Here is a 56,240-nt window from a genome sequence, read left to right as displayed (position 1 = left end):
CGACCAGCCGGGCGCCGCGATGGGCGATCGCCTACAAGTACCCGCCCGAAGAGGTGCACACGAAGCTCCTCGACATCGTCGTCGGCGTCGGACGCACGGGTCGTGCCACGCCCTACGCGGTGATGGAGCCGGTGAAGGTCGCCGGCTCGACGGTCCGCCAGGCGACCCTGCACAACCAGCAGGTCGTGCGCGCCAAGGGGGTGCTCATCGGCGACACGGTCGTGCTCCGCAAGGCGGGCGACGTGATCCCCGAGATCCTCGGCGCGGTCGAGCAGCTGCGCGACGGCAGCGAGGTCGAGTGGCACATGCCCGAGCGCTGCCCCGAGTGCGGTACGCCCCTGCGGGCGATGAAAGAGGGCGACATCGACCTGCGCTGCCCGAACGCGAAGTCGTGTCCGGCGCAGGTGCGCGGCCGCGTCGAGCACATCGGCTCGCGCGGCGGGCTCGACATCGAGGCGCTCGGCGAGGTCACCGCCGCGGCGCTGACCCAGCCGTCGTTCCCCGCCGTCCCGCCGCTCGCCACCGAGGCGCGACTCTTCGAACTCACGCTCGACGAACTCGTGCCGATCGAGGTCGTCGTGCGCGACGCCGAGACGGGCGAGCCCAAGTTCGACGAGGTGAGCGGCGAGCCGGTCAAGCGGGCGCCGTTCCAGAAGGTGCGAATCACCTACCCGCCGGGCACAGAGACGCTCACCCCGGCAGAACGCCGTGCGGCCGGGGTCAAGAAGGACTTCCGCGAGGTGGGGCCGTCCGAGGCGGCGACGAAGCTGCTCGCCGAACTCGAGAAGGCGAAGAAGACGCAGCCGCTCTGGCGATTCCTCGTGTCGTTGAACATCCGCCATGTCGGGCCGGTCGCGGCGCGCGCGCTCGCCGACTGGTTCGGCTCGCTGAAGGAGATTCGCAAGGCAACGCGCGAGCAACTCGCTGAAGTCGACGGCGTCGGCGGCACGATTGCCGATTCGCTCATCGACTGGTTCGACGAAGGCTGGCACCAAGAGATCGTGCAACGTTGGGCAGACGCTGGCGTGACCTGGGAGACCCCGGGGCATCCCGGGCCGGGTGCCGCGGCCGCCGCCGGCGGAGTGCTCGCGGGCCTCACCGTGGTCGCGACGGGCAGCCTCGACGGCTTCACCCGCGACGGCGCGCAGGAGGCGATCATCGCCGCCGGCGGCAAGGCCGCCTCGAGCGTCTCGAAGAAGACCGACTTCGTGGCGGCGGGCCCGGGGGCCGGTTCGAAGCTCGCGAAGGCCGAAGAGCTCGGCATCCGGGTGCTCGACGCGGCGCAGTTCGCCGTGCTGGTGAGCGAGGGGCCCGCAGCACTCGACTGAACGCAGGCGGCCGGGGGCGGCGCCGGAGAGCGGGGGAGATGACGACGGAACCGGGCGAGCCCGACGCACGCGATCATGCGGGGGCGGGCACCGAAGCCGCCGCGACGCGCCGCGACTTCCTGAAGCTCGGCGGTGCGGCCGCCGCCGGGGCGGTGGTCGGCGGTGCGGCCGGTGCCGCGATCACCGCCGCGGTCGCCGGCGCCGCGGGCCCGCCGCCGAGCGCGAGCCCCGTGGCATCCGGCGGCCCGATCGCGCACTGGGTCGTGCTGATGGGCGAGAACCGCTCGTTCGACAACCTGCTCGGTCGCCTGTACACGGCCGACTCCGGGCCGGAGGGGGCGAGCTTCGACGGGCTCGCGTCGGGCGACTTCGCCAACGACGACCACGACGGCACCCGCATCGCCGCCCACGTCTACGACGGGCCGACCGACGCGATCATGGGGCGTCCCGATCCCGATCCGGGCGAAGAGTACCCGCACGTGAACACGCAGCTCTTCGACGTGATCGATCCGGCGTCGAACGAGGGCAGCGGGGTCGGCGAGATGACGGCGCCGTTCAACGCCCCGAGCGACGCCTCGTCGCCCACGATGAGCGGATTCGTGCGCGACTACCGCTCGCACCTGCAGGCGCTCCGCCGGGGCGCCGAGCCGAGCGATCACGAGGTGCGGCAGATCATGGGCGGCTTCGCCCCCGAGATGCTGCCCGTGCTGTCGACCCTTGCACGCGAGTTCGCGGTGTTCGACCACTGGCACTGCGCGGTGCCGTCGCAGACGTTCTGCAACCGCTCGTTCTTCCACGCGTCGACCTCGCACGGCTTCGTGACGAACGTCGAGAGCGGCGGCTACCGCAAGTGGCTCGACGCCCCCGCCGCACCCACGATCTTCAACCGGCTCGACGAGGCCGGGCTCACCTGGCGGGTCTACTTCGACGAGCTGCAGCTGATCTCCTTCACGGGGTTCCTGCACGCGCCGGCGCTCGAGAAGTACTGGCGCACCGAGCACTTCGCGACGATGGCCGACTTCGAGCGCGATGCGGCCGACGGCACCCTGCCCGTCTACGCGTTCATCGAGCCCCGCATGGTCTACGACCACAACGACTTCCACCCGCCCGTCGGGCGCCTGCGCGAGGGCGAGGCCGACGGCGAGCTCATCGTCGACAGCGCGGTGTCCGACGTGCGCGCGGGCGACGCCCTCGTGCACCGCGTCTACGAGGCCGTCAAGAACGCCGCCTCGACGACCGGGTCCAACGCGCTCAACACCCTGCTCCTCATCACCTTCGACGAGCACGGCGGCACCTACGACCACGTCGCGCCGCCCCAGGCGACCCCGCCCGACAGGGAGGGCGCCGGCGAGATGGGGTTCGCCTTCGACCGGCTCGGCGTGCGCGTACCGGCGATCGCCGTCTCGGCGTACACCCGGGCCGGAACGGTCGTGAACGACGAGTACCACCATGCGGCGCTCATCGCGACGCTCGCCCACGCGCACGGCCTTCGCGAGCTCACCGATCGCGATCACGGTGCCCGGCGCCTCGACGCGGCGCTGAACCTCGACGCCCCACGGCATCCCTCGACCTGGCCGTCGCCGACCCCGCAGTACGTGCCGCCGAATCCCGAGGCGACCGACCACCCCGGAACGCGGCATCCCGACCGCCCGCTCAGTCCACCGGCCCGTGGACTCCTGGGCCTGCTGCTGGCGAAGTTCGCCCCCGACGAACCGGTGCCCGAGACCTACGCCGACGCGCTCGATGCGCTCGAGCGGCACGGGCACGGCCTCTTCGGCGCACCCCGATAGAATCGTTGGATTCCCACCACGAGACGACGGAGCAGCATGTCCGAAATCAGTGCGGAGCAGGTCGCGCATCTCGCGAACCTCGCACGTATCGCGCTCACCGACGAAGAGATCGGGCACTTGACGACCGAACTCGCCCAGATCATGCACGCGGTCGAGAAGGTGAGCGAGGTGGCCACGCCCGACGTGCCGCCGACGAGCCACCCGATCCCGATGCAGAACGTGTACCGCGACGACGTCGTCGGCAACACGCTGACCGCGGAGGAGGCGCTCGCGGGCGCCCCCGAGTCCGACGGCTCGCGCTTCGTGGTCACCGCGATCCTGGGAGAAGAGCAGTGAGCGACGAACTGATCCGCCTGTCCGCCGCCGAGCTCGGCGAGAAGCTCGCCTCGGGCGATGTCTCCTCGGTCGAGGCCACGCGCGCGCACCTCGACCGCATCGCCGCCGTCGACGGCGCGGTGCACGCCTTCCTGCACATCGAGGGCGAGCGCGCCGTCGAGACCGCGGCCGAGATCGACCGTCGCCGCGCCTCGGGCGAGGCGCTCGGCCCGCTCGCGGGCGTGCCGATCGCCATCAAGGACGTGCTCGTCACGAAGGGCATGCCCTCGACCTCGGGCTCGCGCATCCTCGAGGGGTGGATCCCGCCCTACGACGCGACCCCGGTCACGAAGGTCCGCGAGGCGGGGCTCGTCCCGCTCGGCAAGACCAACATGGACGAGTTCGCGATGGGCTCCTCGACCGAGCACTCGGCCTACGGCCCGACCCACAACCCGTGGGACCTCGACCGCATCCCCGGTGGCTCCGGCGGCGGCTCGGCCGCCTCGGTCGCCGCCTTCGAGGCGCCGCTCGCCCTCGGCAGCGACACCGGCGGCTCCATCCGGCAGCCCGCGCACGTCACCGGCACCGTCGGCGTGAAGCCGACCTACGGCGCGGTCAGCCGCTACGGCTCGATCGCGCTGGCGTCGAGCCTCGACCAGATCGGCCCGGTCACCCGCACCGTGCTCGACGCGGCGCTGCTGCACGACGTCATCGCCGGGCACGACCCGCTCGACTCGACCTCGCTGCCGATGGCCTGGCCGTCGATGGCCGACGCCGTCAAGCGGGCGGATGTCTCCGGCCTCCGCATCGGCGTCATCAAGGAGCTCGACGGCGAGGGCTTCCAGCCCGGCGTCCGCCAGCGCTTCCACGAGGCGCTCGAGCTCCTCGAGCGCAACGGCGCCGAGATCGTCGAGGTCAGCGCCCCGCACTTCGAGTACTCGATCGCCGCCTACTACCTGATCCTCCCGGCCGAGGCCTCGTCGAACCTCGCGAAGTTCGACTCGGTGCGGTTCGGCCTGCGGGTCACGCCCGACGGCGCCGGCACGGTCGAGCAGGTCATGGCCGCGACGCGCGAGGCGGGCTTCGGCCCCGAGGTGAAGCGCCGCATCATCCTCGGCACCTACGCCCTCTCGGCCGGCTACTACGACGCGTACTACGGCAGCGCGCAGAAGGTGCGCACGCTCGTGCAGCGCGACTTCGACGCCGCGTTCGCGAAGGTCGACGTGCTCGCCTCGCCGACGGCGCCGACCACGGCGTTCAAGTTCGGCGAGAAGCTGGCCGACCCGGTCTCGATGTACCTCAACGACATCGCGACCATCCCGGCGAACCTCGCGGGCGTGCCCGGCATCTCGGTGCCGACCGGTCTCGCGCCCGAGGACGGCCTGCCCGTGGGCATCCAGTTCCTCGCGCCGGCCCGCGAGGACGCCCGCCTGTACAACGTCGGCGGCGCGCTCGAGCAGCTGCTCGTCGCCGAGTGGGGCGGCCCGCTGCTGGGCAAGGCTCCCGACCTGACCGCACACGAGCTCTTCGCGACCGAGGAAGGCGCACTCTGATGGCCCGCGCTGAACTGATGGACTTCGACAAGGCCCTCGAGCTCTTCGAGCCGGTGATCGGCCTCGAGGTGCACGTCGAGCTGAACACGACGACGAAGATGTTCTCGTCGGCGCCGAACCCGGCGAACTCCGCGTTCCACGGCGCGGAGCCGAACACGCTCGTCTCGCCGGTGTGCCTGGGCCTGCCGGGTTCGCTGCCGGTCGTGAACGGCGACGCCGTGCGCAAGTCGATCTCGCTGGGCCTCGCCCTCGGCTGCTCGATCGCCGAGTCGAGTCGCTTCGCCCGCAAGAACTACTTCTACCCCGACCTCGCGAAGAACTACCAGATCTCGCAGTACGACGAGCCGATCGCCTTCGACGGCGAGCTCGAGGTCGAGCTCGAGGGCGGCAAGACGTTCATGATCCCGATCGAGCGCGCACACATGGAGGAGGACGCGGGGAAGCTGACGCACGTCGGCGGCTCGACGGGTCGCATCCAGGGCGCCGAGTACTCGCTCGTCGACTACAACCGCGCGGGTGTGCCGCTCGTCGAGATCGTCACGCGTCCGATCTTCGGCGCCGAGGGGGATGCCCCGGCGCTCGCGAAGGCGTACGTCGCGACGATCCGCGACATCGCCCTCGCGCTCGGCATCTCCGAGGCGCGCATGGAGCGCGGCAACCTCCGCTGCGACGCGAACGTCTCGCTGCGTCCGCGCGGCCAGGAGAAGCTCGGCACCCGCACCGAGACGAAGAACGTGAACTCGTTCCGCTCGATCGAGCGCGCGGTCCGCTACGAGATCCAGCGGCAGGCGGCGATCCTCGCCAAGGGCGGCACGATCACGCAGGAGACGCGGCACTGGCATGAGGACACGGGTGCGACGAGCGCCGGTCGTCCGAAGTCCGACGCCGACGACTACCGCTACTTCCCCGAGCCCGACCTCGTGCCCGTGGTGCCCTCGGCCGAGCTCATCGATGAACTGCGCGCAGCGCTGCCCGAGCCGCCCGCCGCGCGCCGGCGTCGCCTGAAGGGCGAGTGGGGCTTCACCGACCTCGAGTTCCAGGACGTCGCGAACAGCGGACTCCTCAACGAGGTCGCCGAGACGGTCGCGGCGGGCGCCTCGCCCGCCGCCGCGCGCAAGTGGTGGACCGGTGAGCTCACGCGCCTCGCGAACGCCTCGGAGCGCGACGCGGTCGAGCTCGCCACCCCGGCGCAGGTCGCCGAGCTCGCGGCGCTCGTCGAGGCGGGCACGCTCACCGACCGCCTGGCCCGCCAGGTGCTCGAAGGCGTCGTCGCCAGCGAGGGGTCGCCGCAGGAGATCGTCGACGCCCGCGGTCTCGCCGTCGTCTCCGACGACGGGGCGCTCATCGCCGCGATCGACCAGGCGCTCGCGTCGCAGCCCGACGTGCTCGCGAAGATCCGCGACGGCAAGGTGCAGGCCGCCGGTGCCGTCATCGGCGCCGTCATGAAGGCGATGCAGGGCAAGGCCGACGCCGCCCGCGTGCGCGAGCTCGTGCTCGAGCGTGCGGCCGCCGCCGAGTAACGCGCCGAGTTCGTCGAGCTGAGAGCCGGGCCGGACGTCCACGTCCGCCCGGCTCTCAGCCGTTTCCGGGGGAATGTCGAGAGAATCGAACTCCCCTTCACGATCAGCGAGGACACCATGGGATTCTTCGATCGACTCTTCGGCGCACCCGAGCAGCCCGCGCCGCGGCAGGCACCGCCCGCGCGACGGCTCAGCGACGACGAACTCGCGCTCGAGCGCTACCGCTACCTGCTCCGCACAGCGCCGCCCGAGTCGATCGAGCAGGTGCACGCCGAGGCCTTCGCGAAACTCACCCCCGAGCAGCGGGCGGCCGTGTACCGCTCGCTCGCCGATGAAGCGCCCGCGGGGGAGCGGCTCGTGTCGGACGAGCCGTCGGCCCTCGCACGGGCGGCGACGCGCGCCGAGCTCCGCGCACCCGGCAGCATGGAGCGCGCGTTCCGCGGGGCGGATGCCTCCGGCGGCGGCCGAGCCGGCCAGGCCGGACCCTCGTTCGGTCAGATGTTCGGCAGCTCCCTGCTCGGCTCGATCGCGGGCGTGGTCGTCGGATCGGCCATCGCGCAGGCCCTGCTGCCCGACGCCTCGGCGTTCGAAGCCGGTGGCGCCGAGCAGGGTGCCGACGGCGCTGCCGACGCGGGCGCGGGCGACGCGTCAGCCGAGGCGGGCTCGGACTCCGGCGGCGACTTCGGCGGGTTCGGGGACTTCGGCGGCGGCGACTTCGGCGGCGGCGGCGACTTCGGGTTCTAGCCCCGCGGCCGGTCGGCATCGTACGGCCGCGGCCGCGGCCGGTGTCGGTGGGCTCGGTTAGGGTCGGATCATGAGCAAGCAGGACGGCTCGTCGCGCCAGGTGACGACGGGTCCCGTCGACGATTCGGCGACCCCGATCCTGCACGTCGACATGGACGCCTTCTTCGTCTCGGTCGAACTGCTCAAGCGACCCGAGCTGCGCGGCAGGCCGGTGCTCGTCGGCGGCACCGCGGGCCGGGGCGTCGTGTCGGCGGCGAGCTACGAGGCGCGCCGGTACGGCGTGAACTCGGCGATGCCGATGTCGATCGCGCTGCAGCGCTGTCCGAACGCGGTCGTGCTCCGCGGCGACTACGCGAGCTACTCGCGGTACTCGAAAGAGGTCATGGGCATCTTCGAGTCGATCACCCCGCTCGTCGAACCGCTCTCGATCGACGAGGCGTTCCTCGACGTCTCGGGCGCGCGGCGCCTGCACGGCAGCCCCGCCGAGATCGCGTGGACGATCCGCCAGCGCGTGCAGCGCGAGACCGGTCTCACCTGCTCGATCGGGGTGGCCGCGTCGAAGTACGTCGCCAAGGTCGCCTCGAGCCGTGCCAAGCCCGACGGCATGCTCGTGGTTCCGGCCTCCGACACGGTGGCCTTCCTGCATCCGCTGCCGGTCTCCGCGCTGTGGGGCGTCGGGCGGGTGACCGAGGAGTCGCTCCTGCGACTCGGGCTGCGTACGGTCGGAGATGTCGCGGCAATGCCCGCCGACGCGCTCGAGCGGGCGGTCGGTCCGTCGCTCGCGGCACGTCTGACCCGGCTCGCCAACGGCATCGACCCGCGCGACGTCGAGACGACGCGATCCGAGAAGAGCATCGGCCATGAGGTGACCTTCGGGCACGATCTCACCGACCCCGAGCAGATCCGGCGCGAGCTGCTCCGGCTGTCCGACGACGTCGCCGTGCGGTTGCGGCGCGCCGGCCTCGTCGGCCGCACGGTCGTCCTGAAGCTCCGCTACGGCGACTTCCGCACGGTCACGCGTTCCCGCACGCTGGGCGAACCCACTGACGTCGCGCGTCGCATCTACGACGAGGCGCAGGCCGCCCTGCCAGAACTGCTCGGCGACGGTGCACGCATCCGGCTGATCGGCGTGCGTGCCGAGCACCTGCGCCCCTCGGGCGGCGGTGCCATGCTGTGGGATCCCGACGAGGAGTGGCGCGAGGCCGAGCGCGCGGTCGACGAGGTCACCGCGCGATTCGGCCGCGGAGCCGTGCGGCCGGCCGCGCTCGTACGGCCGGGCGGCGCCGACGGGGGCGCCGCCCGGGTGCCGTCGATGCGCCGGAAGCCGGTCGACGCCGAAGGGCGGGCCCGCCTCGACGCCGAACGCGCCGAGGCAGCGGAGGCGGCCGAAGGGCGCACAGGGGTGGATCGAACCCAGTTCGGCGGGTAGCGTGGCGGCATGGCTGATCTCGTACTCGAACTGGCAGAGACCGTCGCCGGCGTCGGCGTGAAGACCTCGTACGGCGAGCCCGTCGACCTCGACGGCACCAAGGTCGTGCCCGTGGCCCTCGGCTACTACGGCTTCGGCGCGGGCAGCGGCAGTGACGAGAGCGGCGACCAGGCCGGCGGCGGCGGGGGCGGCGGCCTGTCCATTCCCCTCGGCGCATACGTCGGCCGCGCCGGTGGCGAGGTGCGCTTCGAGCCGAACCTGATCGGACTGATCCTCGTCGTCACGCCGCTCGTCTGGGTGACCGGCAAGGCGCTGCGCTGGGTCATCCGCGCGCTCAAGCGCTGAGGCCCTCCGACCGTCGTCACGGACTGCCGCGTCGGGCGCGGGTCGACTCGTCCGGCGTATACTCGTCTGCGAACACGGGAGTCCGGTGAGCCGGGCTGAGAGGAAGGTTCTCAACCTTCGACCGTCGAACCTGATCTGGGTCATGCCAGCGCAGGGAGGGCAGATCATCTCAATATCCCGTGCCTCTTTCCACGAATCGAAAGGGCACGACAGTGCACACCACCGCACCCATCACTCCGTCCGCACGTGAGGCCGCGCCGAAGCGCGACTTCCGCTGGCGCGTCGTCGACATCGTCGTGGCGGCCGTCATCGCCGTCGCGACGGGCCTCCTGTTCCTGTTCTGGAACAACATCGGCTACGCCTGGTTCGTCGCCGCCGACGCGGTGACGCCGGGTCTCGGCGGCATCGCCGTCGGCATCTGGCTCATCGGCGGCGTGCTCGGCGGCCTCATCATCCGCAAGCCCGGTGCCGCGCTCTTCGTCGAACTCGTCGCCGCGATGGTCTCGGCGCTCGTCGGCAACCAGTGGGGCATCGAGACGATCTACTCGGGCCTCGCCCAGGGCCTCGGAGCCGAACTCGTCTTCGCGCTGTTCCTCTACCGCCGGTTCGGTCTGACGCAGGCGATGCTCGCGGGTGCCGCGGCCGGCGCAGCCGCGTGGACGCTCGAGCTCTTCACCTCCGGCAACCTGCAGAAGTCGGCCGAGTTCCTCGCGCTCTACTTCGGCACCGTCGTCGTGTCGGGCGCGGTGCTCGCCGGCCTCGTCGGCTGGCTGCTCGTGCGCGCCCTCGCGGCGACCGGGGCGCTCAGTCGCTTCGCCGCGGGCCAGGACGTCACGCAGCGGGTGTGAGCGTGCCTGCATCGTCGATGTCGTCCCCGGCCGCCGTCGAGGCGCGCGGCTGGGGATGGCGTCACGCCTCCCGGCTCCGCCCCGCCGTGGTGCAGCTCGACCTGCGCATCCACGCGGGGGAGCGGGTGCTCCTCCTCGGGCCTTCCGGGGCCGGCAAGTCGACGCTGCTCCACGCCCTCGCCGGCGTGCACGGCGGCGACGATGAGGGCGAGCAGTACGGCGAACTCACCGTCGACGGCGTCGCGCCGTCGGCGGCGCGGGGCCGCGCCGGACTCGTCCTCCAGGATCCCGACTCGCAGGTGATCCTCGCACGGGTCGGCGACGACGTCGCCTTCGGCTGCGAGAACCTCGGCGTGCCGCGCGACGAGATCTGGCCCCGCGTCCGCGCGGCGCTCGCCGACGTCGGCCTCGACCTGCCCCTCGACCACCCGAGCTCGGCGCTCTCGGGCGGGCAGAAGCAGCGGCTCGCCCTCGCGGGGGCGATCGCGATGCGTCCGGGGCTCCTGCTGCTCGACGAGCCCACCGCGAACCTCGACCCCGACGGCGTGCGCGAAGTGCGTGACGCGGTCGGGCGCGTGCTCGACCGCACCCGGGCGACGCTCGTCGTCGTCGAGCACCGCGTCGACGTCTGGCTCGACCTCGTCGATCGGGTCGTCGTGCTCGGACGCGACGGGCGCCCGCTCGCCGACGGCGCGCCGCGCGAGGTCCTCGTCACGCAGCGCCAGGTCCTCCTCGATGCGGGCGTCTGGGTGCCGGGCGTCCCGCTGCCCGGCGCAGCCGCAGCCGCGGTCTCGGCCCGCGGTGGGTCGATCGGCGAGCACGGGCCCGATGGTGCCGGGGCCGGGGGCCCCGCGGGCCGCATCGCGCTCGAACCGGCGCTCGGCGCACGCGGACTCGCCATCGGACGGCGATCGAACGCCGTCGTGCAGCGCGGGCTCGACCTCGGCATCGCAGCGGGAGCCAGCACGGTGGTCACGGGTCCGAACGGCGTCGGCAAGTCGACGCTCGCACTCACCCTCGGTGGTCTCCTGCGTCCGCTCGAGGGGCGCGTCGAGGTATCCCGCATGCTCGCCGCCGGCCTCAAGCGCGAACCGATCGCCTGGCGCTCGCGTGAGCTCCTCACCCGCATCGGCACGGTCTTCCAGGAGCCCGAGCACCAGTTCGTCGCGTCGACGGTGGCAGGAGAGCTCGCGGTCGGGCTCCGTGCGCTCCGGCTCGACGAGGCTGCGATCACCGCCCGCGTCGACGAGCTCCTCGCGCGGCTCCGCCTCGATCATCTCGCCCGCGCGAACCCCTTCACGCTGTCGGGCGGTGAGAAGCGCCGTCTCTCGGTCGCGGCAGTGCTCGCGGCCCGGCCGTCGGTGCTCATCCTCGACGAGCCGACCTTCGGACAGGACCGCCTGACCTGGATCGAGCTCACCGCGCTCCTCCGTGGCCTCGTGGACGACGGGCTCGCGCTCGTCTCGGTCACGCACGACGCCGCGTTCATCGCCGAGCTCGGCGACGAGCGCTTCGATCTCGCGGCGTCGACGACGAGGGAGTTCGCATGAGCGCCGCCGCACTCCCCGTGGAGCAGGATGCTCCGCGCCTCCGCTTCGTCGACCGGGTGAACCCCGTGAGCCGCCTCGCCGCGGCGATGCTGCTCACCACCCCGCTGCTCCTCACCGTCGACTGGGTCAGCGCGGCGACCGCGCTCCTGATCCAGCTCGTGCTCTTCGCCCTGGCCGGGGTCACCCTGCCGACGCTGCTGCGCCGAGCCTGGCCGGTCCTCATCGCAGCTCCGATCGCTGGGGTGAGCATGCTGCTCTACGGGCAGCCGTCGGGCGAGGAGTACTGGAGCTTCTGGCTCGCCCGCATCACCGACGGCTCGATCGAGCTCGCGATCGCGGTCACCGTGCGCGTGCTCGCGATCGGCCTGCCCGCCGTGCTGCTCTTCATGCACGTCGACCCGACCGAGCTCGCCGACGGACTGGCACAGGTCTGGCACCTGCCGAGCCGATTCGTGCTCGGGGCGCTCGCCGGCGCCCGGCTCGTCGGGCTGTTCATCGAGGACTGGCAGGCGATGTCGCTCAGCCGCCGAGCCCGCGGGATCGGCGACCACGGGGCGCTGCGGCGATTCGCGACGATGGCGTTCGCGCTGCTCGTGCTCGCCATCCGCCGCGGGTCGAAGCTCGCCACGGCGATGGAGGCGCGCGGGTTCGGCAGCGGGGCCCCGCGAACGTGGGCGCGCGACTCCACGGTGGGATGGCCCGATCTCGTGCTCATCGTGCTCGCGGTGACGATCGCCGCCGTCTCGATCGCCGCGGCGGTCTGGGCCGGCACCTTCCACGCGGTGTGGTCGTGACCGACGAGTCCCACCGCCGTGCCGCGGCGCTGCACCTCGTGCGAGCCGCCGTGCGGGGCTCGGTCCTCGCTCGGCCGGGCGCCGGCGGCGGCGCGGGCGTGGTCGTCGCGATCGACGGGCCGAGCGGATCGGGCAAGAGCACCTTCGCCGACCAGCTCGCCGCCGGCTGGCCGGGTCGGCGCGCCAGGCTCGTCCGGCTCGACGAGGTCTACCCGGGTTGGCACGGGCTCGCCGCCGCCTCGGGGACGCTCGATCGCACGCTGCTCGCACGGCACGCCCGCGGGGCGCCGGGCGGCTGGCGTCGCTGGGACTGGGAGGCGGGGCACCGTGCCGACGCGGTCGTGCTGTCGCCCGTGTCCCCGCTCGTCCTCGAGGGATGCGGGGCGTTCGAGGCGGTCGCCCGGCGCCCCGACGTCGTGCGCGTCTGGTTGCGCGCCGCCGACGACACCCGCAGGCCGCGCGCGCTCGCCCGCGATGCGGGACGATTCGATGCGTACTGGGATCTCTGGGAGACCGAGTGGCGGCGCTACGTGCACCGGGTGCGGCCGCTGCGATCGGCCGATCTCGTCATCACCCTGCCGGCGATCGGCTGACGCGATTCGCGCGGGGCTTCGGGTGCAGAAGGGCGGCTGAGGGCTACGGTGGACACATGAGTGCAGATTCGGTCGGCGCCCAGTACGTCGCAGAGTTCATCGACGGACCGCTCGAGGGCGAGTTCGACCACCGCGCCCTGGTCGCCGGCAAGGCCGAGCGGCGCATCGGCATGGTCGCGGCCGTCGACGGCCTCGAGTCGCTGTTCTGGTACGACGCCGTCGACGATCGCCAGGTCAACGGGGAGCTGCGGGTCAGGTTCCGCTTCGACGCCGACGACTCCGACCCGGTCGAGTCCGACGACGAGAACGACTGAGGCGCTCGCTCAGCTCGACCGGCCGGCGAGGAACGCCGCGATGAGCGGTGCCGGATTGACGAGGCGCCACAGCGGCCCCGGGTCGTCGATGTCGGCCGACAGCTCGAGTTCGCTGCGGATGTCGCCGTTCGCGGTCGGCACCGTCACGGTGCCCACGGCGCGCCCGGCGGGGGCGGTCGTGAACGGCTCCACGACGACGGATGCCTCGCCGGGATCGCTGCCCCACGCGGCATCCGTTCGACCGGTGCGCGCGATCAGCGCGGCCGAGTCGCCCCAGGCCGTGGTGACGGTGCCGTACTCGCCCGCTTCGGCGATGACCGTGACGGGCTGCGAGGCCGCGATCACCGAGGCCACGGCGTCGGAGACCGCCGGGTCGAGCGTCTCGTAGTCGGGCATGGTCGTTATCGCCCCGGTGACGCGGGTGGGCTCGCCGCCGTCGGCAGCCGGCAGCACGGTGCTGAAGATGAAGCAGACGCCCGCCTGATCCGTGTAGCTGCGCGAGAGGGCGCGCACGCCCGACTCGCGGAGGTGGTCGATGACGTCGGGCACGTTGCGCGCCGTCGAATCGGATGCCTCGGGGGCGGTCACGATCGCCGTGAGCGCGGGGTCGGCGTAGAGGAGCGCGCCGAGGCGCGCGAGCTCTTCTGCGGTGCCTGCGTTGTCGCCCGAGAGACCGGTGGCGTCGGCCACCCTGGTCGCCTCGAATCCGTTGGCCTCGAGCCACGCGTTCGCCTCGGTGACGTAGGCCTCGGTGCTGCCGAACGCCCAGCGCACGAGGGTGTCGGCGTGGTTGTTGCTCGACGCGAGCAGCGTCGCACGCACGACGTCGCGCTCGGACCACGAGTCACCCGGCGAGACCTGCAGCGTGCGGTTGCCGTTCTTCACGTGGTCGAGGTAGTTCGTGTAGTCGGCGGGGCCGATCGTGATCGAGGGGCCGGGCCCGGTCGCGGGGAGCGGCAGCGAGTCGAGGGTCGCGAGCACCGCGATGAGCTTCGCCGCGCCGCCGATCGGCACGGTTCCGGTGTCGCCGCCGACGGCGAGCGTCTCGGCCGCCCCATCGGCGCCGACGATCGCGAGCGCGCTCGCCCCGGTGTCGGGGAGCGCGATGGGTGCGGCGGGCTCACCGGAGGCCGCTGCGGCGGCGTCGACGCGGACGGTGGCTTCGGGCAGCGGGCCGAGCAGCATGGCCGGGCCGTAGACGCCGACGGCGAGGATCGCGACGGCGCCGAGGGCGATACCGACGATCCGCCCGGGGGAGAGACTCATGGAATCAGCGTAACGGTGCGGGAATCACGCCCAGCCCAGCTCGTGCAGCCGGTCGTCGTCGATCCCGTAGAAATGGGCGATCTCGTGCACGAGGGTCACATGGATCTCGTCGCGCAGTTCGTCTTCGTTCTCGCAGATCGCGAGCAGCGATTCGCGGTAGAGGATGATGCGGTCGGGCATCTCGCCGAAGCCGTAGCGGTCGCGCTCGGTGAGTGCGAAGCCGTCGTAGAGCCCGAGCAGGTCGAGCGATCCGTCTTCGGGGCGATCCTCGACCACGAACACCACGTTCTCGAGCCCGTCGACCATGTCGTCGGGCAGCTGGTCGAGTTCATCGACGACGAGCGCTTCGAAGGCTTCGGCATCGAGTTCCACGAATCTCCTCCGTCGATGGGTGCGTCGTTGCGATCGGTCGTGCGTCGGTCCGGTGAAAGCGCGAAGCGCGGGCCCGCAGGGGACCCGCGCTTCGCGGACTTGGGGTGAGTAACGGGGCTTGAACCCGCGACCTCCTGGACCACAACCAGGCGCTCTACCAACTGAGCTATACCCACCATGTGTCGGACCGCCGTGGCGATCAGGCAACTAGAAGAGCGTACTACACCTTCTGCCTCTGCTCGAACTCGGCGACCACCTCGGCGGCGAGAGCCTGGAGTTCGTGGCTCGCGGGCCCGGGGTCGGCGACGAACACGGCGCGCCGGTAGTAGTGCAGTTCGCGGATCGACTCGAGGATGTCGGCGAGGGCGCGGTGGCCGCCGTTCTTGGCCGGCGCGTTGAAGTAGGCGCGCGGGAACCACCGCTTGGCCAGCTCTTTGATCGACGAGACGTCGACGTTGCGGTAGTGCAGGTGCGCGTCGAGCCGCGGCATGAACTTCGTGAGGAACGCCCGGTCGGTGCCGATCGAATTGCCGGCGAGCGGTGCCTTCTGCTCGTCGGGAACATGCTGCAGCACGTACTCGAGCACCTGATACTCGGCGTCGGCGAGGCTGACTCCGTTCGGGATCTCTTCGATGAGGCCGGATTCGGTGTGCATGCGACGGACGAACTCGCCCATCGACTCGAGCGCGCTCGCATCGGGCTTGATGACGATGCTGATTCCCGCATCGACGGGGTTGAGGTCGTAGTCGGTGATGACGACCGCGATCTCGACCAGCTCATCGACCTCGAGGTCGAGCCCGGTCATCTCGCAGTCGATCCAGACCAGTCGGTCGCTCGAAGAAGCCATGCGGCGAGTCTACCGGGGCGTGCCGACACGCCCGCTGCGCCAGTGGTGCCCCCGGCAGGAATTGAACCTGCGACCAAGAGATTAGAAGGCTCCTGCTCTATCCGCTGAGCTACGGGGGCGGTCCCGGCAAGCATACCGGGCGGAGGAGGTCATCCCTCGGTCGGCACCTGCACGTCGTCGGTGCGCGTGCGCCGTCGTGAGCCGCCGCGCTTGCGGAGCGCGAGGGCGATGAGGGGGAACAGCAGCACCGAGATCATGCCCGCACCGACGAGCGCGGCGGCCGTGCCGCTCTCGAGGTCGCCGGCGTCGACGCCGATCGCCGTCACGGCGACGATGATCGGCAGCCCGGTCGCGCCGAACAGCGCGGTCGCGGCGAGGTCGCGTGGGCCCGACCCCGGCGTGGCGGCGAGGAGCGAGGGGAGGCCGCGGATCACGAGCAGGAGCACGACGAAGACCGGCAGCATCGCGAGCGTCGGGCCGTCGGCGAAGAGCGCCTCGAGATCGAAGGTGACGCCCGTGTTGATGAAGAAGATCGGCACGAGGAAGCCGTATCCGACGCCCTCGAGCTTGGACTCGATGGCCTCCGCGTCGTGCTTCGGGGCCCCGACGAGGAGTAGGCGGTAGAGCACGCCCGCGGTGAAGGCACCGAGCAGCATGTCGAGGTCGAGCACGATGCTCAGGGCGACGAGCGCGAGGAGCACGAAGATCACGAGGCGCACGGCGAACTGCCCGCTCGTGTGCAGCGTCGCCGTGATCACCTGGTGCATCCGCTTGCCGACGCCCTTGGCGGCCAGCCAGATGGCGATCCCCGCGACCACCGCGAAGCCGAGCAGCACGATCGCCGCGACGAGCGGCGATCGCCCGCTGAGGAACAGCGAGATCGCGAGCAGCGGGCCGAACTCGCCGACGGCGCCGAGCGCGAGCACGGAGATGCCGAACGGGGTCGTGAGGTCGCCGGAGTCGCGCAGCACCGGCATGATCGTGCCGAGCGCCGTCGAGGTGAGGGCGATGCCGATGAATGCCGCCGCGGGAAGGTCGGGTGCGAAGAGGGCGGCGATGCCGACGCCCGCGGCGAGCGAGATGATCCAGCCGATCGCGGCCCGGTTCAACGGCCGGCCGCGGATGGCCCGGAAATCGATCTCGTTGCCCGCGAGGAAGAAGAGCATGGCCAGGCCGAACTCGGCGATGAGGCCCATGAAGTCGTCGGGGACGACCCAGCCGAGCACCGCCGGCCCGAGCAACAGGCCCAGCACGATCTCGAACACCACGAGCGGGATCGCGACCCACCGGCCGAGCCCGCGAACGAGCAATGGCGCGACGACCGCGATCGCCGGCACGAGCACCATCGTGCCGATCGAGACTTCCACGTGACCTCCTGAGCGGGGCGGATCCCTGTCGTGATGCTAGTGGAACGGCTGTTCGCGCACTCGACGGCGCGGACGCCCGTGCGTGACGCGCAGCCCGTGTTTCCTCCGTGAAACACGACGGCGGTATCGTCGGGGCATGCGAGACCTGCAGGCGCGAATCATCGCCGAGCTCAACGTCAGTCCGACCGTCGATCCCGCCGCAGAGGTGCGCGCGCGCATCGACTTCCTGAAGGACTACCTGCGGGCCACACGTGCGAAGGGGCTCGTGCTCGGCATCAGCGGCGGTCAGGACTCCTCGCTCGCCGGGCGTCTCTGCCGAGTTGCGGTCGACGAGCTCGTCGCCGACGGCGTCGACGCGCGGTTCGTGGCGGTCCGACTGCCGTACGGGGTGCAGCGCGACGAGGACGACGCCCAGCTCGCCCTGCAGTTCATCGACCCGCAGGAGACGGTCGTGTTCAACATCAAGGGCGGTGTCGACGGCGTGGCGACCGACTTCGAGGACGCGCTCGGTGCACCGATGAGCGACTTCGGCAAAGGCAACGTGAAGGCCAGGATGCGGATGGTCGCCCAGTACGCCATCGCCGGCGAGGGCGGCCTGCTCGTCGTGGGCACCGACCACGCGGCCGAGGCGATCACCGGCTTCTTCACGAAGTTCGGCGACGGCGGCGCCGACGTCCTGCCGCTCAGCGGGCTCACCAAGCGGCAGGGGCGGGCCCTGCTCGAGTCGCTGGGCGCCCCCGAGCGCCTGTACCTCAAGGTGCCGACCGCCGACCTCCTCGACGGGCAGCCCGGCCAGTCGGACGAGGCGAACCTCGGCCTGCGCTACGCCGACATCGACGCCTACCTCGAGGGCGAGGAGATCGACCCGGGCGTCGCCGAGAAGCTCGAGGCGCGGTTCCTGCAGACGCGGCACAAGCGCACCGTGCCGGTGTCGAAGTTCGACGAGTGGTGGCGCTGAGCCGCGATCAACGCCAGAGCCGCTGATCGACGAATGTCGTCAGCGCCCGGTGCTATCAGCGCTGCGCGTCCGAGACGGGCAGCGTCGCCGTCGGGCCGGTGCCGTCGGTCGCGACCGTCGGCGTCGGCGCGGTCGACGCCTCGGCCGTGTCGGTGATCGTCACGGCATCGCGGTAGCGGTCGTGGTGCTGCTGGGCGACCCACGCCTCCTGCTCGTCGATGGCCGACTGCTCGGGCGTCTCGTCGCGCTGGGTGCGCCACCGCACGAGGTCGTTCTGGAACTGGCGCTTGGTGCGCGACGGGTGACGCTGCCATTCGAGCAGGCGGTCGCGGAACTCGACCACGGCGGGGTCGAGCTGATAGCCGAAGGTCGCCGATGCGCGCTTGAGCTCGTGGAGCTGGTGCGAGGCCCAGTTGGCGGCGATGTCGGAGCCGCGGATCGGGAGGAGTCGGACGAGGATGTCGGCCTGGCCGACGGTGCGGTCGGCGAGCACCTGCTCCTGCGGCGTGAGCGAGTTCCACACGGATGCCTCGGTCGCCGCGTCGACGAGCGCGGCGATCGCGGCCGTCTTGGCCTCGCGATCGCGCTGCGCGACGACGCGTTTCACCGCGGCGCTCGAGATCCAGGCCGCGAGCAGCCCGGCCGCGAGGATGGAGACGAACAGCACGATGGCGGCGAACACCGCCGTCTGCGATTCGCTCGACGTGAGCCAGGAGATGAGGTCGTTCCACCACTGCATGGCCGCAGGCTACCCCCGAGCAGGACGTGCACGGCAGAGCCCCGGCGGCGCGCCCCGAATCGGGGCGCACCGAGGTCTCAGCGGAAGAGCTCGGCGGCCTCGCGCGCCGACCAGAACTCGCCGAGCTCGGTCGAGCGCAGCGTGCCGGAGGCGAGTCGCCGCACCGCGAACCGGCCGTCGTCGCTGCGATGCTCGACATGGCCGAGCACCGAGCCGTCGGGCCGGGCGACCCGCCAGAGGCCGGGCGCGGCCGGCAGGAACGCGAGCCCGGGCACCTCGACGGGGAACGGTTCTCGAATGCGCGGCTGCGGCGCGATGGTCGTCATGATGCTCCTCTCGACGTCGCAGCCGGCCCTGCGGGGTGTCTTCAGAGGCTAGGAGCACCCACCGACATCCTCAGCCGAGCGCGGTGCCGTGCGCCGCGAAGGGCTCGATTCGCTCGATCTCGTCGTCCGTGAGGGGGGCGGCGTCGAGGGCGGCGACGTTCTGCTCGAGCTGCGCGACGCTCGACGCGCCGATGAGCGCGCTCGCGACGAGCGGCTGTCGCAGCACCCACGAGAGCGCGAGCTGCGCGAGCGACTGCCCGCGCTCGCGGGCGATCGCGTCGAGTGCCCGTGCACGCTCGAGGTACTCGGCGCTGATCCGCTCGGCGGGCAGGAACCGGCTCGTCGCCGCGCGCGAACCCGCGGGCACCTCGCCCGAGAGGTAGCGGTCGGTCAGCAGGCCCTGGGCGAGCGGCGAGAACACGATGCTCGCGGCACCGACCTCCTCGAGCGCGGGGAACAGGCCGTCTTCGATGTGGCGGTCGAACATCGAGTACCGCGGCTGGTGGATGAGGAGCGGCACCCCCTCCGCGGCGAGCGCGGCGGCGGCGGCGCGCGTCTCGTCGGGCCCGTAGTTCGAGATGCCGACGTACAGCGCCTTCCCCTGCCTGACGGCGGTCGCGAGGGCGCCCATCGTCTCCTCGATCGGCGTCTCGGGGTCGGGCCGGTGCGAGTAGAAGACGTCGACGTAGTCGAGTCCGAGCCGGCCGAGGCTCTGGTCGAGCGAGGCGAGCAGGTTCTTGCGCGACCCCCATTCGCCGTACGGACCCGGCCACATCTCGTACCCCGCCTTCGACGAGACGATCAGCTCGTCGCGGTAGGGCGCGAGGTCGCCGGCGAGCAGCCGGCCGAAGTTCTCCTCGGCCGAGCCGGGCGGCGGGCCGTAGTTGTTCGCGAGGTCGAAGTGGGTGATGCCGAGGTCGAAGGCGCGTCGCACGATCGCCCGCTGCGTCTCGAACGGGCGGTCGTGGCCGAAGTTGTGCCAGAGCCCGAGCGAGAGCGCGGGCAGTTTCAGGCCGCTCCGGCCCACTCGGTTGTAGCGCATGCGGTCGTAGCGGTCGGGGGCGGCGTTGTACGGCATCCCGCCACTCTAGATCTGCGCGCGCCGGTGTGACGCCCGCGTCGTCACCTCTCCTCGACAGCACGGGCGGCGGCGCCCCGGTGCACAGATCGACGGCGGCGCCCGGATGCCTCGGAGCCCGCGCCGACCATTGGGGCACGTGGTTCCGGGGCGGTGTCCGGCACGAGGCCGTCCCGGAGCCACGAGTCGCCGATCCGCGGCGGCGCCAGACCGAGGAGTACACATGAGCGACACCATCACGGTGACCGGCGTCGTCGGCACCGATCCCCACCAGCACGTCACGGGCGACGGGCTCGTCATCACGTCCTTCCGCGTCGCGTCGACCCGGCGGTTCTTCGACCGGGCCAAGGGCGAGTGGGCCGACGGCGAGACCAACTGGTACGGGGTCTCGGCCTTCCGGCAGCTCGCCCGCAACGCGAGCCTGTCGATCCGCAAGGGCGAGCGCGTCATCGTCCAGGGCCGGCTCCGTCAGCGCGCCTGGGAGACGGCCACGAAGTCGGGTACCTCCGTCGAGATCGAAGCCGATGCGATCGGCCACGACCTCGCCTGGTGCGTGAGCACCTACGCCCGCGTTCAGGCGCCCAAGCCCGGCTCGGGCGAGGGCGACGGGCAGGTCGACGCCGGCTCGGCGCCGAGCGATCCGTCGGCGACCGAGGCCGGCGTGTTCGACGGAGCGGGCGACGGCGGCACCGCCGACTGGTCGCTGCTCGAGGCCTCGCCGACCGACGAGGGCGACGACGAGGCATCCGACCTCGACGCCTTCGCCGCCGCCGAGCGCGACTGAACCGTGCGGCGGTGACGGCCGTCCGCTGCCGCGCGGTTCCGACCGCATAGACTCGGCTCGGGCGGTCGACACCGCGGTGAGAGGGGAAGCATGTCACGGCGGAACGGGACCACGACGGCGCTCGCGCTCGCCGCAGCGGCGCTCACCCTCTCGCTCGCCGGGTGCAGTCTGTTCGGCGGGGGAGACCCGTCGCCCTCCGCCTCGAGCGGGCCGTCGGCCACCGGCACGGCGACCCCGACACCGAGCGCTCCGCCCACCCTCCGCCCCGAGCTGTCCGCCTCTGAGAACCTGGCCTTCTTCGACTCCGTGAACGCGGCCGTCGTCGCGGCGAACGCCGAGGCGGGCGGGCGCGACTTCATCGACGCACTCGTCGCCGCGGGCTTCGACAAGGCGGCGATGGAGGTCACCGCCGATCGCACGACCGTCGACCTCGACGCCGACTCGGTGCAGTTCGCGGTGCTCTTCCAGGACGAGTGCCTCGTCGGGCAGTACGGGCCGAAGTCCGGCGGGTACCACGGCGCGGTGCGCCCGGCGCTCGGCACCGGCGACTGTCTCGTCGGCGAGACTCGCCCCATAGACTGGTAGGCGACACGGCGGGCCGCGTTCGGCCGCTACCGCATGGGGTTTGAGGGAAGATCTTGGCTGATTACATTTACTCGATGGTTCGCGCGCGCAAGGCGGTGGGCGACAAGGTCATCCTCGACGACGTGACCATGGCGTTCCTCCCCGGGGCGAAGATCGGCGTCGTCGGCCCGAACGGTGCCGGCAAGTCGACGATCCTGAAGATCATGGCCGGCCTCGACCAGCCGTCGAACGGCGAGGCGAAGCTCACGCCCGGCTACTCGGTCGGCATCCTCATGCAGGAGCCCGAGCTCGACGAGTCGAAGACCGTGCTCGAGAACGTGCAGGAGGGCGTGGGCCCGATCAAGGCGAAGCTCGACCGCTTCAACGAGATCTCGCTGCTCATGGCCGAACCCGACGCCGACTTCGACGCACTGCTCGCCGAGATGGGCACGCTGCAGGAGGACATCGACGCGGCCGACGCGTGGGACCTCGACTCCCAGCTCGAGCAGGCGATGGACGCGCTGCGCTGCCCCCCGGGCGACGAGCAGGTCTCGGTGCTCTCGGGCGGTGAGAAGCGACGCGTCGCCCTCTGCAAGCTGCTGCTGCAGAAGCCCGACCTGCTGCTTCTCGACGAGCCCACCAACCACCTCGACGCCGAGAGCGTGCTCTGGCTCGAGCAGCACCTCGCCAAGTACCCCGGCGCCGTGCTCGCCGTCACCCACGACCGGTACTTCCTCGACCACGTCGCCGAGTGGATCTGCGAGGTCGACCGCGGCCGGCTCTACCCCTACGAGGGCAACTACTCGACCTACCTCGAGAAGAAGCAGGAGCGCCTCACCGTCCAGGGCAAGAAGGACGCGAAGCTCGCCAAGCGCCTGAAGGAGGAGCTCGAGTGGGTCCGCTCGAACGCCAAGGGCCGTCAGGCGAAGTCGAAGGCGCGCCTCGCCCGCTATGAGGAGATGGCGTCGGAGGCCGAGCGCACGCGGAAGCTCGACTTCGAGGAGATCCAGATCCCGGCCGGTCCTCGCCTCGGTGACATCGTGCTCGAGGTCAAGAACCTCAAGAAGGGCTTCGGCGACCGGGTCCTCATCGACGGACTCAGCTTCTCGCTGCCCCGCAACGGCATCGTCGGCATCATCGGCCCGAACGGCGTCGGCAAGACCACGCTCTTCAAGACCATCGTCGGCCTCGAGCCGAGCGACGGCGGCTCGGTGAAGATCGGCGAGACCGTGCAGATCTCGTACGTCGACCAGACCCGTGGCGGCATCGACCCGAACAAGTCGCTCTGGGAGGTCGTGTCCGACGGCCTCGACTACATCCAGGTGGGCAAGGTCGAGGTGCCGAGCCGTGCGTACGTCTCGACCTTCGGCTTCAAGGGCCCCGACCAGCAGAAGCGCGCCGGCATCCTCTCGGGCGGTGAGCGCAACCGACTGAACCTCGCGCTCACGCTCAAGCAGGGCGGCAACCTGCTGCTGCTCGACGAGCCGACCAACGACCTCGACGTCGAGACCCTGTCGAGCCTCGAGAACGCGCTCCTCGAGTTCCCGGGCTGCGCCGTGGTCATCACCCACGACCGGTGGTTCCTCGACCGCATCGCCACGCACATCCTCGCCTACGAGGGCACCGAGGAGAACCCGGCGAACTGGCACTGGTTCGAGGGCAACTTCGAAGCCTACGAGGCGAACAAGGTCGAGCGCCTCGGCGCCGACGCCGCGAAGCCGCACCGCTCGACCTACCGCAAGCTGACGCGGGACTGAGATGCGCCTGCACGTGCCCACCCCGTTGCGGTGGAGCGACCTCGACGCCTACGGGCACGTGAACAACGCCCGGATGCTGAGCCTCCTCGAGGAGGCTCGCATCCAGGCGTTCTGGGTCGACGAGCACGGCACCGCCGAGCATGCGGTGGGCGCCTCGACGGCGGTCATCGACGCGACCCCCGGGTCGACGACGATCACGCTGATCGCACGGCAGGAGATCGAGTACCTCTCGCCGATCCCGTACCAGCGGCTGCCGCTCGACATCGAGCTCTGGATCGGCCACATGGGCGGTGCGAGCCTCGACGTCTGCTACGAGGTGTTCTCACCGGTCGGGGTCGAGCCGCGCGTGCGCTACACGCGTGCGGTCACGACCATCGTGCTCGTCGATGCCGCGAGCGATCGACCCCGGCGCATGACCGACGAGGAGCGCGAGGCCTGGACTCCGTACCTCGAGGACACGATCAGCTTCCGTCGACGCTGAACGGACGACTCCGGATCCCGCCCTGCCGTCGCTGAGCGGGACGGTCTCGGCGCGATCTCGGGAGCGTCACCTCAGCGTTCGAGCGGATCCTCGCTGAACGACCCCTCCCAGACGGCGCGGCTGCCGGCTTCGCCGATGCGCACCAGCGTCACGGTCGCACCGATCGCGACGGCGAGCGACGCGAGGACGAGCACGACGGCGACCCCGATGCGCACGCCTCGCGACAGCATGGGGCTCGCGCGCCGCGAGTCCGCGCGCTCCACGAGCGCCCAGACGGCGACGAGCGCGGCCACCGCGAGCAGCGCGATCAACCACGGGGTGAGCTCCTCGCCCATGCCCGTGTGCTGCTGGATGAGTGGCGCCTCGGGAACCCGGGCCTCGAGCCACTTGCCGGCCTCGACGGTGATGAGGCCGAGCGGCACGAGCAGCGCCGCGCCGAGGAGGGCGGGCAGCCACAGCACCCGCCGCGCAGCGGGCCAGGCGGCGAGCACGACGAGGAGGAGCCCCACGAGCGGCGTGAGCACGATCACGGCGTGCACGAGCAGCACGTGGAGGGGGAGCCCGGCGAAGCTGTACTCCATCTCGGTCGCCCCGGGTCTCAGGAGGCGGTGACGATCCGGTCGCCCGAGACGGCGACGGCGATGGGCGTCAGCGGATCGATCGCGGGGCCCTGCACCACCTCGCCGGTGGCGGCCTCGTAGATCGAGCCGTGGCACGGGCAGTGGAACTCCTCGCCCGCCGCGGCGACGACGCACTGCTGGTGCGTGCAGATCGCACTGAACGCGACCACCTGCCCGGCCGTCGGCTGGGCGATGAGCGCGGGCTCGCCGTCGATCGTCGCGTCGATGCTGCCGCCGACCGGCACGTCGGCGAGGGCGCCGACATCGTCGCCCAGGGCCGGCGCATCGGGCTCGGGGCCGGTCGTCGCCGTCGGCTCGTCTTCGAGCGTCGGCTCGACGGTCGGGCTCGGGCTGCCGCCCGGGTCATCCGCCGCGCAGCCGGCCAAGGCGAGGGCGCTGCCGACCGCGCCGACCGAACCGATGGTGAGCACTGCACGTCGCGTCAGATCGCTGGGTTCCGTCATCGCCGAACTCCTTCGTCCGCTCCGGACGCCGTGGTGCGCCCACTGCCCCCATTGTGGAGCACGGACACGCCCGGCGCCGGAATTGCACAGCAACCGTTCAGTCGCGCGGCGCGGGCACCCGCACCATGCCCTCCTGGGCGACGCTCGCGACGAGCACCCCGTCGCGCGTGTACACGCGGCCGAGGGAGAGCCCGCGGCCGCCGCTCGCCGACGGCGACTCCTGCACGTAGAGCAGCCACTCGTCGACGCGGGCGTCGCGGTGCCACCACATGGCGTGGTCGAGGCTCGCGACCTTCAACCCGGGCGTTGCCCAGGCGATGCCGTGCGCACGCAGCACCGGCTCGAGGATCGAGTAGTCGCTCGCGTAGGCGAGCGCAGCCCGGTGCTGCTTCGGGTCGTCGGGCAGGCGGCCGAATGCCTTCATCCACACGGCCTGATGGGGCGAGCGGTCGCCGTCGACGCTGAGGTAGATCGGCGACGGCACGTGGCGCACGTCGAAGGCGCGCTCGTTCGACCAGTACCGGGCGACGTCGTGGTCGAACTTGCCGAGCACCTCGGCGGTCGACGGCAGCGACTCGGGGTCGGGCAGGCCCTCGGGCATCTCGAGCTGGTGCTCGATGCCGTCGTCGTCGGTCTGGAACGACGCGATGAGGGAGAGGATGGGCTCGCCGTGCTGGTAGGCCTGCGTGCGGCGCGTCGAGAACGAGCGTCCGTCGTGGATGCGGTCGACCGAGAACGTGATGGGGTGCGCGACATCGCCGGGGCGCAGGAAGTACCCGTGCATCGAGTGGATGTTGCGGTCTTCGGGCACGGTGTGCAGGGCGGCGACGATCGACTGGGCGAGCACCTGGCCCCCGAAGACGCGGCCGAGCGGCATCCACTGCGACGGACCCGTGAAGATGTCCTCGGTCGTGCGCGCACCGGTGTCGGTGAGATTCAGGGTGCTCAGCAGGCCGTCGATGGGTCCGTTCATCGTTCCTCCGTGTCGGTGGGCGGCCGCCGCCGGCGCCGTGGAACGCGGGCCAGCCGGAACAGCCCCGCTCACTTGGTAGTTTAGACAGGAGATGGTTCAACGACTCACGCTCGCCGACAGCCTGTCGCTCGGCGATCTGCACACGTACCTGCAACGGGCCGCCCGCGTCGAAGACGGGTCGGTGCGTCTGATCGCCGGCTCCGGAATCCTCGCCGTCTACACCGCGATCCTCTATCCACGGGGCATCCTCGACGAGAGCCCGACCGTGCTCGGTCTGCGCACCTTCGCGCTCGCCGACACGGAGGAGTTCGATTCGGTCGTGCCGATGCGCTCGCTCGTCGAGCGGATCGTGCGCGCCCGCGGCGAGCTCGGCGAGGGCGACGAGTCGCGGCCGATCTCGATGTCGCGACCGCCCGAGGTGAACACGGTCACCTGGGCGGGCATCTCGCCGCCACGAGGCGGCTGGCGCCCGCTCGGCGAGGCGGATGCCTCGGTGCTCGAGGCCGCGGCGCGCGCAGGCATCGACGAGGTCGCCGCGGCGATCCCCGCCGGCACAGGCGAGCAGCTGGTGCAGCGCGTCCGCTCCGAGGTGTGGGGCCGCGGCGTCGAAGGAGTCGAGTTCCTGCCGACCGGGGCGGCGTTCGCCGCCTTCAGCCTCGGGTTCCTCGGCGACGACCCCGTGCAACTCTTCGAGACCGGTCCGTGGACCAGGCTCTCCTCGCGCCGCGGCCACGTGCTCGTCCGGCGCAAGCCCTGGACGCTCAAGGCGTAAGTTGTCGGCCGAGGAGCCGTCTCGAGACCCGAACTCATCGGGTCCCGAGACGCTCCGTCGTCGCTACTCGCCGGCTGCGGCCGCGATCGCCCGTCCGGCCGCACGGCCGGTGAAGAGGCATCCACCGAGGAAGGTGCCCTCGAGCGCCCGGTAGCCGTGCACGCCGCCGCCGCCGAAGCCCGACGCCTCGCCGGCCGCGTAGAGGCCGGGAACCGGCGTGCCGTCGGCGCCGAGCGCCCGCGAGTCGAGGTCGGTCTGGATGCCGCCGAGGCTCTTGCGGGTGAGGATGTGCAGCTTCACGGCGATGAGCGGCCCGGCGTCGGCGTCGAGGAACCGGTGCGGGGTCGCCACCCGGATGAGCTTGTCGCCGCGGTACTTGCGGGCTCCTCGCAGCGCGGTGACCTGCAGGTCCTTCGTGAACTCGTTCTCGATCTCGCGGTCGTGCGCGTGCACCTCGCGCTCGATGTTCGCGGTGTCGAGAGGGGCCTCGGGGGAGAGGGCGTGCATCCGCTCGAGCAGCTCGTCGAGGGTGTCGGCGACGATGAAGTCGACCCCGTGCTCCTTGAAGGCCTCGACCGGCGCGGGGGCGCCCGGCCGGACGCGCTGGGCGAGCAGCTTCAGATCCTTGCCGGTGAGGTCGGGGTTCTGCTCGCTGCCCGAGAGGGCGAACTCCTTCTCGATGATCTTCTGGGTGAGCACGAACCACGAGTGCCCGTGACCGGTCGCCATGAGGTGCTCGAGCGTGCCGAGGGTGTCGAAGCCGGGGAACAGGGGCGGCGGCAGCCGGCGACCCTCGGCGTCGAACCAGAGCGACGAGGGCCCCGGCAGGATGCGGATGCCGTGCAGCGGCCACACCGGGTCCCAGTTGGTGATGCCCTCGGTGTAGTGCCACATGCGGTCGCCGTTGACGAGACGCGCTCCGGATGCCTCGGCGATGCCGAGCATGCGGCCGTCGACGTGCGCGGGCACACCAGAGAGCATCTCGGCGGGCGGTTCGCCGAGCCGAGCCGGCCACGAAGCGCGCACGAGCTCGTGGTTGCCGCCGATGCCCCCGGACGAGACGAGCACGGCGGGGGCGCGCAGCTCGAAGTCGCCGACGACGTCGCGGTTCGATGCCTCGCCGCGCGCCGCGTCGTCGGGAGCGAGCACAGCGCCGCGCACGCCGACGACCGCGCCGCCCTCGACGATGAGCTCGTCGACCCGGTGGCGGTGGCGGAATTCGACGAGCCCCGCGGCCTCACCGGCCTTCACCCGGGCGATGAACGGCGCGAGCACGCCGGGCCCGGTGCCCCACGTGATGTGGAATCGCGGCACCGAGTTGCCGTGGCTGATCGCCTGCCCGGCGCCGCGCTCGGCCCAGCCGACGACCGGGAAGAAGCGGACGCCCTTCTCGTGCAGCCATGCACGCTTCTCGCCCGCGGCGAACTCGAGGTACGCCTCGGCCCACCGCCGGCCCCACTCGTCCTCCTCGCGATCGAACGCCGCGGTGCCCTCCCAGTCCTGCCGGGCGAGCTCGAGCGAGTCCTTCACGCCCATGCGCCGCTGCTCGGGCGAGTCGATGAGGAACAGGCCGCCGAACGACCAATGGGCCTGGCCGCCGAGGCTCGCCGCGGGCTCCTGGTCGACGACGACGACGCGGCGGCCGGCTTCGACGAGTTCGGATGCCGCGACGAGGCCGGCGAGGCCTGCACCGACGATGATCGCATCGGGGGTGGATGCTGCTGCTGCCACAGGGACTCCTTCGTCGCTTCGGGTGGTGGCGGTGGGTCGTCAGTCGTCGAAGGTGTTCACCATCGCGAAAGCGGCTCGCTGGAGATAATCCCACAATGTCTCCTCGGCCAGCGGCGGGAGCTGGAGGGAGTCGACCGCGGCGCGCATGTGCGCGAGCCAGCGGTCGCGGGCATCGGGGTTCACCTTGAACGGCTGGTGGCGCAGCCTGAGGCGCGGGTGGCCGCGCTCCTCGCTGTACGTGCCGGGGCCGCCCCAGTACTGCTCGAGGAAGAGCTGGAGGCGCAGCGCCGCGGGCCCGAGGTCCTCCTCGGGGTACATCGGCTTCAGCACCGGGTCGTCGGCGACGCCCCGGTAGAACTCGGCGACGAGCTTCTCGAAGGTCGGCCGGCCGCCGACCTGCTCGTAGAACGACTGGATCTCGGTCATGCCGGGCCTCCATCGCTCGGCTTCGGCGGGGTCGTTCCCGCTCCTCCGACGGTGCCGCGCGGCAGACGCGGCGCCCGGTTCTTCGGCTTCTTCACGGGCTGGCCGGGGACGACGCTGTTCGGCGAGGTGCGCGGCGGCTTCGCGCCCTTCACGCGGGTGGCGCCGTCGAAGCCGGTGAGCACGACGCTCGCGAGGCTCGGCAGCTTCAGCTCCATCTCGTCGAGGGTGCGCTTCAGGCGCATCCTGAGCTCGCGGGCGACGTCGTCCTTCGAGGAGGAGCGCACCTTCATGACGACCCGGAGCACCATCGCGTCGGCCGAGATCGACTCGAGCCCCCACACCTCGGGCTTCTCGAGCACGCGCGAACGCCACTTGCTCGAATGCGCCAGCTCGGTCGCGGTGCGCAGCAGCTCGGTCTCGACGGCGTCGACGTCGGCGTCGTAGGGCACCGCGAGGTCGATGATGACCCGCGCCCAGCCCTGCGACATGTTGCCGACCCGCAGGATCTCGCCGTTGCGCACGAACCAGAGGGTGCCGTTCACGTCGCGGACGGTCGTGATGCGGATGCGGACCTCCTCGACGATGCCGGTCGCGGGCCCGAGGTCGACGACGTCGCCGACGCCGAGCTGGTCCTCGACGACCATGAAGATGCCGTTCAGGGCGTCCTTCACGATGTTCTGCGCGCCGAAACCGAGGCCGGCGCCGACCGCCGCCGTCAGCAGCGCGAAGGAGCCGAGGATCTGCTCGTTGATCGTCGTGACGATGAGCAGCACCACCACGATGAACAGGGTCACGTTGACGATGTTGGTGAGCACCGTGCCGAGCGTGCGGGTGCGCTGCACGACGCGCACGGCGGCGAGCGGCGAGGCCTGCAGCGCCTGGGTGTCGGTGACGTCCTGCTTCTTCTTGACGCCCGTGACGATCTGCTTGACGACCCGCTCGATGACGAAGTGCAGCACCCAGCGGATCAGCAGGGCGATCACGATGATCATCGCGATCGAGATGAGCTTGCCGAGCATGACGTCCCAGTTGTCAGCCCAGAACTGCGCGATACCGGCCCAGAAATCGCCGCTCACCGGGTTGTTCTCCGGGTCGTCGACAGCGGGCTCTGCGAATCCGAACATGGTTGGCAAGTCTACTGAGCCCCACCCGAGAGCTCGCTGGCATCGCGGGCGCGCGCGGCGAGCGCCCGGTCGAGCTCGGCGAGGTGCTCCGAGACGATGCGGTGCATCGAGGCGGGCTCAGGGTGCTCGGCGAGCCACGCGCGCGTGAGCTCGGCGAGCTCGGCGTCGACCAGCGGACTCGGGAAGAGCCGCGTCGAGAGGATGGCGGCCATGTTGTACGAGCGGCCCTCCCAGACGCCGGGCATCGCGTCGAGGTACTCGCGCGCGACGCCCGCGAGGAGCTCGGGCGCGTTCGTGCGGCGCCAGCCGTCGGCGATCGCGCGGGCGAGGTCGTTCGACAGCCCCGTGTCGGTCATGGCGCGTCGCCACGCGGCATCCTTCACCGCCTGGTCGGGGCGGGCGGCGCGCGCCGTCTCGGCGAGCTGCCGCCCCTTCGCGGTGTCGTCGGCGGCGAGCGCCGCCGCGAGCTCCTCGTCGTCGCCGGCGCCGAGCGCGGCACGGGCGATCACGAGCTCCCAGCGGAGGTCGAGGTCGATCTCGAGGCCGTCGAGGGCGATCGTGCCCTCGAGGAGGCTGCCGAGCACGTCGCCGTGCGCGGCCGTCGTCGCGAGGCGGGTGAAGGCCTTCACGAACTGCAGCTGCGCATCCGAGCCGGCGGGCGCGAGCTCGGCGAGCGCCCAGATCGCGTCGCCCGCCTCGGCGGAGATCCGGTCGCGGTGCTCGTCGGCCAGGTAGCGGCCGAGGGCGAGCTCGAGGCGCCCGAGCGCGAGCCCGCGCGCCGACGACTGGGTCTCGTGCCCGATCGAGGCGAGCACGAGGCGCACGAACGCGGCGGCGGGCAGCTCGGCGTCGCGCACCGCGTCCCAGGCGGAGCCGAGCACGACCGCGCGCGCGACCGGGTCGGCGAGCTCGGCGAGGTGGTGCACGGCCGTCTCGAAGGAGTGCGCGTCGAGGCGGACCTTGGCGTAGGTGAGGTCGTCGTCGTTCACGAGCAGGAGGTCGGGCATGGTCTCGCCGACGAGCTCGGGCAGTTCGGTGCGCGCGCCGTCGACGTCGAGCTCGACGCGGAAGGCACGGGTCAGCCCGCCGTCGCCGAGCGAGTAGCCGCCGATCGCGAGACGGTGCGGGCGCAGGGTCGGATGCGACGGCGCCGCGGTCTGCTCGAGGTGAGCGGCCGTGATCGTGCCCGACGCATCCTGCTCGACGACCGCGCGAATTGTGTTGACACCCGCCGTCTCGAGCCAGAGCTGCGACCAGCGGGTGAGCTCGCGACCACTCGCCCGCTCGAGCTCGTCGAGCAGGTCGCGGAGGGTCGCGTTGCCGCCGCCGTGTGCGGCGAGGTAGGCGCCGACGCCGCGCTGGAACGCCTCGAGCCCGACCCAGGCGACGAGCTGCTTCAGCACCGAGGCGCCCTTGTCGTAGGTGATGGCGTCGAAGTTCACCTCGACGTCCTCCAGGTCGCGGATCTCGGCGACGATCGGGTGGGTCGAGGGCAGCTGGTCCTGCTCGGCGGCGTGCGTCTTCTCGTCGCTCGCGAAGGTCGCCCAGACACCCGTGAACTCGGTGACCTGCGAGGTCGCGAGGGTCGACGCCCACGTCGCGAACGACTCGTTGAGCCACAGGTCGTTCCACCACTTCATGGTCACCGAGTTGCCGAACCACATGTGGCTGAGCTCGTGCAGCACGACGATCGCGCGCTGCTCGCGGCGGGCGTCGGAGACGCGCGAGCGGAACAGGTACGACTCGTTGAAGGTGACCGCGCCGACGTTCTCCATCGCGCCCCAGTTGTACTCGGGCACGAAGATCTGGTCGTACTTGCCGTACGGGTACGGCACGCCGAAGGCCTGCTCGTAGAACGCGAGCCCCGCCTGCACGGTCGAGAACATCATCTCGGGGTCGGCGTACTCGGCGAGCGAGGCACGGGTGAAAAGGCCCAGCGGCACCTCGCGGCCGTCGACGCTCGTCGCGGTGCCGCGCCAGCTCGCGTAGGGGCCGGCGATGATCGCGACGATGTAGCTCGAGATGACCGGTCCGGTCTCGAACGCCCAGGTGGCGACGCCGGATGCCCCGGGGCCCGCCACCGGCTCGGGCGAGGGTGCGTTCGACAGCACGCTCCAGTGCGCGGGGGCGGTGATCGTGAAGCGCACGCCCGCCTTCAGGTCGGGCTGGTCGAAGACGGCGTAGACGCGGTTCGCCTCGGCGACGGCGAACTCGGTGTACAGGTAGGTCTCGCCGTCGACGGGGTCGACGAAGCGGTGCAGCCCCTCGCCGCTGTTCGTGTAGCGGGCGTCGGCGACGACGCGCAGCTCGTTCGAGGCTTCGAGCCCGTCGAGCCTGATGCGGGTGCCGTCGCTCACCTCGGCCGGGTCGAGCGCTCGCCCGTTGAGCACGACCTCGTGCACCCGCTCGGTGCACGCCTCGATGAACGTCGAGGCGCCGGCGACGCCCGTGAACCGGGCGGTCGTCTCGCTGCGGAAGGTCTCGCCGTCGCCCGTGAGGTCGAGCACGACCTCGTAGCGCGGGGAGCCGACGGTCGCCGCCCGCTCCTCGGCTTCGACGCGGGTGAGGTTGGCAGCAGGCATGGACGATCCCTTTCGTAGCGAGTGCGCCCAGCAAGCCTAGCGATCCGTGCGGTGCCCGTTCTGCGGCCCGAGCACGCCGAGCTCGTACGCGATGATGACGAGCTGCACCCGGTCGCGGGCGCCGAGCTTCTGCAGCACCCGGCCGACGTGGGTCTTCACGGTCGACTCCGAGAGGAAGAACCGCTCGGCGAGCTCCGTGTTGTTGAGCCCTTCGGCGATCGCCTGCAGGATCTCGCGCTCGCGGGCCGTGAGCGCATCGAGCGGGCCGGGCACGGGGGCCGCGGGCGTGCGGGCGTCGGAGCCCGCCGGGAGGTCCTCGGCGAACAGCTCGAGCATGCGCCGCGTGACCCGCGGCGAGAGGGCGGCCTCGCCCGCGTGCACCGTGCGGATCGCGGTCACGAGCTCCTGCGGACGCACGTCCTTCAGGAGGAACCCGCTCGCACCCGCCCGGATCGCCGAGAAGGCGTACTCGTCGAGGTCGAAGGTCGTGAGCACGATGATGCGGGTCTCGGGATGCCTCGCGCTCACCTCCGCGGTCGCGGCGATACCGTCCATGCCAGGCATGCGCACGTCCATGAGCAGCACGTCGACCCGGGTCGTGTCGGCGAGCTCGAGTGCGGCGCGCCCGTCGGCGGCCTCGCCGACGACCTCGATGCCCGTCTCGGCGTCGAGCACGAGGCGGAATCCGGTGCGTACCAGCGCCTGGTCGTCGACGAGGCCGACTCTGATCGGGGTCGAATGCGACTGGATCGGTTCGTGCGGGGCGTCGGTCATTCCGTGCCGTCCTTCGGGGTGTCGTGCGTCGCACGATCGGTCGTGCGGTCGGGTGCGTCGTGGGGGAGCTCTACGGCCTCGGGATGCCGGAGCGTCGCGTGCAGTCGCCAGCCGCGCCCGGGGAGAGGACCGGCGTCGAGCTCGCCGCCGTGGAGGGCCGCACGCTCGCGGAGACCGGCGATCCCACGACCGGCGCCGCGAGTGGCCGTCGCGCCCGCCTTGCGGTCGTGCGGGGCGTCGTCGTCGACCGTGATCTCGACGCCGTCGGCGCGGTGCTCGACGCGGACGTCGACGCGGTGCGCGCGCTCGCCGTGGCGGAGCGCGTTCGTGAGGCCCTCCTGCACGATCCGGTAGACCGCGAGGCCCGTGGCGGCGTCGTCGGCGGGCGCGCCGACGGTGGTGAGCGTGACCGGCATCCCCGTGTCGCGGAACCCCTCGACGAGCTCGGGAAGCGCGCCGAGCCCCGGCTGAGGGGCGAGCTCGGCGGGTTCGGCGTCGGGTCCCGTGAGGACGCCCAGCATGCGACGCATCTCGCCGAGCGCGTCGCGCCCCGTCTCGGCGACACTCCGCATCACGTCGGCGGCGCGTTCGGGGTCGCGCGCGACGGTGGCCGCCGAGCCGTCGGCGAGGGTCACCATGACGGTGAGGCCGTGCGAGACGATGTCGTGCAGCTCGCGGGCGATCCGCGCGCGCTCAGCGGCGGCTGCGAGCTGCGCCTGCTGGTCGCGCTCGCGGGCGAGGTCGTGCGCGCGGGCGATGAGCGCGTCGAGGTAGCGGCGGCGGTTGCCGACCGTGACGCCGATGAGCGTCGCGATGAGCATCACCACCGCGTACTGCGTCGAGGCGGCGACGGGACCGCCGACGAGCTCGGGGCCGGGAAGCAGTTCGATGGCGACGAACCAGGTCGAGAGGTACGCGGCGGCCGTCGAGACCGCGACGGAGACGGCGAAGCCGACCCACGCGGACTTCGTCGACCGGTAGACGCCGAGGCCGTAGAGCGCGAAGAGCATCGGGTAGACGTCGCTGCCGCTGAGCGGGTACACCATGAGGCACACGAGCCAGGCGACGGCCATCACGAGCCATGGCTGCGAGCGACGGAACAGCAGCAGGGCGGCGGTGCCGACGGCGATGCCCACGAGCTGCAGCACGGTCGTCCAGAGCGGCGGCTCGGGATCGTCGGTCGCGAGCACGATCGTGGTGATGAACGTCGGCACCAGGTAGGCGGCCGCGATGAGCGCGTCGGCGAGACGCGGATGCCTCGCCCAGAACTGCCGGATCACGCCCGGCGGCTTCGGCAGACGCAATTCTCCCCCGACCGCCGAAGCCGGGCGGCCGGGGGAGAACGGTGCTTCCGTCATAGGCAGGACTCTACGCGTCCCGCCGCTTGAGGAGCACGGTTGCGCCGGCGAGGGAGACCCCCACCCAGGCCAGCACGACCAGGAGGCTCTGCCACGCGTTCGGGCCGACGATGGCGGCGGGGTCCGCGCCGATCGTGCCGAACATCGTCATCCCCGCGTTGGAGAGCAGGTAGGGGACCATGTCGTGCGCCCAGTCGGCCGGGATCAGCTGCAGCACCGTCGGAAGGAGGAGCAGCAGGCCGAGGACCGCGGCGATGCCGCCGGCGCTCGAGCGGAGCATCGTGCCGACGCCGAGGGCGAAGATCGCGATGAGCGCGAGGTAGAGCGCACCGCCGGCCAGCGTCAGCAGCACGTCGCCGTCGAAGAGGTTCGCCGAGACGCCGACGCCCGCGAAGACGATCGACGAGGTGAGGAACGCCGCCAGGTTCGCGACGAGCCCGACGACGAACGTCGAGACGAACAGCACGACGGCCTTGCCCGCGAGGGCCGGCAGCCGCTTCGGCACCGCGGTGAGCGTCGAGCGGATCATGCCCGTCGTGTACTCGCCGCTGATGACGAGCACGCCGAGCACGCCCACGACGAGCTGGCCGAAGTAGACGCCGAACACCGCCGACTGCAGCACGAGCTGCGTCTGCTCGGCGGCGGGCACGGCGGCCCCGTCCATGCCGCCGTCCATGCCGTACGCGAAGCTGAACGACATCAGGAAGGCCATGCCGAGCGAGATGGCGATGACGATGAGGTACGACCAGACGGTCGAGCGGAGGCTGCGGAGCTTGACCCACTCGGAGCGGAGCACACCGCCGAAGGTGAGGCGCGTGGTGCGCGTGCCCTGCGCGGGGTGCGTTGCGGTGGGGGTGATGGTGGTCATCGGACGGCCTCCGTGCGGTACTCGACCGCGTCGGCGGTGAGGGCCATGTAGGCCTCCTCGAGCGACGCGTTCTGCGGGGTGAGTTCGTGGATCGCGAGCCCGTGCTGGGCCGCGAGGTCGCCGATGCCTGCGGCGTCGACGCCCGTGACCTCGAGCAGGCCGTGCTCCGAGCGCAGCACGGCGACCTCGGGCGCGGCGAACAGTTCGGCGAGCTGCGAGGCGTGCGGCGAGCGCACGCGGACGCGCGGGCGGGTGCCGCCGTCGATGATGTCGGCGACGGGTGCGTCGGCGATGATCTCGCCGCGGCCGAGCACGATGAGGTGATCGGCGGTCTGCGCCATCTCGCTCATCAGGTGCGAGGAGAGGAACACCGTGCGGCCTTCGCTCGCGAGGTGGCGCACGAACTGGCGCACCCAGAGCACGCCCTCGGGGTCGAGGCCGTTGACCGGCTCGTCGAGGATGAGGGTCGAGGGGTCGCCGAGCATGGCCGCGGCGATACCGAGGCGCTGGCCCATGCCGAGCGAGAAGCCGCCGACGCGCTTGCGGGCGACCGACTCGAGGCCGGTGAGCTCGATGACCTCGCGCACGCGGCGCTTGCCGATGCCGTGCGTCGCCGCCATCGCGAGCAGGTGGTTCTCGGCGGTGCGGCCGGTGTGCACGGCCTTCGCGTCGAGGAGCGCGCCGACCTCGTGCAGCGGGGCGCGGTGCTCGGCGTAGGCCTTGCCGCCGACGGTGACGGTGCCGGCGCTCGGACGGTCGAGCCCCACGATCATGCGCATCGTGGTCGACTTGCCGGCGCCGTTCGGCCCGAGGAACCCGGTCACCTGACCGGGTCGCACGCTGAACGTGATGTCGTTGACGGCCGTCTTCTGGCCGTAGCGCTTGGTGAGCGCGGTTGCGGTGATCATGTCTTCGACGTTACGGATGCCACCGCCTCCGGCGCGTCCGTCGCAGGAATGGTTCGGGGCGGCGGCGGGTGGTACCGGGGTACCACTCCGGCCGCCGCCCCGATGAGGCCGCGGTGCGACTACTGCGCGTCGCGCGCCTGCGCGGCGAGGGCGCGTTCGACGCCGGCGACGTTCTCGATCACGAGACGGCGGAGCGCCGGCGGGGCGTCCTGGTTGGCGTCGAGCCAGGCGTGGCTCGCGTCGACGAGGATGCGGTTCGCGAGGGTGGCCGGGTAGAGCAGCTCGACGAGCTTCTCGGCGATGGCGTAGCTGCGGGTCTTCCAGATGTCGCCGAGCATGCCGAAGTAGCGCTCGACGAACGGAGCCAGCAGGGCCTGCTCGTCGGCGCGGACGAAGCCCGCCGCCGTGGTGCGCACGACCGAGTTCGTCGCCGTGTCGGACTCGACGATCGAGTCCCAGGCGCGCTGCTTGCCCTCGGCGGTCGGCGTCGCGGCGCGGGCGTGCGCCGCGGACTCCTGGCCGGTGGCGGTCTTGTCGGTCGCGAGGCGCGCGTCGATCTCGGCGTCGCCGGCACGGCCGGCGGCGACGAGCGCGATGAGCAGCTCCCAGCCGAGGTCGGTGTCGATGTCGAGGCCGTCGAGCGCGATCGAGCCGTCGAAGAGGCCCGCGAGGGCGTCGACCTGGGTGCCGGCCTCGGCGATCGCGGCGAACGCCTTCACGAACTGGAACTGGGCGTCGCTGCCGGCCGCGGCCTGCTGGGCGAGCAGCCAGAAGCCGTCGGCGAGGGTGCGGCGCGCGTCGGCACGACGCTCGGGGGCGACGTACGAGCTCGCGGCGAGCTGCGCGTTCGCGAGGATGATGCGCAGCGTCGTCGACTCGGTCTCGCTCGCGACGTTGCCGAGCACGAGGTCGAGGTAGTCGCTCGCGCTCGTCTCGGCGTCGCGAACGGCGTCCCACACCGAGCTCCAGACGAGGGCGCGCGCGAGCGGGTCCTCGATCTTCGAGAGGTTCGCGATCGCGACGGCCTGCGACTGCTCGTCGAGGCGGATCTTCGCGTAGGCGAGGTCGTCGTCGTTGAGGAGCACGAGGTCGGGGCGGGCGAGGCCGACGAGCTCCGCGACGTCCGTGCGCTCGCCGTCGATGTCGAGCTCGACGCGGTGCTCGCGCACGAGCGCGCCGTCGACGAGGTTGTAGAAGCCGATCGCGGCGCGGTGCGGGCGGATCGTCGGGTAGTCGGGGTGCGCCGACTGCAGCACGGTGAACGAGGTGATCGTGCCCGCGTCATCCGTCGCGATCTCGGGGCGCAGCGTGTTGACGCCCGCGGTCTCGAGCCAGAGCTTCGACCAGGCCGACAGGTCGCGGCCGCTCGCGACCTCGAGCTCGGAGAGGAGGTCGGCGAGGGTCGTGTTGCCCCACGCGTGCTTCTTGAAGTAGGCCGAGACGCCGGTGAAGAACGCCTCGATGCCGACCCAGGCGGCCAGCTGCTTCAGCACCGACCCGCCCTTGGCGTAGGTGATGCCGTCGAAGTTGACGAGCACGTCCTCGAGGTCGCGGATCTCGGCGACGATCGGGTGGGTCGACGGCAGCTGGTCCTGGCGGTACGCCCAGCTCTTCTCCATCGAGTTGAACGTGGTCCACGCGTGGTGCCACTCGGTGGCCTCGGCGGTCGCGATGGTCGACGCCCACTCGGCGAACGACTCGTTCAGCCACAGGTCGTTCCACCACTTCATGGTGACGAGGTCGCCGAACCACATGTGCGCGAGCTCGTGCAGGATCGTGACGACGCGGCGCTCCTTGATCGCGTCGGTCACCTTCGAACGGAAGACGTAGACCTCGGTGAACGTCACCGCGCCCGCGTTCTCCATGGCGCCCGCGTTGTACTCGGGCACGAAGAGCTGGTCGTACTTCGCGAACGGATAGGGCACGTCGAACTTGCCCTCGAAGTACTCGAAGCCCTGCTTCGTCTTCTCGAAGATGTAGTCGGCGTCGAGGTACTGCGAAAGGCTCTTGCGGCTGAACACGCCGAGCGGGATCGTGCGGCCGTCGGAGCTCGTGAGCTCGTCGCGCACGACGTCGTAGGGACCGGCGATGAGCGCCGTGATGTAGCTCGACATGCGCGGGGTCGGCTCGAACGCCCACGTCGCCGTCGAGACGTCGTCGGCACGACGGCCCGACGGGTGCAGCTGCGGCTCGGGCGTCGGCTGGTTCGACACGACCTGCCAGTGCGACGGGGCCGTGACGGTGAACGCGAACGCGGCCTTCAGGTCGGGCTGCTCGAACACCGCGAACATGCGGCGCGAGTCGGGCACCTCGAACTGGGTGTACAGGTACACCTCGCCGTCGGCGGGGTCGACGAAGCGGTGCAGGCCCTCGCCGGTGTTCATGTAACGGCCATCGGCCTCGACGACGAGCACGTTCTGGGCGGCGAGGTTCGGCAGCTGGATGCGGACGCCGTCGCTCACCTCGGCCGGGTCGAGGGCGACGCCGTTGAGGGTGACCGAGTGCACCTTCGCGGTGATCGCGTCGATGAACGTCGACGCGCCGGGCGTGGCGGCGTCGAAGCGCACGGTCGTGGTGGTCGTGAACACCTCGGGGCCGACGGTGACGTCGAGCACGACGTCGTAGTCGTGCACCGTCACGAGCGCAGCGCGCTCCTCGGCTTCGATTCGGGTGAGGTTCTCTCCGGGCACGTGCGCTCCTTCGCAAGTATCGACGCGGCTCGTGGCCGCAGGCAACGCGTTCCAGCCTAGCCCTGCAGGGAGGACGCGGGTGGGATCGTGCCCGGTGGGGTCGAGGTGCGGGTTCGCGTGCGTGAGAATGCAGTGAGCATCGACCACGCACCTCAGGGGAATCATGGCCTTGGAGTATCTCGGCGTCACCGCCGACGAGGAAGCCGTCTACCGCGCCCTCATGTCGCGTCCGGGCGCCCACCTGCTCGAGCTCGCCGACGCGATCGCGCTGCCGCCCGGCCGGGTGCGCGTCGCGGTCGACGGGCTCGTCGAACGCGGGCTCGCCGTGCCGGGGGAGGGACATCGCTTCGCGGTGACCCCGCCCGACCTCGCGCTCGCCGCGCAGCTCGCCGAGCAGCGCGACCGGCTCAACGAGGCCGAGCTCGCGCTCGCCGAACTCGTCGGCACGTACCGCTCGAGCGCGCTCGGCAGCAGCGAGCGCGAGCTCATCGAGGTCGTCGAGGGTCCGGATGCCGTGGGGCGCCGGTTCCTCCAGCTCCAGCACTCGGCGCGGGAGCGCATCGACATCTTCGTCACCGGGCGGCCGCAGGTCGTCAGCGACGACAACACCGAGGAAGCCGCGGCGCTCGCACGCGGCATCCGGGCCCGCGCGGTCATCGACCGCGACTTCCTCGTCGAGCCCGACGCGGTGCGCAACGTCGAGCAGTCGCTCGGCGCCGGCGTCGACGTCCGAACGACCGGCCAGATCCCGCTGAAGCTCATCGTCGTCGACAGCCGATTCGCGATGCTGCCCGTCGCCGGCCGCGGCACCGGGGTCGACCCGAGCCTCGTGCTGCGGGGCGGCCCGGCGCAGCTCGCGCAGGGCCTGTTCGACGCCGTGTGGGCGAACTCGCGCCCCTACGGCACGACGAACCAGGAGCTCGACGCCGACGACAGCCGCATCCTGCAGCTCCTGCTCGCGGGATTCACCGACGCGGCGATCGCGACCCAGCTCGAGACCTCGGCGCGCACCGTGCAGCGGCGCATCAGCGGGTTGATGGCGCGTGCGCAGGTGACGAGCCGGGTGCAGCTGGGCTGGCACGCGCGCGAGCACGGCTGGGGGTAGCGGCGCGAGGATGCCCCGTGCTCGGGCCCGCGGCGTAGCCTGACCCCATGCGCAGCTCCGTCGACAACGACGCCCCGACCGCCGAGCGCTACCGCGCGTTCGCCGAGGTCGAGGCCCGTGGCATGTCCGAGTGCTACGACGCCTGGGCGCTCGGCGTCGCGGGCGATCCGGCGACGATCGCGCTCATCGACGAGCTGCCGCCCGCGAAGCGGCAGCCGAACCTCGTGTTCTCGGCAGCGCGGTTCCACGGGTCGCCGGCCGGGCCGTACGCCCGGTTCCGCGAGTGGCTGCATGAGCACTGGCCGGTGGTGCGCGAGACCGCCGAGACGCACGCGACGCAGACGAACGAGGCCGGCCGCTGTGCCCTGCACGTGCCCGCGCTCGCCGCGATCCCTGGCCCGCTCGCGCTGCTCGAGGTCGGCGCCTCGGCGGGGCTCTGCCTCTACCCCGACCGGTACAGCTACCGCTATCCGGGTCACGCGCGGCTCGACCCCGCCGATGGGCCGAGCCGAGTCGTCCTCGACTGCGAGATCCGAGACGCAGGTGCCGGCGCGGTGCCGGTGCCGGATCGCCTGCCCGAGGTCGTGTGGCGCGCCGGCATCGACCTCAATCCGCTCGACGTGACGAACCCCGGCGACCTCGACTGGCTCGACGCCCTCATCTGGCCCGAGCACGACGACCGGCGCGAACGACTGCGGGCGGCGGCGGCCATCGTGGCATCCGACCCGCCGCAGCTCGTCGCGGGCGACCTCAACGAACGTCTCGCCGCGCTCGCCGCGGAGGCGCCCGCGGCCGCGACGCTCGTGGTGCTGCACACGGCCGTCATCGCCTACCTCGACGACGCGGCGCGCGCCCGATTCGCCGATGCGGTGCGCGAGCTGCCCGGACACTGGCTCTCGGTCGAAGGGCGCGGGGTCGTTCCGGGCATCCGCGCCCGCGACGACGTGCCGAACGATTCGACCGACTTCGTGCTCGCGCTCGACGGGGTGCAGCTCGCGTGGGCGCAGCCGCACGGGCGCGCCGTCACGTGGGTGCCGAATCCCTAGAATCGCTGTATGCGCATCCACATCGCGACCGACCACGCCGGCCTCGAATTCAGCCGGACCCTGCAGGCCCACCTGTCGAACGGCGGCCATGAGGTGATCGACCACGGTCCGGTCGAGTACGACGCGCTCGACGACTACCCGGCGTTCTGCATCAACGCGGCGCTCGGCGTCGCCCGCGACCAGGCCGCCGGCGTGAAGGCGCTCGGCGTCGTCTTCGGCGGTTCGGGCAACGGCGAGCAGATCGCGGCCAACAAGGTGCCCGGCATCCGAGCCGCGCTCGTCTGGAGCATGGACACCGCGATCCTCGCCCGCGAGCACAACGACGCCAACGTGATCTCGATCGGCGCCCGCCAGCACACCGTCGAGGAGGCGATCCGCTACATCGACGCCTTCATCGCCGAGCCGTTCTCGGGCGACGAGCGCCACGTGCGCCGTATCGCGCAGCTCGCCGAGTACGAGACGACGGGCGACATCGCGGGCAAGGGCGTCGACGTCGCACCGCGTACCGAGGCCCCGGCGGAGTAGCAGGGTGCCCGAAGGCCACTCCGTCCACCGCATCACGCGGCAGTTCGAGCGCAACTTCGTCGGTCACGTCGTGCACGCATCGAGCCCGCAGGGCCGCTTCGCCGTCGGTGCGGCCGAGCTCGACGGCCGACGCATGACCGATGCCCGAGCCGTGGGCAAGCAGATGTTCCTCGGCTTCGAGGGCGACGTCTGGCTGCGCGTGCACCTCGGCATGTACGGGGCGTGGGACTTCTCGGGCGAGATCCTGATGGATGCCACGATCGCCTCGGCGAACGGACGGATGGGCCAGACCAACCAGCGCGGAACGTTCCTCGACGCACCGAATCCCGACGCGGTCGTCTTCGACGAGGCGGGCGAGAACTCGCTGCGCTCGATCGGCGCCCCTCGGAAGACCCGGCTGCGAATGGCCGAGTCCGAGAAGGAGGGGAACGGCCTCGACACCTTCCCGCCCGAGCCGATCGGCCAGGTGCGGGTGCGCCTGCTCACCGACACGATCTGCGCCGACCTCCGCGGGCCGACCGCCTGCGAGGTGCTCGACCCCGTGCAGGTCGAGCAGACCGTCGCGAAGCTCGGACCCGACCCGCTGCTCGACCCCGGACCGGGCGCCGAAGAGCGGTTCACGAGCGTCGTCCGGAGGAAGCCGACGCCCATCGGGCTGCTCCTCATGGACCAGAACGTCGTGGCCGGCATCGGCAACGTATACCGGGCCGAACTGCTGTTCCGCGCCCGGCTGAACCCGCACACGCCCGGCAGGCTCGTGCCCGAGGAGCTCGTGCGCGAGCTCTGGCGCGACTGGGCGAGGCTCCTGCGCATCGGCGTCGAGACCGGTCAGATGATGACGATGGACGACCTCGACCCCGAGGCGTACCGCGCCGCGATGGCGAGCCGCGACGACCGCCACTGGGTCTACAAGCGCGAGGGCCTGCCGTGCCGGGTCTGCGGCACGAACATCGTGCTGGAGGAGATGGGCGCCCGCAAGCTCTACTGGTGCCCGTCGTGCCAGGCGTGAGCCGCGATCTCGACGAGCGCCCCGTGGCGCCGGAGCCGGTGGTGCTCGCCGGGGCCCGGCTCCCGGGCGGGGATGAGCCGGTCGACCTCCACCTCCAGGGCGGCCGGATCGCCGCGATCCGTCCGGCCGGCGACGCGGACGGCACGGCGGCCCGGCGCAACGAACTCGACGGGCGCTACGTTGTGCCCGGCCTCCACGACCGGCACGTGCACCTCTCGCAGTGGGCGATGGTGTCGCGGAGGCTCGAACTCTCGAGCGCCACGAGCGCCGCCGAGGTCGCCGGCCTCGTCGCGGCATCCGTCGCGGACGGCGCGACCGAGGTCGCCGGATTCGGCTACCGCGACGGGCTCTGGGCCGACGCCCCGTCGGCGGCGCTCCTCGACTCGGTGGCGGGCGAGGCGCCCGTCGTGCTCGTCGCGGCCGACCTGCACGCCTGCTGGCTCAACTCGTCGGCGGCACGTCGGCACGGCGTGACGCTGCCCGACGACGGCGTCCTCCGCGAGGACGCCTGCTTCGCCCTCGTCCGCGAACTCGACGACGTCGCCGACGAGCTCCTCGACGGCTGGGTCGCCGATGCCGCCCGCCGTGCGGCCGCACGCGGCGTCGTCGGCGTGGTCGACTACGAGATGCGCTGGAACCGCGACGACTGGGCCCGCCGCGCGGCGGGCGGGTTCCCGATGCGCGTCGCCTTCGGCATCTACCCGCAGCACCTCGAGCGGGCGATCGAGCTGGGCCTCCGCACCGGCGACGAGATCGCCGGCACCGGCGGCCTCGTCACGGTCGGCGGCGCCAAGGTCATCACCGACGGCTCGCTGAACACCCGCACCGCGTGGTGCTTCGACCCGTATCCGGGGCTCGCCGGGCACGAGCACCCGTACGGGCTCGCGACCGTGCCGTACGCGGAGCTCGTGCCGCACCTGCGCCGCGCCCACGCGCACGGCATCACGCCCGCGGTGCACGCGATCGGCGACCGTGCGAACGCGCGCGTGCTCGACGCCTTCGAAGCGGTCGGCTGCACCGGGTCGATCGAGCATGCCCAGCTGCTGCGGCACGACGACGTCGCCCGGTTCGCCCGGCTCAGAATCGTCGCGAGCGTGCAGCCCGAACACGCGATGGACGACCGCGACGTCGCCGACCGTTATTGGGCCGGCCGTACCGAACGCGCCTTCATGCTCGCCGAGCTCGCTGCGGCCGGGGTCGAGCTCGCGCTCGGGTCCGATGCGCCCGTCGCGCCGCTCGACCCGTGGATCGCGATCGCCGCCGCCGTCGGGCGGACGCGCGACGGGCGCGCCCCGTGGCATCCCGAGCAGGCGATCGAGGCGCGCGTGGCTCTCGCCGCGTCGACGAACGGCGCCGGGGCCGAGGTGCGCGTCGGCGGCGCAGCCGACCTCGCGGTCGTCGAGCGCGACCCGTTCGCCGCGTCGGCCGATAAACTGCGGACGATGCCGGTGGCCGCGACGCTCGTCGCCGGGGCGTTCACGCACCGGGCGCTGTAGCCGCGACGGGGGAAAACCCCCGCCGCGATCCGGGCGCCCGCCGGGTGGGGCGTGCGGGCGACGCTCGCGAGGCTGGAGTCATGCTTCAGACACGCCTCTGCCGCCCCGGCGCCACGATCGGCACCGCGATCGCGGCACTCGCCGCCGGCGGCCTCGTCGCCGCAGCCTTCGCGGGGTGCGGCATCGTCACGCCGGGCCCCGTCTCGACGGTCGGCGAGGTCGACTTCGACCGTCCCCTCGGCATCCCGCCACTCGCCGAATCGACCGTCGACGCCGACGGCACGCGAGTGTTCGCCCTCGACGCGCAGGCCGGCACCACCGAGTTCGAGCCGGGAGAGCCGAGCGAGACGTGGGGGTTCAACGGCTCCTACCTCGGCCCGACCCTCGTCGCCGAGCGCGGCGAGCACGTGCGCGTCGACATGACGAACTCGCTCGACGAGCCGACGACCGTGCACTGGCACGGCATGCACCTGCCGCCTGAGATGGACGGGGGACCGCACCAGATGGTCGAGCCGGATGCCTCGTGGTCGCCCGAGTGGGACATCGACCAGCAGGCGGCGACGCTCTGGTACCACCCGCATCCGCACGGCGAGACGGAGGACCACGTCGCCCGCGGCCTCGCGGGCATGTTCCTCCTGCACGACGAGCACGAGCGTTCGCTGGGCCTGCCCGCCGAGTACGGCGTCGACGACCTCCCCGTGATCGTGCAGGACACCGGCTTCTCGGCGGAGGGCGAGCTGGAGGCGAAGCAGCGGGGCTACGCCGGCGGGCTCGGTGACGAGCTCCTCGTCAACGGCACCCGCAGTCCATACGTCGAGGTGCGCGACGAGCTCGTACGCCTCCGGCTCCTGAACGCCTCCACCGCTCGCAGCTACGCCTTCGCCTGGGGCGACGGCCGCCCCGTCGAGCTCATCGCGACCGACGGGGGCCTCCTCGAGGCATCCGTCGAACTCGAGCACCTGCGGCTCTCGCCGGGCGAGCGCGCCGAGGTGCTGCTGCGCGTCGAGCCCGGCGAGACGCTCGTCCTGCAGTCGAGGATGACGCCCGAGATCGCCGGCCTCGTCGGCCCGGTCGCCGACACGAACGGCGGAAGCGACGCGTTCGACGTGCTCGAGATCCGGGCGGCTGACGCACTCGATCCCGCAGCCGAGGTGCCGCCGCAGCTCAACACGATCCCCGTCGACGACGAGGCCGAGGTCGCGACGACCCGGCGCTTCGAGCTCGGCGACGGCTTCGAGATCAACGGCGAGGCGATGGACATGGGTCGCATCGACGAGACCGTCACGGTCGACACCCTCGAGCGCTGGGTCGTCGTCAACACGCAGCCGCTGCCGCACAGCTTCCACGTGCACGACGTGCAGTTCCGCGTCGCGTCGATCGACGGCTCGCCGCCGCCGCCCGAGCTGTCGGGCTGGAAGGACACGATCTTCGTCGAGCCCGAGACCGAGGTCGAGCTGCTGATGCGGTTCGAGGACTACACCGACACCGACACGCCGTACATGTACCACTGCCACCTGCTGTGGCACGAAGACCAGGGGATGATGGGGCAATTCGCCGTCGTCGAGCCGGGTCAGTCTGCGACGATGACTGGAGGAACCCACCATGAGCACTGAATCGACGTACCCCGCACCGATCGCCGCCACGCCCGCGGACGCGCCGCCGCGCCGCCGCGGCTATTGGGCGCTGTGGGCCGGCGTGCCCCGCGAGTTCGGCTTCCTCATCCTCACGATGCCGATCGCGATCATGGCGCTCGTGCTGCTCTCGACCACCTTCTTCACCGGTCTCGGCCTGATCTTCCTCGTGTTCGGCATCTTCATCGTCGTCGCGTCGATGTTCATGGCGCGCGGATTCGGGACGCTCGAGCTGCTGCGCCTCCGCTGGGCCGGCCGGCCCGAGACGGTGCAGCCCGCGTGGGGACGCGGCGATCGCGAGCAGGGCTTCTGGCGTGCGACGTTCGCGCCCTTCGTCGACGGCCACTACTGGCTGTACCTGCTGCATGGCATGATCGTGAACCCGATCGTGAGCATCATCAGCTGGAGCCTCACGATCACCTGGAGCTCGGTCGCGCTCGCCGGCACGACCGGGTGGATCTGGCAGCGCTACATCCCCGACTCGGGGCGAGACGTCTGGCCCGTCGAGTGGGTGCTCGAGTTCATGTTCCCGGGCAATACCTGGGACATCGACCCCGTGGTCGCCGAGACGATCTTCGAGTTCGTCGTCGGGCTCGTCTTCCTCGCCACGCTGCCGCTCGTGTTCCGCGGCCTCACGCTGCTGCACGACGTCGTCGCGCGCGGCATGCTCGGCGCCTGGCGCTCCGAGGCGCTCGAGCGCGAGGTCGCGCAGCTCGCCGCCTCCCGCGGTGCGGCGGTGCAGGCCGAGGATGCCTCGCTCCGACGCCTCGAACGCGACATCCACGACGGCCCGCAGCAGCGTCTCGTGCGCCTGCAGATGGACCTCGCCGCGATCGAGCGCAAGCTCGACCGCGACCCCGATTCGGCCCGCGAACTGCTCGGCGAGGCGCGCGACCAGGCCCGCGAGACCCTCGACGAACTGCGGGCGCTCTCCCGGGGCTTCGCCCCGCCGATCCTGCAGGACCGCGGGCTCGCGGTGGGACTGCAGTCGCTCGCGACGCGCAGCCCGATCCCCGTCGAGGTCGAGATCGAACTTCCGGATGCCTCACTGCCCGCGCCGATCGAGCGCAATGCCTACTTCGTGGTCGCCGAACTGCTCACGAACGCGGCCAAGCACGCCGAGGCGACCGGCATCCGCCTCGTCGTCTCGACCCGCGACACCGGCGAGACGGGCCACTGGCTCGACCTCTGGGTGACCGACAACGGGCGCGGCGGCGCCTCGACGCTGCCGGGCCACGGGCTCGCGGGCCTCGCCGATCGCGTGCAGGGGCTGCAGGGGCTCTTCGTCGTCGACAGCCCCGTCGGCGGCCCGACGACGATCGGAGCGCACATCCCGTACCTCCCGGTCGCCCCGGTGGACGACGAGCGCACGCCCGCCCCGGTCGAGTGACGACGGCCCCGCGGCCCGACGCGCGGAGGCGGGTGCGGCCGGCCCCTCGATAGTGTGGGGCCATGACCGACCAGGCCCGCCCCCTCCGCATCGTGCTCGCCGAGGACTCGGTGCTGCTGCGCGAAGGCCTCGTGCGACTCTTCGACGAGGCGGGCTTCGAGACGGTGGCCGCCTACGGCGAGGCCGACTCGCTGCTCGCGGCGCTCGACGAGACCGAGCCCGACCTCGCGGTGCTCGACGTGCGGATGCCGCCGACCTTCCGCGACGAGGGGGTGCGCGCGGCCATCGAGCTGCGCCGCCGCCGTCCGAAGCTCGGGGTGCTGCTGCTCAGCCAGTACGTCGAAGGCACCTACGCGCATGAACTGCTCTCCTCGGGTGAGGGCGGCATGGGGTACCTCCTGAAGGACCGGGTGGCCTCGCTCGACGAACTCGAGGACGCGGTCGAACGCGTGAGCGAGGGCGGCACGGTGCTCGACCCGCAGGTCGTGCGCGAACTGCTGTCGCGGCGCAGCGATCCGCTGGAATCGCTCACGCCGCGCGAACGCGAGGTCATGGCACTCATGGCCGAGGGACGCACCAACGCCGGCATCGCGAAGCAGCTCTTCATCGGCGTCGGCGCCGTCGAGAAGAACGTGACCTCGATCTTCCAGAAGCTCGCCCTCGAGGACTCAGGCACCGACCACCGGCGCGTGCTCGCGGTGCTCACCTGGCTGCAGCGCTGACCACGGCGTCGGGCGGGGCCCCCACGGGGCGGGCCGTCAGTCCGCGGCCCGCCGAAGGGGCACGTGCGCGCCGACGACCTGCCGGTAGCTGCGATACCCCTTGAGCATCCACAGCACGAACTGGATGAGCGCGACGACCCCTCCGACCGCGATCGACCACCCGATCGACCCGCCGAGCGCGAAGACGATCGCACCGACGAAGAGGCCGATGAGCGCCGTGTTCACGACGAGCATGACCATCGCCGAACTCGCGAACACCTGCGATCGATCGCGCATCGCGAAGGGGTAGTAGGTGATGCCGATCCCCGTCTCGTCGTCGCTCGTGCCCATCAGGAAGTACCGCTCGAGACCCGGATCGAGGTCGAGGTAGGCGCCGCGCAGCCGGTTCATCGCGAGCACGTAGGCGAGATCCTCGGTCGCCGTGTTGAACACCCGCAGCTGCGTGATCACGCCGAGCAGCACGAGCAGCGCCAGGATGCCGAGTGCGGCGGCCCCGAACCATCCGCGGAACCCGGTCGCGTTGCCGAGCACCCCGAGGGTGACGAGCCCCGCCGAGACGAGCGTGAGGAAGATCGCGATGCGCGTGAGCACCTCGCTCTGCGTCGTGGAGCGCGAGGCGAGCAGGCTCCAGTGCTCGGTCGCGAGCATCTGCGCCCGCAACGACTTCTGCGCATCGCTGAGCGGTGCGGCGTCGTCGCCGCCGTCGGGCTGGGCGTGCCGCGGAGCATCCGCCGTCATACCCGCATTCTGCACCCGGGGCGGGCGGCCCGCCACGGTCAGCCGTCGGACGACCGGCGCCGCGGCCCGCGATGGAGTTCGACGACCCTCGTCCCACCGGGGGAGTCGGGGTCGTCGGTGATCGGCTCGTCGGCCATGTACTGCCGGATGATGTGCGCGAGCTCACCGGGGTGACTGAAGTTGATGGCGTGCGCCGCGCCCTCCATCACGACGACCGTGACGTCGGCGTCCGCGTGGGCGACGACCTCGTGCACGCGCTTCGGATCGGGCATGAGCGGGTCGCGATCGCCGATCACCGCCAGGATCGGCACGGGCAGCGCGAGGAGTCGTTCGAGCGTCGGGTACCGGGTGAGCGCGCCGAACATCTTGACGGTGCTCGCGACGCCGAACTTCAGGTAGTCGGGCGCGGCGACGCGCACCATGCGGTTCGGCTCGCGGCCGCCGTCGCGCGCGAGCTGCGCCATCGCCCGCACGAGCGGCTGGTTGTGCAGGCCGCCCGCGGGGGACACGAGTATCGCGCGCTCGAGGCGGTCGGGGAAGTGGTGGCCGAACTCGCAGATGACGGGGCATCCCATCGAGTTGCCGAGCAGGGTGGCCTTCTCGATTCCGCGGGCGTCGAGGAACCGGGCGGCCGCTTCCGCGAGCGACGTCAGCGTCAACTCGGATCGCGACCGCCTGGCGCTGCGCCCGAACCCCGGGAGATCGGGCACGAGCGTGTGGAAGTCATCGGCGAGGAGCTCGGCCGTCGGCAGCAGGTAGTGACCGGAGAGCCCGAACCCGTGGACGTGCATGACCACGGGCGCACCCGGGGGCGGCGAGGGCGACTCGCGGTAGAACACGTCGAGCCCGTCGACGGTCGTCCAGTGCTCGGCGAGCGTCGACTGCGGGCGCTTGGGCGTCTTGCGCTCACGATGCCGGTTCGAGCCCGCCTCGGCGTGCGCGTCACGCTGAGACGACTCGGGCCCGGATGCATCCGCCGTCATACCGGCATTCTGCACCCGGGCCCGTCAACGCGCCACGTTTCGCCTACTTGACGGCGATGTGCGAGAAGAGGAACCAGCGGTCCTTGTCGAGGCCGCGGCGGATCTCGATCACGACGTCCTGGCTGGCGGGGTCGAGCTCGCCGAGCCCCTCGATCGCGGCGTTGACCTTCTCGGTCGCGAGATCGATCTGCGTGACGACGTCGGCGATGGCCTCGTCGTAGGGCAGGAATCCGAGCTTCGGGTCCTTCGCGCCGCTCTTGGACGCGACGGTGCCGAGGCGGCCGTCGATCGGCAGGCCGAGGGCGACGACCCGCTCGGCCGCGAGGTCCGACCAGTCCTGCGCGTGGGCGACGACCTCGTCGAGGAGCTCGTGCACGGCGATGAAGTTCGCTCCGCGAACGTGCCAGTGGGCCTGCTTGCCGTTGACGGCGAGGGCCACGAGTTCGTGGACGACGGGGGTGAGGTACTGGGCGACGCCTGCGGCGACGTCGGCGTTCGATCCGGTCTTCGGTGCGGTCTGGATGTCGGTCATCGTGTCCACCTTCCCTGGAGTGATGTCTTCTTCAACGCTACGCAGATGCCCGGGTATTTCAAGGAAGGGAAGGCAAGGCTGACCGGGCTTGACTTCGCGAGTCGTTCTTCCCCGGTGCCGTGGCGACCCGATAGTTTGTGCTCATCCGATCGAGAGGGGTCTGCGCACATGTTCTTCCTCAACAGTCTCTGGGACTGGTTCTGGTTCCTGTTCTGGGCGTTCGCCTACGTCGCGTACCTGTTCGCGCTGATCTACATCATCATCGACGTCTTCCGCGATCACTCGCTCAACGGCTGGCTGAAGGCCGTCTGGCTGATCTTCCTCGTGTTCGTGCCGTTCGTCACCGCGCTCGTCTACCTGATCGCGCGAGGCAGCGGTATGGCCGAACGGTCGGCGCGCAAGCAGGACGAGTACGAGGAGTACAGCGAGGAGTACATCCGATCGGTCTCGTTCGCGAGCCCCACCGACGAGATCGCCAAGGCGAAGGCGCTGCTCGACGCCGGCACGATCACGCAGGGCGAGTTCGACGCGATCAAGAGCAAGGCGCTCGGCAACAAGTTCTGACGCCGACGCTTCGCTGCAGAAGCGAAACGGCCCGCGATGTCGTCGCGGGCCGTTTCGGCTGTTCGGAGGGGATGACGGGAATCGAACCCGCGTAATCAGTTTGGAAGACTGAGGCTCTACCATTGAGCTACATCCCCGTGACCCGCTCGCGGGCACTGGATCATCGTAGTACACGCGGTCGCCCCCTTCGTGCACGTCGGCCGCCGGGGCGGGCCGGAACGAAGCCGGCGCCACCCCGACGATTCCCCTATCGCAACGCGCCGATCGAGCTGATCGTGGTGCGCGCGAGGCGCAGCTGACGCTCGTACGTCGCCGCGAGCACCACGAGCAGCACGCCGGCGATGCCGAGCCAGAGCCACCACCACACGGCCTCGTAGAGCCAGGTGATCGCCGGCCACAACTGCACGAGCGCGTGCACGAGCAGCACCCCTCCGCCCAGCATGAACGGCGCCTGCAGCCGGCGGGTCGCGCCGGCGAGCAGGGTCGCAAGCGCGACCGCCGCGAGCGTGACGATGCGCCACAGCTCGGGGTCGACGAAGTCGGCGAGGAGCGGCGGCACCAGCAGGATCGCGAGCCCGGGACCGAGGGCGGGCCAGCTGCCGAGCTCGGGGGAGCGACGCATCGCGACGGCGCCCGCGGCGACCAACGCGAGTCCGACCGGCGCCGTGACGAGGTCGAACGGGTCGACGGTCGCGCTCACGAGCGCGATGAGGCCTCCGAGCACGAGGACGCCACGGGTCGTCCACGCGAAGATCGGACCGGTGAGCGGACGTGCCCGCAGTGCGATCCCGCCGACGTGGGCGGCACCCACCAAGGAGAACAGCAGGGCCGCGCGCAGCGACGATGCGTCGTCGGAGACGATCGCGAGGAGCGTCGGCAGCGAGGCCGCGACGAGCGAGGCGGCGAGGCCGGCCTCCGCGACGAGCTCGGGCCGGGAGCCCGTCCGGGCCCAGACGACCGTGACGACGATGCCCGTCGCGAGTGCCACGACGGGCCAGAACTCCGGCGGCAGGCCGCCGTCGCCGGTCTGCGCCACGGTGATGCCGCGAACGAGTGCCGCACCGGTGACGGCCGTCCATCCGGTCGCTGCGCCGAGCAGCCGAACGGGCACGCCGCGCAGGTGCTGCGGAAGGAACCCGGCCGCGATGGCGACCACGGCGCCCCCGGCGACGAGCACGAGAGTGCGCAGTTCGGACGCGCCGGCCGAGGCGATGCTCGGCAGCACCGCGACGCCGGCGGCGACGGCGAACAGTGCGGTGCGGCCGCGCGAGTTGGCTCCTTCGGGTGCGCGCCGCCACGTGATCAGCGCACCGCACGCGATGAGCGCCGCCGCGAGCGGCAGCGTGTACGCCTCGACCTCGTCGACGCCGTCGCCGACGAGGCGGCTCCAGACCGCGAGGACCGCGAGGGCGGCGCTCAGCCAGGAGAAGTGACGCAGGGGGCTCTCGCCGCCGATCGGATCGCCCGCGAGCGCGGCGAGCACGATCGGAACCGGCGCGAGGATGGCGAAGGCCAGCCAGGGCTCGCCCGCGCCGGCGAGCGCCGACGTGATCGCGAGGAGCCCGAGCAGGCCGACCGCGGCGGACCAGCCGATCATGGCGACGTCGCCGCGGCCGCGCGACACGACGTGCGCGAGTCCGGCGCCGGCGAGGGCGGCGCCCGCCACGGCGTAGGTGAGCGCGTCGGGGCCGGCCAGGTCGAGCGCGAGCAGCCCACCGCCCGCGCCGAGTGCGAGCGGCGCGATCGCGGCGGCGGCGATGCGCAGGCCGAGCGGCGCCGAGCGCCGCAGCCAGGGCACGGATGCCGCGGCGGGGAGCGCTGCCGGAAGCCACGACCACGTGGCATCCGGATGATCGACGACGAACTCGCCGGCGGCGACGACGGCGCTCGCGAGCAGCGGGACGGTGAACGCGATTCGGTCGCCCGAGGTGCCGAGACGCACGACGCCGGCGACGCCGACGAGCAGCGAGGCGCCGATGCCGATGACCAGCCACGGCGCGGCCTGCGGCTCGTCGAACCGCACCTCCCGCGACTCGAGCCACCACACGAGCGAGGCGAGGGCGATGACGGTGAGCACGGCCGCGATGACGACGTGCACGATGCCGATCGCGGTCGCCTGCGCCCCCCAGATGCGGCCCGCGAGGGCGCGCCCGCCGACGGCGGCCGCGAGCACGGCCGTGCACGTCGCGGGCCAGACCTCTGGCGCGGTGAAGCCGAAGAGCTCGGCGAGGATCGCGGCCGACACGCCCGCCACCGCGGCCACCGCGAGCAGGCCGCCCGTGGTGCGCCGGGCGAAGCCCGCCCAGGCGAGCGCGCCGAGCGCCACGGCGAGCCAGATCGACGCGGTCGCCCACGGCGCGTCGACGACCGCGCCGACGACGATGAGCGCCGCCAGCGCCGCGCCGACCGGGAGCGCGATGAAGCGGCGGAGGCGGCCGAGGATCGCGAGCGTCGCGGCACCGCCGAGGGCGACGACGACGGGGAGCAGCACGGCACCGAGTTCGGAGGCGGCATCCAGGCCGAGCGCCCCGTCGCCCCTGAAGCCCGGGGCGGGGATCCCGTCAGTGACCACGCGCGCACCGGTCGCGGTGATGCCGAGGAGGGCACCGGGCACGGCCGAGCCCGCTGCGACGAGCGCGGCGCCGAGGAAGGCGCCGGCCTCGGGCCCGGGCCGTGCACCCGCCCGCCGGAGGGCGAGCGCGAAGAGGCAGAGCACCGCCCCGGTCGCGGCCGGAGCGAGCCAGATCGCGATGCCGGGGTCGACTTCGACGGCGATCGCCACCGCGGGTGCCAGCGCCGTGCTGAGGCCGAACGCCGTGGCGGCGGTGACGCGCCACACCGCGGGAACGTCGGCCCTCCGCGCGCCCAGCGCGATGGCGAGGAGGAGCCAGACCGCGGCGGCGCCGAAGAAGCCCCAGAGCGGATGCCACGCCACCTCGGGCATCGTCCAGGCCGCGGTGAGCAGCGCCAGGCCGCCCCCGGCGAACCCCGCGGCGAGCAGGATCGTGCGTTCGACGAGCGGTGGCAGGGCGAGGGCTGCGGCGCCGAGCACCGCAGCGGCGAGCGAACCCGCCCAGACCCCGGTGACCGCGTCGCCCGCGGGGGCGAGCTGGGAGGCGAGGAGGTACGCCGAGATCGGCAGGACCGCCGCGGCGGTGAATCCCGTCGTCCGGATGCCCGTGACGCGGCGCGCGAGCGCGAGCACCGCCGCGACCACGAGCAGGGCGCCGCCCGTGTAGCCGACGGCGTCGAGCGCGTCGGTGCCGAACAGTCCGTTCGCCCGCACGATCCAGACGTCGAGCAGCAGCAGGACGACGGCGACGGACGCGACGCCCTCGGCCGTTCCGGGAAGTCGTCGGGCGCGGAGGAGCCAGGCGATGCCGAGCACCGCGATGCTCAGCGCCGCGGTGATGACCGAACGGACCTCGAGGCTCGCCACGAGGTACGCGTAGAACAGGAACACGATCGCGGTGATCGAGAGCAGCACGACGCCGAGCCCGAGCAGGAAGACCTGGACGCCTGAGCGGCGCGCGGGTCGGGCGACGGCCGCACCGACAGGCGACGGGGATGCCGCGGGCGCGACGGCCGGCGACGTCGCCGGTGCCGGTGCCGGTGCCGGTGCGGGTGCCGCCACGACGGGCGGCGGCGGTGTGACGGGCGCGGCCGTGGCCGTGGCATCCGCGAGCTGTGCGGTCGTGCTCGCCGGCGACACGTGCGCCGCAGCCGGCGGCCGCGCTTCGACCGGCTGCGCGACGGCCGCCGCCTGCGCCGCCCGCATGCGTGAGATGAGTTCCGCCCGCGTGGCGCTCTCGGCGTGGAGACGGGTGCCGACCTGGAGCAGCTCGACCGAGGCGGGCACGCCGAGGTCGAGCCCGCACGCGGCGCAGCGCGCGGAGGCGAGCGGCGTGAAGCAGGCGGGGCAGCGCGTCGTGTCGACGAAGTACGAGGGGTCGGCGGGCCAGCGCAGCGCGCCGTCGGGGGCGGCGGTGGGTCGGTCGGTCATGGCGACACTCTGCCAGCCGAGCGACCCGGATCGCGTGATCGCTCCACAGGCGCGCCGTGACGGCGGGTCGGTGCGATCAGCAACGCCCACCGCGTGTGCAGTAGACTTTCCGGGGTCCACCCGCCTGACGTGTGTTTCGGCATGCCCGTGCGGGTGAATCGACGAGTTGAGTCGGCGACTCGGGGCGTAGCTCAGCTTGGTAGAGCGCCCGCTTTGGGAGCGGGAAGTCGCAGGTTCGAATCCTGTCGCCCCGACGAGTTTCTCGACTCGACACGAACTTCCACACAACAGGAGATCTTCCCCATGCCGACCACTTCGGTTGAGAAGCTGAGCCCCACTCGCGCCAAGCTCACCATCTCGGTGACGCCCGACGAGCTGAAGCCCAGCATCGCCCACGCGTACGAGCACATCGCCGAGCAGGTCAACGTGCCCGGCTTCCGCAAGGGCAAGGTGCCGCCGCCCATCATCGATCAGCGCGTCGGCAAGGCCGCCGTGCTCGAGCACGCGGTCAACGAGGGCCTCGACGGCTTCTACCGTGCCGCCGTCGCCGAGCACGAGCTGCGCCCGATGGGCCGCCCCGAGGCCGACATCGTCGAGTGGCCCAGCGAGAAGGACTTCTCCGGCGACCTGCTGCTCGCCATCGAGGTCGACGTCCGCCCCGAGATCGAGGTGCCCGCCTACGACGGCCTCGAGCTCGTGGTCGACTCGGTCGAGGTCGGCGACGACGAGGTCACCGAGGAGCTCGACCGCCTGCGCAGCCGCTTCGGCACGCTCATCACGGTCGACCGCCCCGCCAAGTCCGGCGACTTCGTGACCCTCGACCTCGTCGCCACGATCGACGGCACCGAGGTCGACACCGCGAGCGGCATCTCGTACGAGCTCGGCTCGGGCGAGCTGCTCGAGGGCATCGACGAGGCGCTCGACACGCTCTCGGCCGGCGAGACCACGACCTTCGCCTCGAAGCTGCTCGGCGGCGACCACGAGGGCGAGACCGCTGAGATCACCGTCACCGTCGGCGCCGTCAAGGAGCGCGAGCTCCCCGAGGCCGACGACGACTTCGCGCAGATCGCGAGCGAGTTCGACACGCTCGACGAGCTGACCGCCTCGCTCAAGGAGCAGGCCGGCCGCAACAAGGTCTTCGGCCAGGGCAACCAGGCCCGCGACCTCCTCGTCGAGAAGCTCCTCGAGCTCGCCGACGTGCCGGTCGCCCAGGGCGTCATCGACGACGAGGTGCACCGTCACCTCGAAGGCGAAGGCCGCCTCGAGGACGACGTGCACCGCGCCGAGGTCGCCGAGTCGAGCGAGAAGGCGTTCAAGACGCAGATCCTCCTCGACGCGATCGCCGAGGCCGAGAAGGTCCAGGTCAGCCAGGAGGAGCTCACCCAGTACCTCGTGCAGGGTGCAGCACAGTACGGCATGGACCCGAACGAGTTCGTGCAGATCCTGAGCCAGCAGGGCCAGATCCCCGCCATGGTCGGCGAGGTCGCGCGCAACAAGGCGCTCGCGATCGCGCTCGGCAAGGCGAAGGTGACGGATGCCTCGGG

At 71.8% G+C, this 56,240-nt stretch carries 52 protein-coding genes, 4 tRNA genes and 1 riboswitch (2 of these 57 cut by a window edge); of the genes, 30 read left to right on the top strand and 26 right to left on the bottom strand.

The features are described 5' to 3' along the window. The 13 genes from ligA to ACFVTR_RS11930 all read left to right on the top strand — a co-directional run. A protein-coding gene (gene ligA, locus ACFVTR_RS11990) for an NAD-dependent DNA ligase LigA (protein ID WP_387037534.1) crosses the window boundary here: on the top strand, positions 1–1,328 show its 3' portion. 1,024 nt of this gene lie to the left of the window's left edge; 1,328 of the gene's 2,352 nt are visible here — the last part of the coding sequence; the start codon falls outside the window, past its left edge; its stop codon occupies positions 1,326–1,328. A 38-nt stretch (positions 1,329–1,366) separates the two neighbouring features. Then, entirely contained in the window at positions 1,367–3,118 is a 1,752-nt protein-coding gene (locus ACFVTR_RS11985) for an alkaline phosphatase family protein (RefSeq protein ID WP_387037533.1), read from the top strand. A 36-nt stretch (positions 3,119–3,154) separates the two neighbouring features. Continuing rightward, the gene (gene gatC / locus ACFVTR_RS11980) at positions 3,155–3,454 is read left to right on the top strand and encodes an Asp-tRNA(Asn)/Glu-tRNA(Gln) amidotransferase subunit GatC (protein WP_376945668.1); all 300 of its coding nucleotides are present in this window, start codon (positions 3,155–3,157) and stop codon (positions 3,452–3,454) included. Further along, positions 3,451–4,986 carry an Asp-tRNA(Asn)/Glu-tRNA(Gln) amidotransferase subunit GatA gene (gene gatA / locus ACFVTR_RS11975; RefSeq protein ID WP_387037530.1) on the top strand — a complete coding sequence of 512 codons (1,536 nt, stop codon included), beginning with the start codon at positions 3,451–3,453 and terminating at the stop codon, positions 4,984–4,986. Before gatC ends, gatA begins: the two co-directional genes overlap by 4 nt. Next, positions 4,986–6,506 carry an Asp-tRNA(Asn)/Glu-tRNA(Gln) amidotransferase subunit GatB gene (gatB, locus tag ACFVTR_RS11970; protein ID WP_387037527.1) on the top strand — a complete coding sequence of 507 codons (1,521 nt, stop codon included), beginning with the start codon at positions 4,986–4,988 and terminating at the stop codon, positions 6,504–6,506. The genes gatA and gatB overlap by 1 nt, the downstream gene beginning before the upstream one ends. A gap of 117 nt (positions 6,507–6,623) precedes the next feature. After that, positions 6,624–7,250 carry a hypothetical protein gene (locus ACFVTR_RS11965; protein ID WP_387037525.1) on the top strand — a complete coding sequence of 209 codons (627 nt, stop codon included), beginning with the start codon at positions 6,624–6,626 and terminating at the stop codon, positions 7,248–7,250. 70 nt (positions 7,251–7,320) lie between these two features. Beyond that, the gene (locus tag ACFVTR_RS11960) at positions 7,321–8,679 is read left to right on the top strand and encodes a DNA polymerase IV (protein ID WP_387037523.1); all 1,359 of its coding nucleotides are present in this window, start codon (positions 7,321–7,323) and stop codon (positions 8,677–8,679) included. 9 nt (positions 8,680–8,688) lie between these two features. Next, positions 8,689–9,024 (top strand): hypothetical protein, encoded by a 336-nt coding sequence (locus tag ACFVTR_RS11955; protein ID WP_376945658.1) that lies wholly within the window; start codon positions 8,689–8,691, stop codon positions 9,022–9,024. 64 nt (positions 9,025–9,088) lie between these two features. Continuing rightward, positions 9,089–9,198, top strand: a riboswitch (TPP riboswitch). A gap of 38 nt (positions 9,199–9,236) precedes the next feature. Next, positions 9,237–9,872 carry an ECF transporter S component gene (locus ACFVTR_RS11950; protein ID WP_376945656.1) on the top strand — a complete coding sequence of 212 codons (636 nt, stop codon included), beginning with the start codon at positions 9,237–9,239 and terminating at the stop codon, positions 9,870–9,872. A gap of 17 nt (positions 9,873–9,889) precedes the next feature. Next, positions 9,890–11,422: an ABC transporter ATP-binding protein gene (locus tag ACFVTR_RS11945; RefSeq protein WP_387037762.1), complete on the top strand. Its 1,533-nt coding sequence runs from the start codon at positions 9,890–9,892 to the stop codon at positions 11,420–11,422. Then, positions 11,419–12,216, top strand: coding sequence for an energy-coupling factor transporter transmembrane component T family protein (locus ACFVTR_RS11940; RefSeq protein ID WP_387037522.1), 798 nt, complete (start codon positions 11,419–11,421; stop codon positions 12,214–12,216). Before ACFVTR_RS11945 ends, ACFVTR_RS11940 begins: the two co-directional genes overlap by 4 nt. Continuing rightward, positions 12,213–12,809 (top strand): AAA family ATPase, encoded by a 597-nt coding sequence (locus tag ACFVTR_RS11935; protein WP_387037521.1) that lies wholly within the window; start codon positions 12,213–12,215, stop codon positions 12,807–12,809. The genes ACFVTR_RS11940 and ACFVTR_RS11935 overlap by 4 nt, the downstream gene beginning before the upstream one ends. A 56-nt stretch (positions 12,810–12,865) precedes the next feature. Beyond that, positions 12,866–13,123, top strand: a complete 258-nt coding sequence (locus ACFVTR_RS11930; protein ID WP_387037519.1) for a hypothetical protein — start codon at positions 12,866–12,868, stop codon at positions 13,121–13,123. A gap of 9 nt (positions 13,124–13,132) precedes the next feature. On the opposite strand, the gene ACFVTR_RS11925 is transcribed toward ACFVTR_RS11930, so the two are convergent. The 6 genes from ACFVTR_RS11925 to ACFVTR_RS11900 all read right to left on the bottom strand — a co-directional run bounded on the left by ACFVTR_RS11925 (position 13,133) and on the right by ACFVTR_RS11900 (position 16,975). Further along, the gene (locus tag ACFVTR_RS11925) at positions 13,133–14,389 is read right to left on the bottom strand and encodes a hypothetical protein (RefSeq protein WP_387037517.1); all 1,257 of its coding nucleotides are present in this window, start codon (positions 14,387–14,389) and stop codon (positions 13,133–13,135) included. Positions 14,390–14,413: 24 nt separating this feature from the next. After that, positions 14,414–14,761, bottom strand: a complete 348-nt coding sequence (locus ACFVTR_RS11920; RefSeq protein WP_387037515.1) for a metallopeptidase family protein — start codon at positions 14,759–14,761, stop codon at positions 14,414–14,416. Positions 14,762–14,861: 100 nt separating this feature from the next. After that, positions 14,862–14,937 (bottom strand) — tRNA-His (locus tag ACFVTR_RS11915). 44 nt (positions 14,938–14,981) lie between these two features. Further along, positions 14,982–15,608, bottom strand: coding sequence for an oligoribonuclease (gene orn, locus ACFVTR_RS11910; RefSeq protein ID WP_376945640.1), 627 nt, complete (start codon positions 15,606–15,608; stop codon positions 14,982–14,984). Between the two features lie 43 nt (positions 15,609–15,651). Continuing rightward, positions 15,652–15,727, bottom strand: a tRNA-Arg gene (locus tag ACFVTR_RS11905). Positions 15,728–15,757: 30 nt separating this feature from the next. Next, complete coding sequence (locus ACFVTR_RS11900; protein WP_387037513.1) at positions 15,758–16,975, bottom strand: cation:proton antiporter; 1,218 nt, start codon at positions 16,973–16,975, stop codon at positions 15,758–15,760. 136 nt (positions 16,976–17,111) lie between these two features. On the opposite strand from ACFVTR_RS11900, the gene nadE reads away from it, so the two are divergent. Further along, positions 17,112–17,933: an ammonia-dependent NAD(+) synthetase gene (gene nadE, locus ACFVTR_RS11895; RefSeq protein ID WP_387037511.1), complete on the top strand. Its 822-nt coding sequence runs from the start codon at positions 17,112–17,114 to the stop codon at positions 17,931–17,933. 55 nt (positions 17,934–17,988) lie between these two features. Here nadE and ACFVTR_RS11890 read toward each other — a convergent pair whose 3' ends face one another. The 3 genes from ACFVTR_RS11890 to ACFVTR_RS11880 form a co-directional block, all read right to left on the bottom strand. Continuing rightward, a complete protein-coding gene (locus tag ACFVTR_RS11890; protein ID WP_387037509.1) occupies positions 17,989–18,672 on the bottom strand; it encodes a hypothetical protein in 684 nt (227 codons plus the stop codon). 77 nt (positions 18,673–18,749) lie between these two features. Then, a complete protein-coding gene (locus ACFVTR_RS11885) occupies positions 18,750–18,998 on the bottom strand; it encodes a hypothetical protein (RefSeq protein ID WP_387037507.1) in 249 nt (82 codons plus the stop codon). A gap of 70 nt (positions 18,999–19,068) precedes the next feature. Next, positions 19,069–20,076, bottom strand: coding sequence for an aldo/keto reductase (locus tag ACFVTR_RS11880; protein WP_387037505.1), 1,008 nt, complete (start codon positions 20,074–20,076; stop codon positions 19,069–19,071). A gap of 223 nt (positions 20,077–20,299) precedes the next feature. Between ACFVTR_RS11880 and ssb the strand changes: the two genes are divergently transcribed. The 4 genes from ssb (at position 20,300) to ACFVTR_RS11860 (ending at position 23,662) form a co-directional block, all read left to right on the top strand. Next, positions 20,300–20,860, top strand: coding sequence for a single-stranded DNA-binding protein (ssb, locus tag ACFVTR_RS11875; RefSeq protein WP_387037503.1), 561 nt, complete (start codon positions 20,300–20,302; stop codon positions 20,858–20,860). Positions 20,861–20,950: 90 nt separating this feature from the next. Further along, the gene (locus tag ACFVTR_RS11870) at positions 20,951–21,445 is read left to right on the top strand and encodes a DUF6993 domain-containing protein (protein ID WP_387037502.1); all 495 of its coding nucleotides are present in this window, start codon (positions 20,951–20,953) and stop codon (positions 21,443–21,445) included. A 53-nt stretch (positions 21,446–21,498) separates the two neighbouring features. Further along, positions 21,499–23,181, top strand: a complete 1,683-nt coding sequence (gene ettA / locus ACFVTR_RS11865; RefSeq protein WP_387037500.1) for an energy-dependent translational throttle protein EttA — start codon at positions 21,499–21,501, stop codon at positions 23,179–23,181. Between the two features lies 1 nt (position 23,182). After that, positions 23,183–23,662, top strand: a complete 480-nt coding sequence (locus tag ACFVTR_RS11860) for an acyl-CoA thioesterase (protein ID WP_387037498.1) — start codon at positions 23,183–23,185, stop codon at positions 23,660–23,662. A 71-nt stretch (positions 23,663–23,733) separates the two neighbouring features. Here the strand turns inward: ACFVTR_RS11860 and ACFVTR_RS11855 are convergent, their stop codons facing one another. The 3 genes from ACFVTR_RS11855 to ACFVTR_RS11845 form a co-directional block, all read right to left on the bottom strand. Further along, a complete protein-coding gene (locus ACFVTR_RS11855; RefSeq protein WP_387037496.1) occupies positions 23,734–24,243 on the bottom strand; it encodes a hypothetical protein in 510 nt (169 codons plus the stop codon). A 17-nt stretch (positions 24,244–24,260) separates the two neighbouring features. Beyond that, positions 24,261–24,746 carry a Rieske (2Fe-2S) protein gene (locus tag ACFVTR_RS11850; RefSeq protein ID WP_387037493.1) on the bottom strand — a complete coding sequence of 162 codons (486 nt, stop codon included), beginning with the start codon at positions 24,744–24,746 and terminating at the stop codon, positions 24,261–24,263. Between the two features lie 97 nt (positions 24,747–24,843). After that, positions 24,844–25,719 (bottom strand): acyl-CoA thioesterase, encoded by an 876-nt coding sequence (locus ACFVTR_RS11845; RefSeq protein ID WP_387037491.1) that lies wholly within the window; start codon positions 25,717–25,719, stop codon positions 24,844–24,846. A gap of 91 nt (positions 25,720–25,810) precedes the next feature. Here ACFVTR_RS11845 and ACFVTR_RS11840 point away from each other — a divergent pair, with 91 nt between their 5' ends. After that, complete coding sequence (locus ACFVTR_RS11840; RefSeq protein ID WP_376945615.1) at positions 25,811–26,491, top strand: hypothetical protein; 681 nt, start codon at positions 25,811–25,813, stop codon at positions 26,489–26,491. Positions 26,492–26,554: 63 nt separating this feature from the next. Here the strand turns inward: ACFVTR_RS11840 and ACFVTR_RS11835 are convergent, their stop codons facing one another. From ACFVTR_RS11835 to pepN (ACFVTR_RS11795), 9 genes are all read right to left on the bottom strand, one after another. Continuing rightward, positions 26,555–28,222, bottom strand: a complete 1,668-nt coding sequence (locus ACFVTR_RS11835) for an FAD-binding dehydrogenase (protein WP_387037490.1) — start codon at positions 28,220–28,222, stop codon at positions 26,555–26,557. Between the two features lie 39 nt (positions 28,223–28,261). After that, positions 28,262–28,648: a globin gene (locus ACFVTR_RS11830; RefSeq protein ID WP_387037488.1), complete on the bottom strand. Its 387-nt coding sequence runs from the start codon at positions 28,646–28,648 to the stop codon at positions 28,262–28,264. Beyond that, the gene (locus ACFVTR_RS11825) at positions 28,645–29,772 is read right to left on the bottom strand and encodes a mechanosensitive ion channel family protein (protein ID WP_387037486.1); all 1,128 of its coding nucleotides are present in this window, start codon (positions 29,770–29,772) and stop codon (positions 28,645–28,647) included. Before ACFVTR_RS11825 ends, ACFVTR_RS11830 begins: the two co-directional genes overlap by 4 nt. Before the next feature lie 11 nt (positions 29,773–29,783). Further along, positions 29,784–32,354 carry an aminopeptidase N gene (pepN, locus tag ACFVTR_RS11820; protein WP_387037484.1) on the bottom strand — a complete coding sequence of 857 codons (2,571 nt, stop codon included), beginning with the start codon at positions 32,352–32,354 and terminating at the stop codon, positions 29,784–29,786. A 36-nt stretch (positions 32,355–32,390) separates the two neighbouring features. Further along, positions 32,391–33,128 carry a response regulator gene (locus ACFVTR_RS11815; protein WP_387037482.1) on the bottom strand — a complete coding sequence of 246 codons (738 nt, stop codon included), beginning with the start codon at positions 33,126–33,128 and terminating at the stop codon, positions 32,391–32,393. Then, positions 33,125–34,486, bottom strand: a complete 1,362-nt coding sequence (locus tag ACFVTR_RS11810) for a sensor histidine kinase (RefSeq protein ID WP_387037480.1) — start codon at positions 34,484–34,486, stop codon at positions 33,125–33,127. The genes ACFVTR_RS11815 and ACFVTR_RS11810 overlap by 4 nt, the downstream gene beginning before the upstream one ends. A gap of 10 nt (positions 34,487–34,496) precedes the next feature. Beyond that, on the bottom strand, positions 34,497–35,354 hold the full coding sequence (locus ACFVTR_RS11805; protein ID WP_387037478.1) for an ABC transporter permease: 858 nt from the start codon (positions 35,352–35,354) through the stop codon (positions 34,497–34,499). Beyond that, entirely contained in the window at positions 35,351–36,262 is a 912-nt protein-coding gene (locus ACFVTR_RS11800; protein WP_387037476.1) for an ABC transporter ATP-binding protein, read from the bottom strand. Before ACFVTR_RS11800 ends, ACFVTR_RS11805 begins: the two co-directional genes overlap by 4 nt. 119 nt (positions 36,263–36,381) lie before the next feature. Continuing rightward, positions 36,382–38,952, bottom strand: coding sequence for an aminopeptidase N (gene pepN, locus ACFVTR_RS11795; RefSeq protein ID WP_387037475.1), 2,571 nt, complete (start codon positions 38,950–38,952; stop codon positions 36,382–36,384). A 163-nt stretch (positions 38,953–39,115) separates the two neighbouring features. On the opposite strand from pepN (ACFVTR_RS11795), the gene ACFVTR_RS11790 reads away from it, so the two are divergent. The 8 genes from ACFVTR_RS11790 to ACFVTR_RS11755 all read left to right on the top strand — a co-directional run bounded on the left by ACFVTR_RS11790 (position 39,116) and on the right by ACFVTR_RS11755 (position 47,876). Then, positions 39,116–40,057, top strand: a complete 942-nt coding sequence (locus ACFVTR_RS11790; protein WP_387037473.1) for a LuxR C-terminal-related transcriptional regulator — start codon at positions 39,116–39,118, stop codon at positions 40,055–40,057. A gap of 47 nt (positions 40,058–40,104) precedes the next feature. Beyond that, complete coding sequence (locus tag ACFVTR_RS11785) at positions 40,105–41,103, top strand: DUF2332 domain-containing protein (protein WP_387037471.1); 999 nt, start codon at positions 40,105–40,107, stop codon at positions 41,101–41,103. Between the two features lie 9 nt (positions 41,104–41,112). Then, entirely contained in the window at positions 41,113–41,628 is a 516-nt protein-coding gene (locus ACFVTR_RS11780) for a ribose-5-phosphate isomerase (protein WP_387037469.1), read from the top strand. A 4-nt stretch (positions 41,629–41,632) separates the two neighbouring features. Then, a complete protein-coding gene (locus ACFVTR_RS11775; RefSeq protein ID WP_387037467.1) occupies positions 41,633–42,637 on the top strand; it encodes an Fpg/Nei family DNA glycosylase in 1,005 nt (334 codons plus the stop codon). Next, positions 42,616–44,133 carry an amidohydrolase gene (locus ACFVTR_RS11770; protein ID WP_387037465.1) on the top strand — a complete coding sequence of 506 codons (1,518 nt, stop codon included), beginning with the start codon at positions 42,616–42,618 and terminating at the stop codon, positions 44,131–44,133. The genes ACFVTR_RS11775 and ACFVTR_RS11770 overlap by 22 nt, the downstream gene beginning before the upstream one ends. Before the next feature lie 80 nt (positions 44,134–44,213). Further along, a complete protein-coding gene (locus ACFVTR_RS11765) occupies positions 44,214–45,746 on the top strand; it encodes a multicopper oxidase family protein (protein WP_387037463.1) in 1,533 nt (510 codons plus the stop codon). Then, the gene (locus ACFVTR_RS11760; RefSeq protein WP_387037462.1) at positions 45,736–47,154 is read left to right on the top strand and encodes a sensor histidine kinase; all 1,419 of its coding nucleotides are present in this window, start codon (positions 45,736–45,738) and stop codon (positions 47,152–47,154) included. Before ACFVTR_RS11765 ends, ACFVTR_RS11760 begins: the two co-directional genes overlap by 11 nt. A gap of 62 nt (positions 47,155–47,216) precedes the next feature. Next, positions 47,217–47,876, top strand: coding sequence for a response regulator (locus ACFVTR_RS11755; protein ID WP_387037460.1), 660 nt, complete (start codon positions 47,217–47,219; stop codon positions 47,874–47,876). Between the two features lie 36 nt (positions 47,877–47,912). On the opposite strand, the gene ACFVTR_RS11750 is transcribed toward ACFVTR_RS11755, so the two are convergent. The 3 genes from ACFVTR_RS11750 to ACFVTR_RS11740 are packed head-to-tail and all read right to left on the bottom strand — an operon-like array spanning position 47,913 to position 50,129. Continuing rightward, positions 47,913–48,614, bottom strand: coding sequence for a hypothetical protein (locus tag ACFVTR_RS11750; RefSeq protein ID WP_387037458.1), 702 nt, complete (start codon positions 48,612–48,614; stop codon positions 47,913–47,915). A gap of 38 nt (positions 48,615–48,652) precedes the next feature. Further along, a complete protein-coding gene (locus tag ACFVTR_RS11745; RefSeq protein WP_387037456.1) occupies positions 48,653–49,597 on the bottom strand; it encodes an alpha/beta fold hydrolase in 945 nt (314 codons plus the stop codon). Positions 49,598–49,640: 43 nt separating this feature from the next. Continuing rightward, positions 49,641–50,129, bottom strand: a complete 489-nt coding sequence (locus ACFVTR_RS11740) for a Dps family protein (protein WP_376945575.1) — start codon at positions 50,127–50,129, stop codon at positions 49,641–49,643. 168 nt (positions 50,130–50,297) lie between these two features. On the opposite strand from ACFVTR_RS11740, the gene ACFVTR_RS11735 reads away from it, so the two are divergent. After that, positions 50,298–50,693, top strand: a complete 396-nt coding sequence (locus ACFVTR_RS11735; RefSeq protein ID WP_387037455.1) for an SHOCT domain-containing protein — start codon at positions 50,298–50,300, stop codon at positions 50,691–50,693. A gap of 66 nt (positions 50,694–50,759) precedes the next feature. On the opposite strand, the gene ACFVTR_RS11730 is transcribed toward ACFVTR_RS11735, so the two are convergent. Together ACFVTR_RS11730 and ACFVTR_RS11725 are read right to left on the bottom strand one after the other, a co-directional pair. Next, positions 50,760–50,830: transfer RNA gene (locus ACFVTR_RS11730), tRNA-Gly, on the bottom strand. Positions 50,831–50,940: 110 nt separating this feature from the next. Continuing rightward, positions 50,941–54,696, bottom strand: a complete 3,756-nt coding sequence (locus ACFVTR_RS11725) for an SCO7613 C-terminal domain-containing membrane protein (protein ID WP_387037453.1) — start codon at positions 54,694–54,696, stop codon at positions 50,941–50,943. Positions 54,697–54,876: 180 nt separating this feature from the next. Here ACFVTR_RS11725 and ACFVTR_RS11720 point away from each other — a divergent pair. Further along, positions 54,877–54,950: transfer RNA gene (locus tag ACFVTR_RS11720), tRNA-Pro, on the top strand. A gap of 49 nt (positions 54,951–54,999) precedes the next feature. Next, positions 55,000–56,240 carry the 5' portion of a trigger factor gene (gene tig, locus ACFVTR_RS11715; protein ID WP_376945569.1) on the top strand. 220 nt of this gene lie beyond the right edge of the window, so only the first 1,241 of its 1,461 coding nucleotides appear in the window; it begins with the start codon at positions 55,000–55,002; the stop codon falls past the right edge of the window.

Origin of the sequence: Agromyces sp. NPDC058126, from assembly GCF_042884595.1 — a bacterium.
GTDB lineage: Bacteria > Actinomycetota > Actinomycetes > Actinomycetales > Microbacteriaceae > Agromyces.
The sequence above is the reverse complement of the archived record's forward strand: the minus strand, read 5'-3'. Positions and strand labels throughout refer to the sequence as shown.

Bases quoted from the DNA above. Each gene is read 5' to 3' on its own strand.
- ACFVTR_RS11985 (WP_387037533.1), top strand. From the start codon at position 1,367: ATGACGACGGAACCGGGCGAGCCCGACGCACGCGATCATGCGGGGGCG.
- gatC (WP_376945668.1), top strand. From the start codon at position 3,155: ATGTCCGAAATCAGTGCGGAGCAGGTCGCGCATCTCGCGAACCTCGCA.
- gatB (WP_387037527.1), top strand. From the start codon at position 4,986: ATGGCCCGCGCTGAACTGATGGACTTCGACAAGGCCCTCGAGCTCTTC.
- ACFVTR_RS11965 (WP_387037525.1), top strand. From the start codon at position 6,624: ATGGGATTCTTCGATCGACTCTTCGGCGCACCCGAGCAGCCCGCGCCG.
- ACFVTR_RS11960 (WP_387037523.1), top strand. From the start codon at position 7,321: ATGAGCAAGCAGGACGGCTCGTCGCGCCAGGTGACGACGGGTCCCGTC.
- ACFVTR_RS11955 (WP_376945658.1), top strand. From the start codon at position 8,689: ATGGCTGATCTCGTACTCGAACTGGCAGAGACCGTCGCCGGCGTCGGC.
- ACFVTR_RS11945 (WP_387037762.1), top strand. From the start codon at position 9,890: ATGTCGTCCCCGGCCGCCGTCGAGGCGCGCGGCTGGGGATGGCGTCAC.
- ACFVTR_RS11940 (WP_387037522.1), top strand. From the start codon at position 11,419: ATGAGCGCCGCCGCACTCCCCGTGGAGCAGGATGCTCCGCGCCTCCGC.
- ACFVTR_RS11930 (WP_387037519.1), top strand. From the start codon at position 12,866: ATGAGTGCAGATTCGGTCGGCGCCCAGTACGTCGCAGAGTTCATCGAC.
- ACFVTR_RS11925 (WP_387037517.1), bottom strand. From the start codon at position 14,389: ATGAGTCTCTCCCCCGGGCGGATCGTCGGTATCGCCCTCGGCGCCGTC.
- orn (WP_376945640.1), bottom strand. From the start codon at position 15,608: ATGGCTTCTTCGAGCGACCGACTGGTCTGGATCGACTGCGAGATGACC.
- nadE (WP_387037511.1), top strand. From the start codon at position 17,112: ATGCGAGACCTGCAGGCGCGAATCATCGCCGAGCTCAACGTCAGTCCG.
- ACFVTR_RS11890 (WP_387037509.1), bottom strand. From the start codon at position 18,672: ATGCAGTGGTGGAACGACCTCATCTCCTGGCTCACGTCGAGCGAATCG.
- ACFVTR_RS11885 (WP_387037507.1), bottom strand. From the start codon at position 18,998: ATGACGACCATCGCGCCGCAGCCGCGCATTCGAGAACCGTTCCCCGTC.
- ACFVTR_RS11880 (WP_387037505.1), bottom strand. From the start codon at position 20,076: ATGCCGTACAACGCCGCCCCCGACCGCTACGACCGCATGCGCTACAAC.
- ssb (WP_387037503.1), top strand. From the start codon at position 20,300: ATGAGCGACACCATCACGGTGACCGGCGTCGTCGGCACCGATCCCCAC.
- ACFVTR_RS11870 (WP_387037502.1), top strand. From the start codon at position 20,951: ATGTCACGGCGGAACGGGACCACGACGGCGCTCGCGCTCGCCGCAGCG.
- ACFVTR_RS11860 (WP_387037498.1), top strand. From the start codon at position 23,183: ATGCGCCTGCACGTGCCCACCCCGTTGCGGTGGAGCGACCTCGACGCC.
- ACFVTR_RS11855 (WP_387037496.1), bottom strand. From the start codon at position 24,243: ATGGAGTACAGCTTCGCCGGGCTCCCCCTCCACGTGCTGCTCGTGCAC.
- ACFVTR_RS11850 (WP_387037493.1), bottom strand. From the start codon at position 24,746: ATGACGGAACCCAGCGATCTGACGCGACGTGCAGTGCTCACCATCGGT.
- ACFVTR_RS11845 (WP_387037491.1), bottom strand. From the start codon at position 25,719: ATGAACGGACCCATCGACGGCCTGCTGAGCACCCTGAATCTCACCGAC.
- ACFVTR_RS11840 (WP_376945615.1), top strand. From the start codon at position 25,811: ATGGTTCAACGACTCACGCTCGCCGACAGCCTGTCGCTCGGCGATCTG.
- ACFVTR_RS11830 (WP_387037488.1), bottom strand. From the start codon at position 28,648: ATGACCGAGATCCAGTCGTTCTACGAGCAGGTCGGCGGCCGGCCGACC.
- ACFVTR_RS11825 (WP_387037486.1), bottom strand. From the start codon at position 29,772: ATGTTCGGATTCGCAGAGCCCGCTGTCGACGACCCGGAGAACAACCCG.
- pepN (WP_387037484.1), bottom strand. From the start codon at position 32,354: ATGCCTGCTGCCAACCTCACCCGCGTCGAAGCCGAGGAGCGGGCGGCG.
- ACFVTR_RS11815 (WP_387037482.1), bottom strand. From the start codon at position 33,128: ATGACCGACGCCCCGCACGAACCGATCCAGTCGCATTCGACCCCGATC.
- ACFVTR_RS11810 (WP_387037480.1), bottom strand. From the start codon at position 34,486: ATGACGGAAGCACCGTTCTCCCCCGGCCGCCCGGCTTCGGCGGTCGGG.
- ACFVTR_RS11805 (WP_387037478.1), bottom strand. From the start codon at position 35,354: ATGACCACCATCACCCCCACCGCAACGCACCCCGCGCAGGGCACGCGC.
- ACFVTR_RS11800 (WP_387037476.1), bottom strand. From the start codon at position 36,262: ATGATCACCGCAACCGCGCTCACCAAGCGCTACGGCCAGAAGACGGCC.
- ACFVTR_RS11790 (WP_387037473.1), top strand. From the start codon at position 39,116: ATGGCCTTGGAGTATCTCGGCGTCACCGCCGACGAGGAAGCCGTCTAC.
- ACFVTR_RS11785 (WP_387037471.1), top strand. From the start codon at position 40,105: ATGCGCAGCTCCGTCGACAACGACGCCCCGACCGCCGAGCGCTACCGC.
- ACFVTR_RS11780 (WP_387037469.1), top strand. From the start codon at position 41,113: ATGCGCATCCACATCGCGACCGACCACGCCGGCCTCGAATTCAGCCGG.
- ACFVTR_RS11765 (WP_387037463.1), top strand. From the start codon at position 44,214: ATGCTTCAGACACGCCTCTGCCGCCCCGGCGCCACGATCGGCACCGCG.
- ACFVTR_RS11760 (WP_387037462.1), top strand. From the start codon at position 45,736: ATGAGCACTGAATCGACGTACCCCGCACCGATCGCCGCCACGCCCGCG.
- ACFVTR_RS11755 (WP_387037460.1), top strand. From the start codon at position 47,217: ATGACCGACCAGGCCCGCCCCCTCCGCATCGTGCTCGCCGAGGACTCG.
- ACFVTR_RS11750 (WP_387037458.1), bottom strand. From the start codon at position 48,614: ATGACGGCGGATGCTCCGCGGCACGCCCAGCCCGACGGCGGCGACGAC.
- ACFVTR_RS11745 (WP_387037456.1), bottom strand. From the start codon at position 49,597: ATGACGGCGGATGCATCCGGGCCCGAGTCGTCTCAGCGTGACGCGCAC.
- ACFVTR_RS11740 (WP_376945575.1), bottom strand. From the start codon at position 50,129: ATGACCGACATCCAGACCGCACCGAAGACCGGATCGAACGCCGACGTC.
- ACFVTR_RS11735 (WP_387037455.1), top strand. From the start codon at position 50,298: ATGTTCTTCCTCAACAGTCTCTGGGACTGGTTCTGGTTCCTGTTCTGG.
- ACFVTR_RS11725 (WP_387037453.1), bottom strand. From the start codon at position 54,696: ATGACCGACCGACCCACCGCCGCCCCCGACGGCGCGCTGCGCTGGCCC.